Raw genomic sequence first — 56,334 nt, 5'->3', positions numbered from 1 at the left:
CAGCATTCCCTTGCGTTCTTGAGATGCGCCGGTAAACGCTCCCCGAACGTGCCCAAACAGGGCGGAAAGGGCGGAATCTCCACGGAAGGACGCGCAGTTTACTTCCACCAGAGGGCCGGAAACGCTCCCATTGCGAAGGCGCAGTTCGTAGATTCTCCGTGCCATTTCCGTTTTCCCCGTGCCGGTGGCCCCCGAAAGCAGGATAGGGGCCGTGGAGTGGATGGCCACATGCTCGATATCCTTTACCAGCCGGTTGAAGACCGGATTTTTCGTCCCGATGGAACCGCTGATGATTTCTCTCGAGGATTTCTTGTTCTGCTCGATGTCGCCGATTTTGGAAATCCAGTGATTGATGGCGTTGTCATATATCTGGATGGAGGAATGTACGCGGCCGAATTTGTCCTTGGAGCTTCGGAGTTGAATGATGCGGCACTGTATCCGTTTGATATTGACGAGCATCATGAGCATGAAAGAATGGGCGAACATGTTGCCCGGACCGAAATGAAGAAAGTATTCCTCTTCTTCATGCCTGAAGGGAAAGGATGAAAAGAAGCTGTCGAAAAAAAGATAGTTTTTGGCAAAGGATTGCGGAGAGAAATTATTTTTTGCTTCTATCACAATGGGAATAATTTCGGTATGAGGCGCCGCCTGTTCAAGATCCAGCTGCAAGGTGCTCAGATTGTTTTTCAGGGAGGGAGGTATAAAGTAATAGAGCCGGTGAATAAAGAATTTTTTCACCTTTACGATTTCGACCAGAGGCCGCCACAGCTTCCAGCGGAAATCGGCCGTGGCGATGTCGTGATCGATGGAAATGGTGCTGAAGACCACGTTTTTTTTCGCCATGCGTAGACCCCTGTTTCATTCGACCCGGTTACAGCCGCTTTGTTTTACGGCGATACCGAGCCTTTGGATTGCTGGCATGTTTCGCTGAAGGCGAAAATATCAGAATATTTTCTGATAAACAAGATTTTTATCTGAAAATTTATGGCTAAAGGCGAGATGGATTTTATAATACTATGAAATAATTAAAAATTTATTTTTGCTCAAATGGCATGATTTTTGCTACTCAAAGGATAGCGATACGCAACCGTCACCAAGGAGAAGATATGAAATCCGTCAAATACGACTGGGGAACGCTGTATGAAGCCGATGTGCTCATTCTCGGCACCGGGGCTTCGGGCATAGGTGCCGCGCTCAAGGCTGCCGAAATGGGTGCTGATGTACTCATGGCAGGCAAGGGTACGCTGGAAAGCTCCGGCTCTCTGGGCGGGGGGAACGACCATTTCATGGCCGTTCTGGATACCGATGAGCCTTGCGACGACAAGGAGAGCTTTGTCAAGTTCTACATGAAGTCCGCCTTCGGATACCGGAGAAGCCAGATAGAGCAGTGGCACGCCTCATTGAAGCCCTGCGTCAGGATACTGGAAGAATGCGGCGTGGAGTTCCTGCGCCGTGATGACGGCTCCTATTTCCGTTCCATCGGCTTCGGGCAGCCCGGCGCCTGGTGGCTGCATATCCCCAATGGCAGAAGGATCAAGCGCAGTCTGGCAAAGCGCGTCCGTTCCATGGGAGTGCAGGTGCTGGACAATTTTCAGATCACCAGACTGTTCAAGAAGGACGGCAAGATCGCAGGCTGTGCGGGCTTCAACGTACTCACCGGAGAAGTGGCCGTCATACGCTGCCGCACGGCGGTGAACAGCCTGGGCTGGCACGCTCAGCGCTGCACCAACAATTCCTCGCACAACCCCTATAACTGCTGGTTTACGCCCTTCACCACCGGCAGCTATTTTACTCTTTCCTACGATATCGGCGTCCCGCTTATCAATGCCGACATTTCCTGCCGGGGAACCATTCTGCCCAAGGGCTGGGGCGCGCCGGGCATGAACGGCATCAACAACATGGGTGGCTATGAACTCAATGCCCTTGGTGAACGCTTCATGTTCAAATATGACCCCATGGGCGAAAACGGCGTGCGCCGCAATCAGATGATGGGCACGAACCAGCAGCAGGTAGAGGGCTACGGGCCTCCGTTCTATATGGATATGCGTCATCTTGACGCTCACGATGTTCATCACCTCCAGTATGTACTCATGCCTGCCGACAAGGCGACCTATCTGGACTACTGCGAAGCCCGCGGCATCGACTTCAGCAAGTATCCTCTGGAAGTGGAAGTCGGTGAACTCAGCCTTTCCGGCATGCTGCTTGCCGATGATGCCATGGAAACGCCTGTTCGCGGACTTTTCGCGGGCTGCAACTTCACGAGTTTTTCCGGTGCCATGTGCGGCGGTTATGTGGCCGGCGGTCATGCCGCAGAAAGCGCTGCGGATCTGGCTATGGCCGGGCCTTCGGAGGAAGAGATCCTGGCAGAAAGGGAACGCATCCTGGCCCCGCTGCACAACACGGCCCAGAATTCCATGAGCCATCGGGAATTTGAAGATCCCATCCGCCAGGTCATGGACTACTACGCAAAATTCCGCCGCAACATGCCTGGCATTTCAGTTGCCATCGATCGCCTGAATTTCATTGCGAGTTACAAGGATCGCGTCCGTGCGGACAACCTGCATGATCTCATGCGCATCCATGAGGCCTTCGAGATCCTCGATCTCTGCCGTATCCATCTTGACGCATGTCTTCAGCGCAAGGAAAGCGGGCGCGGTATGTATGTTCTTACCGACTACCCCGAGAAGGATCCGGCGCTGAACAAGGGACTGATCGTGACCAGAGGGACGGACGGTCCCGTCTATTCATGGCTGGAACCGGCTTCCTGCTGACCCTGGGTACAGGCGTGGGGTTCACTTCTCGCCATCCGGCAGATTCGCACTGCAAGAAGTCCCCCACCGCCAGGGTATGATTAACGTAAAAACATCAGGAGAAAAGAATGCCTCCCGTTTTTCATGAAGACAAATGCGTCCGCTGCGGTATGTGTGTAAGGGACTGCCCCGCCTACATCCTTGCCCTTGACAGGCAGAAGGACAAAACTCCCCACGTTATCGAAGCCTATAAGCACGAATGCTGGCACTGCGGTAATTGCCGCATCAGTTGCAGCAAGGATGCCATTTCCTTTGAATTCCCACTTTATACCCTTGTCTGAGAGGTTTTGCATGAACAAAATCTTCGCTTTCATGATGGGCCTGGCTCTGACGTTTTGCGCTTCGCTTCCCGCCCAGGCCGCAGACTATGTGCTTTCTCTCAATCTGGCCATTGCGCCGGTACACAACCGCTGGACCATGGCGCTCAAGCCCTGGGCCGATGAAATTACACGGCGCAGCGAAGGGCGCATCGTCATTGAACCGTACTTCGCACAGGCTCTCAGCAAGCAGGCTGAAGTGGTGGAATCGGTAGTTACCGGTGTGGCCGACATGGGAGAAGCCACCTTCACCGTGGGCGGTCTTGGCCGGTACCCCTTCCACGAGCAGATTCTCAATCTTGTCAAGCCCAGTCTGTGCACCGTGGATTCCGCCGATCTGGTCAAGTCCCTGCACGCCGCTTTTCCCACGGAAGCCATGAAGGACGTGGCTGGAACCAAATTGCTCTTTGTGGAAGGGCATACGATGGGTATGCTCATTGGTACGCGCGACAAGCCGATACGGAAACTTGAAGATCTCAAGGGGATGAAGATCGGCGTTTCCGGCGGCGGCATCCGCGTGGAACGAGTCAAGGCTCTTGGCGCTACCGTTGTGGGCATTTCCATCCCGGATATGTACATGTCTCTGGAAAAAGGCGTCATTGATGGAGCCGTGGTGGACTGTGAAGTCCTCGTTTCCCGTAAGCTGGGTGACATCATCAAGAACCTCACGCTCCTCAATATGGGTGGTTCGGTGTTCTACTGCGTGATGAACAAGGATGTCTACGACAGTATGCCCGCCGATCTCCAGAAGATCGTGGACGAGGTTTCCGGCGAGTACGCCAGCAAGCTCTTCAATGACTTCTGGAACAATATGCAGTACAACAGTCTGGAGAAATGGCAAAAGGAACAGGGGGGAAAGCTTTTTATGCTTTCGCAGGCCGATTATGCCGAAGCCGACAGACTGGTGGAACCGACCTATGCCCAGTGGATAGAGTTCACCCGTGGCAAGGGGCTTCCTGCAGAAGCCATGCTTGCCAAGTTCAGGGAACTTGAAAATCGCGATATGAAGCCGTGGGCTGAATCCCGCGCCGTATCCAGCGTCACCAGATAATGTTCACAGGCCAGGGCGGAGGACGAGAGTTCCCTGCCCTGGTTTTTTACCGTACAGGCGGCAGGAGCAGCTCCATGCCCGCCCACGGATGCCGCTCTTCTCGAAAACGCCCAGGAGCTTACACATGACGTTGAACCAGTCTGAGGTTGTCCCCCAGGGGCTGACGCTTGTCCGATCCTGTGTCGGACTTTTGAAACCTCTGGAAGGCGTCTGCCGTAAAGTCAGCGCCCTCGGCATGTTCTTCTTTCTGCTGATGGTGTTCATCACGGCGCTGGATGTTTTTCTGCGCTACTTCTTTTCCAGTCCGCTCAGCGGCACGGTGGAGATCACCGAATTCTTCATGGTCATCGTTTTCTTCACTTCGGTGGCCCACGCCCAATGGACGGGCGGACACATTGTCATGGATGTGGTCACAGCCAAGCTTTCTGCCCGGGCACAGGATCTGCTTGCCGTCAGTACGTCATGCTGGTCTGTGGTTACGGTGTCGGCCTGCCTTGCCGCCATGTGCCAGTACGCCTCGCAGTGCGAGCTGTTTTCTCCCACACTGAATATTCCGGTCGCACCGTTCGTCTGGCTTGCCTGCGCGGGCTGTCTCCTGCTTGTCCTCACACTCGTGCATGATTTTCTGGCCTCTCTCCTGAAAGTCCATGACCGTTACGGAACCGGACTCCTGCTGCTTTCGCTGCTTCTGGCCGCGGTCACTACCGCAGCCTTCCTCTGGTTCGCACTGCACAGGGCGCGCGGGATCCCCGCCGTCACGCTCGGCATCTGGGGCTGCGTGTTCATGTTCTTTCTCTTCTTTTCAGGTATGCCTGTGGCCTATGCGCTCATCGCTTCGGCCGGAGTTTTCATTTCCGCCATGCGTGGTACCACGGCTGCCTGGAATATGCTCGGTCAGTTCTGGTACAATACCGTGGCGAGCTACGACTGGTCTCCGCTGATGTTCTTTCTGCTCATGGGCTATGTCTGTTTTCAGGGGCGTTTCGGGCAGGATCTCTACCGTGCAGCTCGTTCCTGGATGGGACACTGGCGCGGAGGGCTTGCCACCGGCAGTGTCTGCGCATGTACCGCGTTCGGAGCTGTCGTGGGTGATTCTTTGGCAGGCAGCGTGGCCATGTCTGCCATAGCGCTTCCGGAGATGCGCAAGAGCGGTTATGACGATGCCCTTGCCATAGGCTGTCTGGCCTGTTCCGGTACCATCGGCAGCCTTATTCCGCCCAGTACCACCTTTATTCTTTACGGCGTGCTGGCCGAGCAGTCCATAGGCGAACTATTCATCGCCGGCATCATTCCCGGTCTCTTGTGCATGTTCTGCTTTATCGGGGTTATTGTGATCTGGTCGCGGCTCAATCCTGCGGCAGCGCCGGCCTCTCCCCGCGTCCCCAGATCGGAAGCGCTGGCTTCACTGCACTCCGCACTTCCCATCTTGGCCATCTTTACTCTGGTCATCGGCGGCATCTACGGCGGCGTGTTCACTGCCACGGAAGGCGGCGGCGTGGGGGTGTTCGGAATGCTGGCACTCGCCTTTTTCCTTAGGCGCATGACACGGGACAAACTTTCCAAGGCTCTGAACGATGCCGGAAAGTTCACGGCCATGTGCTTTGCCTTGCTGGCCGGCGCCAACCTCCTCGGCAACTTCATGACGCTCAGCCGTATTCCCATGGTGCTGGCCAACGCCATAGCAGCTCTGGATATTGCCCCCATGCTGGTCATGTTGGCCATCATCATCGTGCTCTGTTTTCTTGGCTGCTTCATCCCGGCCATTCCCCTGGTACTCATCTGCGTGCCCATCTTCGTGCCCATTGCCAAGGTCTTCGGCTGGAATCTGGTCTGGTTCGGCGTCATTTCCACACTGGTCAAGAACATGGCCTGCATCACGCCGCCTTTTGGCATCAACCTCTTTGTGATGAAGGGTATTGCTGATGTCCCCATCGGGCTTATGTACAAGGCGTCGCTGCCGTATGTCGTAGGCCTGTTCATCTGCGTCGGGCTTATTGTGGCCTTCCCCCAGATGAGCCTGTGGCTTCCGTCCATGATGCATTAAGGGTGCATTAATCAGGGCGCACTGCTTGTTTCCCTTCCGAAAGAAAACCCCTCTGCCAATAGCGGCAGAGGGGTTTTGTCTGCAGAACTCAGGGGCTCTGCTTGCAGGTAGGCTGCGTGGAAGCCGGAATGCCGTTTACGGGTGCGTGCCGGCGAGGGCCTTTTTCACTTCCTCAGCCACGGCTGCGGCCAAAGCCGCATGATTTTCCGGCGTGAGGTGGATTTCGTCCGCGCCTTCGGCAAAGGGAACCACCGCGGCGGCGTTGAAGAAGCGGGCGCCTGCCGCTTCCACCAGCGGCTGCGCCAGGCCGGGGAGCGCTTCGCTCTTGGCGAGGGAGCCTTCAAACATGGCGCTGTACCGGCTTTTCACAAGGTGCAGCTTCGGCGGGCAGACGATGAGTACCTGGGGCACGGCAAAGTGCGTCCGGCGCTGCCATTCGGCCTTGCGGACGATGGAAGCCAGTTCCGCCAGGCTCTCCGCGATATTCTGGGCGCTCTGCTGGTGATCCTTGCACAGGTCGTTGGTGCCCAGCATGATGACGACCAGGTCCAGCGGCATGTGCGAAGAGAGCGCCGCCGGAAGATACGCGGCCCCGTTCATGCCCACGCCGGGGATGAGCCCGGTGCCGGAACGCACGGGGCAGTCCAGCCGCGTGGTGCGCCCGCTCAGGCCTTCCACCACCACTTCATAATCCTCGCCGAGCAGTGCGGCCATTTTGCCGGGCCACACCGTGTCCAGCGGCAGGCGGCTGACAACGCCGCCTGCGTCCTCTATGTAGCCGAAGGTGTTGGAATCCCCGAAGACCAGGATGCGCTTCTTGCCTTCGGCGGCTCCGGCAAGGGCCGTCAGGCTCAGGATGAGCAGCCAGCACAGGAGGGTGACGACAGTCGTTCTTTTCATCGTTCTTCCTTTTTTTCAGAGTGAAATGCGCTTTTCCCGCCGCGGCGTCTATGCGGGGAGGAGTCCGATGCTGCGCAGCCAGGCGTCCACGTCCGCCTGTGCGCCGCCGGAGCGTGTTCCGCGGATTTCAAAGCCTTCCAGCAGCCGCGCCTCGGGGCAGAGCCGGCGCAGATCCTGTATACTGCGCCCGAAGCGGCTTCCCCCGTGGGTGCAGAAGGGGACAACGGTTTTCTGGCCCAGGGGATGCTCTTCCAGCAGGGTGAAGAAAAGCATGGGCATGGTTCCCCACCAGTTGGGGAAGCCGAGGAAAACGGTGTCGTAGCGGTCAAGATCCGGGATTTCCGTGCCGAGCTTCGGCCTGGCGTCCGCCTCCTGTTCCTTTTTGGCCATGTCCACAACGCTGTCGTAGTCAGCGGGGTAGGGCACGGCGGGCTTGAGTTCCACCATGTCGCCGCCGACGCGGCTGTGGATGTGTTCGGCGAGCGCGCGGGTGTTGCCGGAACGGGAGAAGTACAGGATGAGGACGCGGTTTTCGCCTGCTGCAGCAAGGGCGGAGGCGGGCGAAAGGGCGGAAGCCGCGCTCAGCGTGAGAGCGCAGGCGGCATACTGCAGGAAGCTGCGGCGGGAAAGCCGGAAGGGGTTGAAGGTCTGCATGTCAAGTTCCTCATGGAAAGATGAAGTGTTGGAGATGATGGGGCTTTCAAAGCGTTCACGCATTCCTTGTATCAGTCAGCAGTGGCATCCAACAGAGCATTTTTTGCCAAAAATTTGTCTTTTTTTACCGCTGTCCTTGCAAAACGTCAAAAAGGGGATAGGTTGAAGACGTGTTTCCAAAAATCATCGTTTCAGACGGGAGGCCGTATGGAAGAAGGAAAACGCCTTGCGGAAATCAACGCCAGACTGAAGGCGGCGGTGCTGCGGCATATGGACAGGCCGGGACTTCGCCCCTCCGCCGTCGAGGGGCTGACGCTGGTGCGCTACGATTCGCCAGACAGCCTGGAGCGCTGCTTTCAGAAGCCCGTGGCTTCCATTGTCGTTCAGGGAAGCAAGCGCCTTGTCGTCGGCACCCGGGAATACCATTTTTGCGAAGACCAGTGCCTTGTCTCCTGCGTGGAAATGCCAAGCATGGCCAGCACCCTCGAAGCCTCTCCGGAAAAGCCGTTTCTGTCCCTGTTCATCGAGCTGAACCGAAAGACACTGGCCGATCTCATGCTGGAAATGGAGCCGGAAGGGAGTCCTGCCGGCCTGCCCGCACAGGGCACAGCCATTGCCGATGCCGATCCGGAATTTCTGGAAGGGATGCTGCGGCTTGCCGAGCTTCTGGACAAACCGAAGCAGATCGCGGTACGCGCGCCGATCATCCTGCGGGAACTGCACTATCTTCTGCTCATCGGGCCGCAGGGAGGCCTGCTTCAGAATCTGTACATGCGGGGTTCGCAGCGCGGCCAGATCGTTCAGGCCATCGCGCTCATGAAGCAGAACCTCGCCTCTCCGCTGCAGATGGAGAGCCTTGCAAGGCAGGTCGGGATGTCCCTGTCGAGCCTGCACCGGCATTTCAAGAGCGTCACCGGTTTTAGTCCGCTGCAGTACCACAAGCAGCTTCGCCTGTACGAGGCCCGGAGGCTGATGCTGATGGAAGACGAACGCGCTTCCGGCGCAGCGCTGGCCGTGGGGTACGAGAGCATCGCTCAGTTCACCCGGGAGTACAAGCGCATGTTCGGCGAATCGCCGTGCCGTGATATTGCCCGCAGACGCACTCTGGCAGGCCAGGGGCTTCCCGCAGGCGAGGTTTTACACGGCGCGCCTTCACCTTCTGACGGGTAAGGAATGCCGGGGCGGACTGTCGCCGGTGTCCGCCCCGCCCAGGCGAAGCCTCTCCCAGAGCAAAGCCCGGGACAGGGCGGAGGCGTCACAGGGTGATGAGTTCGTACTGGTCGCTGCCCATGCCGAGTTCCTTCATGTAGGAGAGCTGACGCAGGCCGGAACGGGATTCGATGCGTTCCACCATGTGGGCGCGCAGGTCCTCGGGCAGCGCGTAGATCATGTCCACGGAAGCCTTGTCAATGGCGAGGATGTCCGTGGAAGCAAGGATGCCGAGGTCGGGCAGGCGCACCGGCTGGGCGTTCACGCCTTCGCAGTCACAGCTCACGGACATATTCCGCAGAACGTTGATATAGGTGATATGGCTGCCGAAGTGGTCGGTGACGGCCTTTCCGCCTTCCACCATGCGTTCCATGAAGAGCGGGCCTCCGGCCCAGGTCTGCCGGCCATCGCTGTGGATCTGCCGCTTGCCGTGCGCCCCGGAAGCGCAGCCAATGGCGATGTTCTTGAGCGAACCGCCGAAGCCGCCCATGACGTGCCCCTTGAAATGGGTGAGCACCACCAGGGAGTCGTAGTTCAGAAGGTGCTTGCCCACGGCCACTTCCTTGAGCCATTTGCCCCCGCGGACGGGCAGCGGCGTGTCGCCGTCCTCATCCATGATGTCCACGCTGGTGAACGCCGTCCAGCCGTTCTGCTCCAAGGTTCTGCGGTGGCCTTCCGTCGTCTGGCGCGGGCTGTCGTAGAGGACGTTGCACTCCACAACGCGGGCCTCGGGAACCTGGGCCAGAAACGCCCTGACCCATTCCCGAGGCAGGATGTTCGGGCCGTTCGGCTCGCCGGTGTGCAGCTTGACGGCGATGCGGCCGGAGATGTTCTCATTGACCAGAGCGTACAGCTTGAGCAGGCCTTCCGCACTGAGATCCCTGGTGAAATAGACCTTCGCGGGTTCGGAAGCGGCGCGGGCGAGGCTGGGAGCAAGCCCGGCGGCCACGGCCCCGGCGGTGAAAAGGCCCTGTTTGACGAAGTCGCGGCGGGAAAGGCTCATGGCGTTCCTCCAGAAGTTTCAGCCGGAATCCGGTTTTACCGATACGGCTGTTTTTCTTTTTTTAATCACAGGGAAAGCCTCCTGGCAATACGGGCGGTATTTCCATCGGGTTTCCCTGTTCCCCAGGAGGGGCAAGTTTTCTTAATGCCAGAATTAAAGCGTTTTCTGAAGGCGGACTAGGCACAATCCGGGCTATTTCTTGCCTGTTCCTTTCATTTCCGCGGCGGCAGGCTTTGGGGCGCTCAGCGGATTTCGCTGCGCAGGGAGGCCGCGATGACGCTCAGCAGGAAGCAGCCGCAGGCCACAAGGATGATGGTGGCCCCGGCGGCGGTGTGCATCCAGGGCTGTACGGAGAGCGCAAGTCCTGTCACCGCGGACAGGAGGCCGACGGCGATGGCCCACCAGAACATGCCCCCGGCGCTGCGGGCAAGGCTGCGGGCCGCCGCCCCAGGGACGATGAGCAGTGCCGTGACCAGAAGCACGCCCACGCTCCACACGGAGAACATGACCACCAGCGCGAGCAGGGCGGCGAAGAGATATTCGCAGAGGGCCGCGGGGACGCGGTGGGCCTTCGCGATGACGCGGCTTGTTCCGGCGTAGAGCAGGCGGTTGAAGGCCAGGGCCTGAAACAGGACAAAGGCCGCGAACAGCGCCAGCAGCCAGCAGATGTCCGTTTCGGTGAGAGTGAGGATGTCGCCGTAGAGGAATTGCTGAAGGTCGCGGGCCAGGGTGTTGTCCCGGCTGACCACGGCCAGACCGGAAGCGACCACGGCGGAAAAGACCACGCCGATGACCGTATCCGGGGGCAGGGCGCTGAAGCGCTGAAGGAACATGATGCAGAGGCCCACGGCCAGCCCGAAAACGGGCATGGAGATGTGGGGATGCACCCCCAGGACAAGGCCGATGGCAACGCCTGCAAAGGCGGAATGGCCGACGGCGTCGGAAAAGAAGGCCATGCGGTAGTGGATGACCTGCACGCCGAGGGCGGCGGTCATGGGCGCAAGCAGGCAGAGGGCGACAAGTGCCTGCTGCATGAAGCGCATGTCCATGCCTTCCAGCGGAAAGAGCGAGGCGAGGTGGAAGAGCCAGGAGAGATCAGGCATGGGGCGTTTCCTCGGTTTCGGCGGCGCAGGCCTGAACGCCGGCGTGGTGGACATGGTTTTCCGAACAGATAAGCCCCATGTGCATACCGAACAGCGTCTGAAGCACGGGCACGGTGAGCACCTCCTGCGGCGATCCCTGCGCAATGACGCGGCGCTTCAGGCAGATGACGTTGGTGGCGTGGTGTGCCGCCATGCCCAGGTCGTGACTGACCATGATCTGGGTAAAGCCCTGACTTTGGCGCAGGTCTTCCAGAAGTTCGCAGAACAGGCGGCCGCCTTCGAGGTCCACGCCCGCCGAAGGCTCGTCCAGAATGAGGAGTTCGGGCTTCTGCTGGAGCGCCAGCGCGAGCAGAACGCGCTGCATCTCACCGCCGGAAAGCGTCCCGACGCGGCGTTTCATGAGGTGCGGGGCGTGTACCATGTCCAGCAGCGCGGCGGCCTGATCCCTGGCGGCGCGGGAGACGCCGAGCCACAGAGGGCGCCGCTGCACGCCCATGGACAGAAATTCCGTCACGGTGAAGGGCATCCCCTTGTCCACGGCCAGCTTCTGGGGCACATAGCCGAGCCGCAGCCCCCGGCCTCCGCCCACAAGGATGCGGCCGCGGCAGGGCATTTCACCCAGCAGGGCGAGCAGAAGTGTGGTCTTGCCCGCTCCGTTGGGTCCGATGAGTACGGTCCAGCTCCCGCGGGGAACGACAGCGCAGACTTCGTCCAGAATGTTCAGCCCGCCGCAGGTGACGCTGACGTGGTCGAAGACTATGGCCGGGGCGTTATCGGCTTCCAAGGCAGTTCTCCAGGGTGTGCAGGTTTTTGCGCATGGTGCGTTCGTAGTAGTCCAGCGCGGTTCCCTGCGGCAGGTCCTGCGGGCCGTGATCCACGGGATCCAGCGAAAGGCAGGGAATGCCGGTCTCCGCAGCCAGAGTTTTTCCCGTGCGGGCGGGGTACTGCGGCTCCGTGATGACGGCGGCAGCGTGCCTTTCCCGGATGGTGCGCACAAGTCCGATCATTTCTGCGGCGGAAGGCTCCTGACCTTCATGGGGCTGGATGTGCGCCTCCATGGAAAGGCCGAGGTCGCGGGCCAGATAGTCGAAAATCGTGTGCTGGGCCACCACGCCGCGGGCCTTGAGGCGGCTGCCGAGCGCCCGGCATTCTTCGGCAAGAGCCTCCAGGCGCATGGCGGCGCGTTCGCCGTTTTTCAGGTAGAGCTGCGCGTATTCCGGGGCGAGTGCGGCGAACTGCCCGGCCAGGGAGCGCGCCATCTGTGCAGACATGGAAGGACTTGCAAAAAGATGGGGATTGGGGTGCGCGCCTTCGCGGAGCAGCCCCGTGACGCCAAGCGAAGCGTCGATGACGGCTGCGCCCGGCTTCATGAGGCTTTTCAGCCGTTCGCCTTCTCCCAGGAAACTTTCCAGCCCCAGTCCGTTGATGACGAGGATATCGGCGCGGGCCAGCGTGCGGCGTTCCGGCGGCGACATGGCGTAGTCGTGGGGGCAGCCCGTGCTGGCGGGCAGCAGCAGCTCCGTGCGCACCCCCGGAACGTCCCGCGTCACTTCCTCTACGAGAAGCCAGATGGGGAAGATGGACGCGGCGCAGAGCGTTTCCTGTCCGCGGGCGCGGACGGGCAGGAGAAGGAGCAGAAGACAGAGGAGAAGGGCGGTCGGCGTTTTCATGGCGGGAATCCAGGGCGCACAGCCTGCGTTCTGACGCGGCGGGCGCGCTTTCCTTTTTCTTTAAGATACCACGCCTGTCAAGGGGGGCTGTACGAACGGAAAGAGTTCGCTGCCCGCAGGGGAGGACCTGGAAGTTCCGCAAAACGTGGATGGTAAAAATAAAAATGCAATAATTTCAATGAAAAATAAATTAAAACCTCCAAGAACGCTCAAAGTTTTGCTTGACAAAAGGGGAACGCCCGGCAATCATAACGGCAAGTGAGGACAAGACAAGATGACAGGCTTTTTTGAACGGCTCGTCCGCCACAACTTCCGTTTTGGACGAATGCTTTGCTCCCAGGCGCAGCGTCTGCGCAGGGGGCTTCTGCCCGTTCGCTAGAAACAACTGTTTTCTCCTGCGCCTGGGAGTCTTCGTGCGTTCTTCGGAATCTGTTTCCGATCTCTTTTCAAGTTTTTTGCAAGGAACGCATCCTCATGATCCGTCTTGAAGACGTCTGCAAGGTGTTCGCAGGCGCACAGGGTTCAGTAGAGGCCGTCAAACACGTCCATCTGACCATAGAAACCGGCGAGATTTTCGGCATCATCGGTTTTTCCGGCGCGGGCAAGTCCACGCTCCTGCGTTGCATCAACCTGCTGGAGCGCCCCACTTCGGGCCGCGTCCTGCTGGACGATACCGACATCACGCAGCTGAGTGAGGCGGACGTGCGCGCTGTGCGCCGCCGCATCGGCATGATTTTCCAGCAGTTCAACCTGTTCGCTTCGCGCACAGTGTTTGGCAACGTTGCCTTTCCGCTGGCCGGACGCGGTCTTTCCAGAGAGAAGCTCAAGGCTCGCGTGGGTGAACTTCTCGAACTGGTAGGGCTGTCCGGAAGAGAGGATTCCTATCCCTCTCAGCTTTCCGGCGGGCAGAAACAGCGCGTGGCCATCGCACGCGCTCTGGCCAGTGAACCGGAAATCCTGCTCTGCGACGAGGCCACCAGTGCCCTCGACCCTCAGACCACGCACGCCATCCTTCAGCTTCTGCGGGAATTGAACCGCAAGCTGGGGCTGACCATAGTCCTCATCACGCATGAGATGCAGGTCATCAAGGAGATCTGCGACCATGTGGCCGTCATGGAGGACGGCGCAGTGGTGGAGCAGGGCGAAGTCTTTTCCGTCTTCGCCGCTCCCCGCCGGCCCGTGACGCGCAGTTTTCTGGAAATGACCTCCCATATGGCCGGATTCCGCCGCCTTCTGGAAGAGAAGTCGCCGGTTCTGCAGCTCAGGCCCGGGCAGTGCATACTCAGCCTGCGCTACCTTGAACGCAACGCGTGCAGTGCGCTGGTCTCCTACCTTTCCCGAACCTACGGCGTGGATCTGAACATTATTTTCGGCAACATCGAAATGATCGGCGACCATCCTCTGGGAGGACTTATCGTCATTGCCGAAGGCGGGGAAAAGGCCATCGCGGACTGTATCGCGTACCTGCAAAACATCCATGTCGGCGTGGAGGTTCTCCTTGATGCAAGAACTGCTCACTGAACTCTTTCCCTACACCATGAAGTCGCTGCCCATGCTCTGGCGCAGCACGGTGGAGACCTTGCAGATGACCTTCTGGTCCGGAGGGATTTCCTTCGTTCTGGGGCTGGCCCTCGGCATACTGCTCATCGTCACCCGCAGGGGCGGGCTCATGGAAAACCGGCTGGTCTACGAGGTGCTGGACAAGGCCGTCAACCTGTTCCGCTCCATCCCGTTCATCATCCTGCTGTTCTGCCTCCTGCCCCTGACCCGCCTGATCTCCGGCACGGCCATCGGCGTACAGGGTTCCATCGTGCCCCTGGTCTTCGGCACCGTGCCCTTTTTCGCACGGCAGATGGAATCCGCGCTCAGCGAAGTCAACAGCGGGCTTGTGGAAGCCGCGCAGTCCATGGGCTGCGGCCGACTCGACATCATCTTCCGCGTCTACCTTCGCGAGAGCGTGCCGTCCATAGCCCGCGGCGTGACCATCACGCTGATCAGCCTCATCGGTCTGACGGCCATGGCCGGGGCCGTGGGCGCGGGCGGTCTCGGCAACTTCGCCTATGTCTACGGCCAGCAGCGCAGCCGTATGGATATTATCTACGCCACGGTCATCATTCTTGTCCTCATCGTCACCGTCATCCAGGTTCTTGGGGCACTCGTGGCCCGTATCAGCAAACACTGAAACCTTTTTCGAGGTATGTCATGAAACTTTCCGCAATAGCCGCATCCGTTGTCCTTTCCCTGTCTCTGGCCTTTTCAGCCTCTCCCGCTTCTGCAGAGCAGGTAGTGAAGATCGGGCTTACCGGAGCCATCTATGAAGACATCTGGGCTCCCGTGGCCAGGGAGCTTTCCAGGGAAGGCATCAAGCTGGAATATGTGCAGTTCTCCAACTTCTCCCTGCCCAATCAGGCGCTGGCCAACGGCGAAATCGATCTGAACGCCTTCCAGCACCATGCCTTCCTGCGCAACGAAATCAAAAATAACGGCTACGAGATCACGTCCATCGGGGACACGTTCATCGTTGCCATGAACCTGTATTCCGACAAGATTTCTTCCGTGGACGAACTGAAGGACGGCGACAAGGTGGCCGTGCCCAATGACGTGACCAACGAAGGCCGTGCCCTGAAGCTGCTCGAAGCCGCGGGCGTGCTCAAGCTGAAGGAGGGCGTTGGTGCCGCTCCCGAACTTTCCGATATCGTTTCCACCCGCGTGAAGCTGGAATTTGTGGAGATCGATGCCAATCTGGTGGTCTCCACGCTGCCCGATGTGGCGCTGGCGGCCATCAACGGCAACTATGCGCTGGACAGCGGCTTCAAGGCATCGCAGGCTATCTTCAAGGAACCCAGATATGACGATGACAGCTACACCTGCCTCATTGCCAGCCGTACCGCGGACGCCCAGAACCCCGTCTTTAAGCGCATCGTGGAGGCGTACCATTCGCAGGCCGTCATTGATGTGTTCAATACCACCTTCGCCGGATTCTTTGTGCCGGCATGGAACTAGGAGCTTTGTATGCGTGAGCTTTACGACATCATTCCCGACAGGGAGCGCGTTCTTCTCGAGAGCATCCCGGAAGCCGCTCTTACGGATTCGCTGGGACGCTGCCGGGGAACGGCGGAAGCCCTTGTCTATCCGCTGTCCACGGAAGAGGTGAGCGCCGTCATGCGCTTTGCCTGGGAAAGGCGCATCCCCGTGACGCCGCGGGGGGCGGGCACCAACGTGGTTGGCTCCACCGTGCCCGCAGGCGGCATTGTCCTCGACCTTTCCCGCATGAACCGTATCCTTGAGATAGACGCCGAAACCTTTACCGCAACGGTGGAACCGGGCGTGGTGCTCAAGGACTTTCAGACCGAAGTGGAATCCCTGGGGCTGTTCTATCCTCCGGATCCGGGCGAGAAGACGGCCACGCTGGGCGGCAATATCTCCACCAACGCCGGAGGTATGCGCGCCGTGAAGTACGGCGTGACCCGCGACTATGTGCGCGGGCTGACCGTGGTTCTGGCCAACGGAGACGTGGTGGAACTGGGCAGCAAGAACGTCAAGGACGCCAGCGGGCTGGATCTCAAGCAGCTCATCATCGGCTCGGAAGGCACGCTGGCCGTGATCACACGCTGCCTCCTGCGGCTCGTGGGCAAGCCGCAGGCTTCCCTGACGGCACTCATTCCCTTTGCCAGTCTCAAGGATGGCATACGCACGGTTCCCGCCGTGCTCAAGTCCGGGCTCCAGCCTACGGCGGTGGAGTTCGTGGAGCGCAGCGTGGTGGAACTTGGCGAACGCTTCACGGGCCTGCGCTATCCCTGCCCGGAGGCCGAAGCCTATATCCTTGTCACCCTTGACGGAAGTGCCGAGGATATCGACGGGCGCGTGGAGCTTCTCCACGATCTGTCCGCCCGGCAGGGCGCCCTGGACTTTTTCCCCATCCGCGATGCCGCCCGCACGGAAGAGGTCTGGCGTGTGCGCGGCTGCCTGGTGAAGGCGGTGGAAGCCACGTCCGAACAGGAGCCCGTGGATATTGTGGTTCCTATAGACAAAATCACGGATTTCGTGGTTCACGTCCACAAGGTAGAGAAGGAGACCGGCGTTCAGATGGTGGCCTTCGGGCACGCCGGAGACGGCAACGTTCACCTCTGCGTCCTGCGCGGCAGCCGTTCCGCGGAAGAGTGGAAGACTGACCTCGCCGCCAGTCTGGGGCAGGTCTACGCGGAGGCGTTCCGGCTGGGAGGCATTACCTCCGGCGAACACGGCATCGGTCTGTACAAGCGGCCGTTCTACCTTTCCCACACGCCGGAGATCAACCTCACCCTGCAGCGCCGCATCAAGGAGACGCTGGACGAGCGCCATATCCTGAACGACCATAAATCCTATCTGCGCTGAGGGGGACGCCATGCAGAGACTTTCTCAACGGACGGCCACGTTTACGGATTCGGTGATCCGCCGCATGACGCGCGTGTCCATGAAGTTCGGGGCCATCAACCTTTCTCAGGGGTTCCCGGACTTTGACCCGCCGCAGCCCATCCTCGACCGTCTGGCCGAAGTCGCGCATCAGGGGCCGCATCAGTACTCCGTGACCTGGGGCGCGCAGAACTTCCGCGAGGCGCTTGCGGAAAAGCAGTCCCGCTTCATGGGCCGGCGCATCGATCCCGATTCCGAAATCGTGGTCACCTGCGGCAGCACCGAGGCCATGATGGCCGCCATGATGACCGTGACCGACCCGGGCGACAAGGTTGTGGTCTTCTCCCCGTTCTATGAAAACTACGGGGCCGACGCCATCCTTTCCGGTGCGGAGCCTCTTTATGTGCCGCTGGAGCCGCCGTCCTTCCGCTTTGACCCGGAGAAGCTCGAAGACGCCTTCCGGCAGCACCCCAAGGCGCTTATCCTGTGCAACCCCTCCAACCCCTGCGGCAAGGTCTTTACCCGCAAGGAGCTGGAGATTATCGCGGGACTGGCACGCACCTACGACGTCTATGTGATCACGGACGAGGTCTACGAACACATCGTCTACGCGCCGCACCGCCATACCTACATTGCCACCCTGCCCGGCATGGCCGAACGCACACTTTCGTGCAGTTCGCTGTCCAAGACCTATTCCATCACGGGCTGGCGTCTTGGGTACATCATCGCCTCGCCGGAAATCGTGGACACCGCAAGAAAGGTGCACGACTTCCTCACCGTGGGCGCGGCCTCCCCGCTCCAGGAAGCCGCGGTGACGGGTCTGCGCTTCGGGGACGGCTACTACCGCGAACTTGCCGCAGTCTATACGGAGAAGAAGGATCTGTTCATGCGGGGGCTGGACGATCTGAAGATTCCGCACACCGATCCCGAAGGCGCCTACTATGTCCTGCTGGACATATCGGAGTTCGGCTTCAAGGACGACGTCGTCTTCTGCGAGAAGCTCGCCGAACATGTGGGCGTGGGCGCTGTCCCCGGCTCCAGCTTCTTCCATGAACCGGAGAACCGCTACATCCGCCTGCACTTCGCCAAGAAGAAGGACACGCTGGAAGCGGCACTGGAACGCCTGAGCGGTATGCGCCGGAAAATGTCGAAGCTGAAAGGCTGAGGCACTGAACATGACAAAGAGACGGCGGTCGCCCGCCGTCTCTTTGTCTTTAAGGGCTGCCGGAAGGCTGCACGGCGCGGAAAACCGCAAAGCCCGCCGTTGACGCCGTGTGGCAGAAGCTCACGCACTTTGCCGGGGGGGGCAGGAGTTCTCCCCCCCCCCAAAAAAAATCCGGGACAGTCGCTGCCGCTGTTTAGCTGTTCGGCTGCCGTGGCGTTCAGGATGCGGGATTCGCTTGAGGCTGTTCTTCGCCCTGCTTTTTTGGTTCGGGCAGGGCCGTTTCCGCGCTCTTGTCCGGTTCATGGAGGTGAACGTCAAGCTGCGGGAAGGAGATTTCTATGCCGTTTTCCGCGAAGATGCGGTTGATGCTCAGGCATATTTCGGAAGTGATGCGCAGAGCGTCGTTGTATTCGCGCACCCAGAAGCGCAGGACGAGGTCCAGAGAGCTTGCGCCGAAGCTGATGAAGTAGGCGGCGGGTTCGGGGTAGCGCAGTACCTGGGGATGTTCCCTGGCTATGTTCAGCAGCAGGGAAAGGCAGCGCTCCACGTCGGAGCCGTAGGCCACGCCCACGGCGATTTCCTTTCTTACGCGGCGGTTGTTGTGCGTCCAGTTGGTGAAGGAGGAATTGAGGAAGCTGCCGTTGGGGATGAAGATAATGGCGTTGTCAAAGGTTTCGAGCATGGTGGAGCGGATATTGATGCGCTTGACCACGCCGGTGATGCCGTTCACCTCCACCACGTCGCCTTCGCGGATGGTCTGTCCGAAGATGACGGAGATTCCCGAGGTGAAGTTCTGCACCATGTTCTGAAGCCCGATACCGATACCCACGGAGAGACCGCCGGCGATCATGGACAGGCTGGAGAGGTTGAAGCCCAGAGCCTTCAGCGTGTACAGACCGAAGCAGGTCCAGAGCAGGCATTTGTAGACGGTCTGTATGGGCGCGAGAAGCGAGACCGAGATGCGCGAAATCTGGCTCTGCATACTGTTCATGAAGGTATTGCCCACGGTGAACAGCGCACGGGTGAGGTAGAAGGCGATGACGATGCTGAGGATCTGGATGGCGTTCAGGGAGACGCTGCCGATGCTGAAGCCCAGGTTAGCCACATGCTGGATGAGGAAGTAGCCGCCGGGATAGGCCACAATCCAGAGCATGGAGGCGGTGACGGCAACGAGCAGCAGCACGGGAACGACAAGGGCGATGACGAGCTTGGAGAAGACGGCGGAGCTGCCTTCCGCGGGCAGATGCTCGTCGATGAGGTTTTCCACCCGGACTATGGACACGCAGAGCATGACCGTCACGGCAAGGGAGGTGTAGCACATGCTGATGAGGATGGACAGACGGGCGAAGCCTATCAGCGTCACGAGAAGCGTAATCCAGAGCTGAAGCACATAGAGGCGCATGAGGGCGCCGGGCAGACTGTGTTCGGGGAGGGTGCGGCGGCGGGCCTTCCAGAGATCAAGACACTGCACGAGCAGCCAGACCACGCCGGTGAACAGAGGGAAGGGATCGAAGTTCAGCAGCACCATGCCGATGAGCAGGGTGGGGAACATGGGCCACAGGGGGGAAAGCCGGGCGCGTTCGGGCTTGTCGAGTTCGTAGAGATCCCAGGCCAGCAGCATCTGCCCCCAGCACAGGCACATGGTGCCGAGGGTGGCGACTACGGGATAGAGCTTGCCATCCACCCAGGAGGAGAAGTGCAGGGAGACGCCCAGGGCTATCCAGAGAAAGCTGTTGCCCAGGATGCGGTCAACGCCGCCCTGAAGCTGCTCCGGAATCTTCTTGCGCGCGATGCGCCGCAGGGCCTGGGCGAAGAGCACGAGCAGGGCCATGAGCGTGACGAGACGCGCGATCACCGCCATGAATGCGGGAAGCGTGTTGGGGATTTCCGTGGACAGGCGCAGGGAGAAGAGTTCCCGGAGCGCACCGAGATTGTGGATGTCCCGCGTCCAGGCGGTGAAGTTGTAGAACTGGCCGGACGACTGGAGATAGTAGTCGTTCCAGAGCGTGGGCATGGCCTTGGTGATGTCGTCCATGCGAGCCTGAACGTCCGCAACGAGCTTGAGGGCGGGATCGGCGATGCGCGTGTAGCGCGTTTCGAGATTCTTGATGTTTTTGGTGGCCTCCTTCAGTCGGGAGGCGATTTTCGGGCCGATGTTGTCGCCCTGGGACGTGAGGGAGTTCTGGAGCAGATCGAGAGTGCCTTTTTCCTTGGCCAGAACTTCCTGGGTGCGCATGAGCGGCGCGATGAGAGCGTTGATGCGTTCCTGGATGCGCTTGAAGCGTTCCACAATCACCGTGAGGTCGGAAGGCATGGCGTTGACCTGGGAGAGTGCGTTCAGCTTCTGGTACTCGTCATCAAGGAGCGAGAGGCTCTGCTGGACGCTGCTCGACAGGTCGGGCAGGCCTTCGGTGAGGTTCTTGGTGTGGTTGAGTATTCCCTCAAGCTGCGCGTCGTGCAGGGAGAGCAGACTGTCCCAGGCTTCCTGAAGGGCCTTGGCGTCCTCCGCGGCGCGCCGGGCTTCTTCCCGCTTCGCCTTTTCCGTGGCGCTGAGTTCGTTTTCGGCCCTGGTCTGCTCTTCGGAGGGCGCTGCTGTGGCCGGAGCCGCAGCGTTCAGAGTCAGAAAGGCCGCCAGAAGCAGAGCGAGAAAACGGCAGGCATGGCGCATGGAAAACCTCCGCAGTGCAGGCGTCAACGGATGTTGAGGGTAAAGGTCAGAGTGACGTGCTGGGCTTCGTGCCGCGGGGGAGGCGTGATGGAACCGGGCTGGAGTGCTGCCTTGAGTACCGCAGCATCCACGGCTTCGCTGCCGGAGGGGTGCGTGACCTGGCACGACTGGAGTGAGCCGTCGGCGTAGATGTCGAGCAGGATGGTCGTGGTCCAGGAACCCGAGGGCGCGGCGGGGATGACGATACGCGGGGTGATGTTCCGGCGCAGTATTTCGGCGTAGGTCATCGACTGAGAGGCAGACGCGGCGGGGGCATCGTCCCAGCAGAAGGCGAGGCTCACCGTGGCCGGAGCTCCGTAGGGCGGATAGGGGTAGGGTGCGCCTTTTGCCGCCGCGGTGCAGACGGCCGCATCCAGAGCCGGAGACGGGGAGGACTGGATCACGCGGCAGCTGGAAACGGTTCCATCAGGCGCGATGTCGATTTCCACGAGCGAGGTGCCGCCGGCCCCAGCAGGGCGCGTAAGTCCGCGCATGAGCTGCCCGAGGACCAGAGAGCCATAGCCGGCCGAGGTGTCCGCCGCCGCGGTGAAGGCCTGGGCCTGCGAGGCGGAAAGCAGCAGGGTGAAAAGGAAAAGGGCGCAGAAGGCCGGAAGGTTCTTCATGAGAAAGCGTAACCTCCTCCCAGACCGGAAGGCAGGCTTAGCGTCCTGCCATCTGGAGGGAATTGAAGCTGATGACCAGATCCTGCTGTGCGGCGGTGGGCGGCGGCGGAAGCGTTCCCGTGCGCACCACGGCGTTTATGGCCGAAGCATCGAATTCCGGGCGGCCGGAGGACTGTTCAATGCGGCAGTCGAGAACGTGGCCCTGCTTGTCGAGCTTGATGCGCACCTGCACCACCATGTTGGTGCGGGAATAGGTGGGCATACTCCAGTTGGGCTGCACGGCGAGCACGACCTGCGCGACGTACACATCGTAGATGCCGCCTCCGCCGGGGCCGTCACCTTCTCCCCCACCTCCGCCGACGCCGGTCTGACCGACCTGCTTTTCCAGATCCGCCAGAGCGCGGGAGGCGGAAGAGCCTCTGCCCGTGCCGGCATTGGAGCGTACCTGCTTGCGGGCATCGGCCAGAGCCGCTGCCAGTGGATCGGACTGACTGGATTTGGCGGGTTTCTGTTCCTTTTTCGGTTCGGGTTTTGGCTCTCTGGCCGGTTCCGGTTTCTTTTCCGGCTTTGGCTCGGGCTTTGGCTCCGGTTTCGGTTCAGGCTTCTTTTCCGGCTGGGGTTCCGGCTTTTTCTCCGGTCTTGGCTGCTGGGGAATATCCACGGCGTCGGGAGCCTTGACGGGTTCCGGCGCCCTGGGCTTTTCCGGCTGGGAGAGTTCAGGCTTGGGCAGCAGTTCCGGCGTGGGCACGGCCGGGGCTTCCTCGGCCCTGGGGCTGGGCGCCGGTTCTGTGGAGAACTCCTGCCTGCCCGTGACCGGCGGGCGCGCTCCCAGGACGGGCGAGGGCAGATTTTCGCCGCCGGGGGCGCCCATGACGAGGCTTACCTGATAGACGGGCCGCGTAATGTCCAGAGGCGGCCGCAAAGGCACATAGAGGACAAAGGCCAGAAGAGCCAGGTGAAGCAGGATGGAGAGGAGAAAACTGCTGATACGCATGGCTGCCGTCTAGCGTCTGGGCTGGGGCTTGCTACGTCCGGAAGCGGCGGACGCAGCGTTCTCCGTGGCGGGCATGGCGACGACGCCCAGCTTTTCGATACCGGCGGCCTTGATGCGGCCCATGACATCCACAACAGCCCCGTAGGGCACGTTCTTGTCCGCCTGCAGGAAGAGCGCCCGGTTCTGATCCTTGACCAGCGCGGTGAGGCGTTCCTCCAGCTCTTCAAGCTGAACCTGATAGGTGTCGAGATACATGGCGCCGTCTTCACGGATGGTGAGGACGAGGTGCTCGCTGTCCGTGGGCAGGTTTTCCACCTGACGGGCCTGGGGGAGATCCACGTCCAGTCCGGAATCCATCATGGGCGCCGTGACCATGAAGATGATGAGCAGAACCATCATGACATCCACGAAGGGCGTCACGTTGATCTCGGATACGAAGCCTTTTCTTCTGGGCATGGCGCAGACCTACCGATTTTCGCCGGAGCGGTGCGTGTTCGTCTCACGCTGGACGCGGTTGAGGAAGACGCCGGCGAAATGGATGAGGCGGGTTTCGATGCTGTCCAGCTTGCCGAGGAACATGTTGTAGGCGATGGTGGCGGGAATAGCCACGGCCAGTCCGATGGCGGTGGCGATGAGGGCTTCGGAGATGCCGGGGGCCACCGTGGCCAAGGATGCGGACTTCATCTGGCCTATGGCGTGGAACGAGGTCATGATGCCCCAGACCGTGCCGAAAAGTCCGATGAAGGGCGCGGTGTTGGCCGTGGTCGCGAGTATGGACAGGGCTTTGTGCAGGCGATCCAGCTCCATGCTGACGCCCTGATTCAGGGCGCGGCGCACGGTCTCGACCACGATTTCTCCCTGCGCGCCGGCTTCCCGGCCGCTGTTGAATTCACGGACGCCGTGCTGGGCGACGGAATAGAGCGGGGAGGAGGGGTCTCCGCCCAGGCTCTGGACGGCCTGCCGGAGGTCGTGAGCCTCCACAAAGCGGTTCAGCCCGGAAGAGGCCTTGCGTTCGGCGGCGTTCAGAATGACGAATTTGCTGATGATGACGGTCCAGCTCAGGATCGAGAGAACGATGAGGATGATCATGATGATCTGGGCCACCAGGCTCGCATGAAGGAAGACGGAAATAATGCTGTAGTCCATGTACGCTCCGAAATGTCCGGTGTTTGTGCCGCGCCGGTACGGGGTGATGTCCGTGTTTCTTCATAATCTCGAACGGACGGGGATGCAATGGAAAACTGCACGCAGAAGGCGTAAATGTAGACAGTGCCCGGCCTTTGGGATAAATTTCTGAAAAAGGGGAACCCGATGTCCGGCCGACCGCTGTTCTGCATAATTTCTGCCTGTATACTGCTTTTGCCGTTTCCCGTCAAAGCGGCGGACTTCACCATGAAGAGCGCGGTCATGCGCGCTCTGGAGCATAACCCCGGCATCGAGAGCGCACACCTTGCCTCGGAAGCGGCGGCTTCGGCGCGGGAGGCCGCACGCAGCTCCTTCGGTCCCTCCCTGGGAGTATCTTACAGTTATTCGCGCTACAGCAAGGATCGCCCGACCCGCTACGAACCCAACGTGACCACGCTCAGCGTCACGGCCGCGCAGCCGCTGTTCACGGGTTTCAATCTGCTCAATTCCTATCAGAAGGCCGCTCTCGAGGAAAAGCGGCAGCTCCTTCAGCTTGAGGCCGCGCGCCTGGACACGGCCCTGGCCGTACAGGAGGCGTTCATTTCCTATCTGCGGGCCCGCGAGAGCATACGCAGTACCAGGAGTGCTCTTGCCCGCGCCCGCGCTCAGCTCGACATGGCAAAGATGGCGTGGAACATAGGACTGCGCCCGCGCCTGGACAAACTTCAGGCGGAAGTGGAAGTCGCCCGCGTGGAAGCTCTCGTCATCAGCCACGAGAACGACCGTGAGATCCGGCGGGCACGCTTGGCGGCACTGCTCGATCTGTCCGCGGAGAGCGGCGAATACACGGGCGACCTCTCCCTGCCGCGCTTTGACCGCACGCTGGAAGACTGCCTGAAAAAGGCCATGCAGCACCGGCCGGATCTGCTCATGGCGCGCAATTCCGTGGACATCGCCTACAAGGATCTCGGCATCGTGCGCAGCTCCTTCTGGCCGCAGCTTTCCGCCGTGGCGGGCTGGTCCACCACGGGCAGCCATCTGGACGCCGCGGGCAGCCGCTACACATCGAAGGATTATTCCTACGGCGAAGTGGGGCTGTCCATCGACTGGACACTGTTCAGCAGCGGGCGGCGCATCCATCTGACCCGTCAGGCGGAACGGCAGGTGGCTTCCCTTGAAGCCGCCGTGCGTTCGGCCATCAACGACTGCGCCTATACTGTGCGCTCCTGCCTGCTCTCCGCGCAGGACGCCTTCCGTTCGGTGCAGGTGGCACGCCGCGCCGTGGCCAGTGCACGCGAGTCCTACGAAGACGCCCGAATGCGCTACGAGGTGCAGTCCGGCTCCTACCTCGAACTGCTTACGGCGCAGTCCGCGCTTTCGGATGCGGAGCTTGCCGAAATTTCCTCGCGTGCGGACTGTCTGCTGGCACTCGCGCAGCTTTACAAGGCCATGGGTGAGCTTCACCCGGATCTGAAGGAAGAAGCCGTGGTCTCCGTCCGGGAATCCGCGGGCTGAACCAGGCGCCGCGGCCCTTCGGTTGAAAACGCTCCCGCCTTGTGCTAGAAAAGGAAATCCCCGCCCGCTGAACATGCTTCCGCCATGGTGCTGCCGGCGTCATCCTTCTCTGTTTTCACCCCGGCGGACAGGGGCTGTCTATGAACACAGCGCATACAAACGTCCTGGAGACCGAGCGCATACCGCGCCTTCTGTTCTCCTATTCCATACCGGCCATCGTCGGCATGATTATCGTGGCCTTCAACCAGATAATCTCCGGCATCTACATCGGCTACGGCGTTGGCCATCTGGGACTGGCGGCCATGGCGGTCACCTTTCCGGTCATCAACCTCATCATGGCCTTCTGCCAGCTCGTGGCCGTGGGCTGCGCCGCTCTCTGCTCCATCGAACTCGGCCGCAAGGATTACGAGAAGGCCGGCAGTATGCTCGGCCATTCCGTGCTGCTCGAAGCCATAACCAGTATCGGTGTCGGCTTCCTGTTCTGGGTCTTCCTCGATCCCATGCTTCTGTTCTTCGGGGCCAGTGCGGACACACTGGAACTCGCCCGCGACTTCATGCTGCCGCTGCTCATCTTCGCACCGCTGTCCTTCCTCATGCTGGGCTTCAACTTCTTTGCGCGGGCCACGGGCTACCCCAAGACGGCCATGGGGACGGCCATCTTTTCCTCTCTGGGCATCGTGATCTTCACGCCGGTCTTCATCTTCTGGCTGGGCTGGGGCATGGCGGGCGCGGGCCTGGCGCAGATCGCAGGACAGGCCATGTCCATCATCTGGCTGGTATGGCATTTCTTCCGCAAAACCACCCTCATCCATTTTCAGAAGGGCATCTGGAAGCTCCGCCTCCGCAGCGTGAAGCGCATCGTGTCCGTGGGCATGGCCCCCTTTCTCATCAATTTCTGCGCCTGTATCGTGGTCGTGGTCATCAACCGTGAACTCCTTCTGTACGGCGGCGACATCTCCGTGGGGGCCTACGGCATCGTCAACCGTCTTGTCATGCTGTTCGGCCTGAGCGTCGTCGGCCTCGGGCAGGGAATGCAGCCCATCATCGGCTACAACTTCGGCGCGAACCGGCCTGACCGTGTGCGGCTGACACTCCGATACGGACTCATGGCGGGCACGGCGGTCACGCTCCTGGGTATGCTGGGGGCGCTCCTTGTTCCGGGGCTGTTCGTGCGCATGTTTACCGACTACGGCCCGCTGGTGGAGGCTTCCGAACACGCGCTGCGTCTGAGCGGTATGCTCTTCGTCTTTGTGGGACCGCAGATCATCATCGGCACCTATTTTCAGTCCGTGGGTCAGGCCAAGATCGCCAGCCTCATCTCCATGCTCCGCCAGATGCTCTTCCTCGTGCCCGCGCTCATCGTGCTGCCCCTCTTCCTGGGGCTGGACGGCGTCTGGATCAGCCTGCCCCTTGCGGACTTCCTCGGTTTTCTGGTGGCCTCGCTTATCCTTTTCGGATCGCTGCGGGCCGAGGATAACCCCTGCGGCAAGACGGATTTCACCTGCAAGCCGCCTTCGGACTTCTTCAAGCCCAGGCATTTTTGAGAGAGGCCGGATCTCGTCCGGCTTTTCAGGCGTTGAAGGCGAGAACTCCGGCGTTCAGCAGGCGCTCTATCACCATGTTCAGAGGCAGTCCCACCACCGTGGACCACGAACCGCGGATTCCGGAGACGAGGAAGGCGCCGCCGTCCTGAATACCGTAGGCACCGGCCTTGTCCAGAGGGTCGCCGCTGTCGGCGTAGGCTTCAAGCACGGAGAGCGGCCAGCGGGCAAAGGTCACTTCCGCTGTGTCATCGAAGTTTTCGACCTTCCCGTCCACAATGAGACAGCACGCCGTGACTACCTGATGCGAACGGCCGGAGAGCCTTGAAAGCATGGCCACGGCCTCGGCCTTGTCGCGGGGCTTGCCCAGAATTTCGGCGCTGCCTTCCTGACGCAGAATGACGGTGGTATCTGCGGCGAGCACGGCCGGACGATCCAGCCGGACCTTCACGTCCTGGAACACGGCGCGGGCCTTGGCTTCCGCGGTGCGGACGGTGTAGTCGCGGGGATCTTCGCCGGGCAGAGGGCGCGGTTCGGCACAGGAGGCGGGGAGCACGGCGAAGGCTATGCTCAGGCTTTTCAGAAAGGCGCGGCGGCGCGGAGAGCCGGAAGCCAGGATCAGGGGGCGAAGTGTGCGGAAGGCGGATGCGGGCATGGTTATTCCTCAGAAGGGAAGCATGGAGCGGAGGCTTGTCCGCCCGGTTCCCGGCAGAGTAGCGCGCACGGAGAAAAAATCAATCCCGGAAGCGCCGCACTGCGCTCTTGGCGAGCGGTTATAAATAGTGTAGGATACCTGCGTCCTTCACGCCTGGGCGCAGGCAGAAACCACGGAAGAAAACATGTCGCAAGCTCTTTTTCGCATAGAAGTTGGCGTCCATCCGCGCCACACCGATCCCATCGGCCGCAGAGTGGCTCATGAAATTGGCGAGGCCCTGTCCATCCCCGTGGAACAGGCACGCATGGTCAAGGTCTTTACGGTGAGCGGCGCCCGCCGCGAGGAAGTGGAGGAGCTGGTACGGCAGGGCGCTTTGCACGACCCGGTCCTTCAGCAGGCGTCCCTCAGCCCGGTGGATTCGAACGCCGACTGGATTGTGGAAGTGGGCTTCCGCCCCGGCGTCACCGATAATGAAGGCCGCACGGCCAGAGACACGGCTGCTCTGGTGCTCGGCCGCGACCGCCATTCTCTGGCGGTGTACACGTCGGCGCAGTATCACTTCTGGGGGGCGCTCTCGCGTGAGGACGCGGAACGCATCGCGAAAGGTATGCTCTGCAACGAACTCATCCAGCGCTATCGTCTGAAGAGCGGCGAAGAATGGAGGGACTGCCCCGGCTTCGAGCCACAGGCCGCGGCGGTGTCCGGTTCCGCCTGTGACGAGGTGGCCGTGGTGCCGCTCTCCGCCATGGACGATGAAGCGCTCATGCGCTACAGCCGCGAGCATACCCTGGCGTTGACTCTTGAAGAAATGAAGACCATCCGCGACTGGTTCGCCCGTCCGGATGTTTGCGCCGGCCGCGCAAACTACGGACTTGAAGCCGATCCCACCGATGCGGAAGTGGAGGTTCTCGCCCAGACCTGGTCCGAGCACTGCAAGCACAAGATCTTCGCCTCCCGCGTGACGCTGGAAAACAGAACCACCGGCGAGAAGCAGGAGATAGACAACCTTTACAAGACCTATATCCAGAAGCCGACCAAACGTATCCGTGAGAGCCGGGGCAAGGACGATTACTGCCGTTCCGTGTTTTCCGACAACGCCGGAGTGGTGGCTTTCAACGATGATTACGACGTGTGCATCAAGATCGAGACACACAACAGCCCTTCGGCCCTCGACCCTTACGGCGGCGCGCTCACGGGCATCGTGGGCGTGAACCGCGACCCCATGGGTACGGGCATGGGCGCGGAACTCGTCTGCAATACCGACGTGTTCTGCTTCGCCTCTCCCTTCTACAAGGGGGAGCTGCCGCCCCGCCTGCTGCACCCGCGCCGCGTCATGGAAGGCGTGCGCAAGGGCGTGGAAGACGGCGGCAACAAGTCCGGCGTGCCTACGGTGAACGGCTCCGTGGTCTTCGATGAACGCTATCTGGGCAAGCCTCTGGTCTATTGCGGCACCGTGGGTATGCTTCCCCGTGAGCTGCACGGCAAGCCCGGCTACTACAAGAAGGCTTTGCCGGGGGACGCCATTGTCATGACCGGCGGGCGTATCGGCAAGGACGGCATCCACGGCGCGACCTTCTCATCGGAAGAACTGCACGAAGGCTCTCCGGCCACGGCCGTCCAGATCGGCGATCCCATCACGCAGCGCAAGATGTACGATTTTCTTATCCGCGCACGGGACAAGGGCCTGTACCACGCCATTACCGACAACGGCGCGGGCGGACTGTCTTCCTCTGTGGGCGAAATGGCGGAGGACACCGGCGGCTGCGAGATCGACCTCTCTCTGGCCCCTGTGAAATATGACGGCCTGCGCCCGTGGGAAATTTTCATTTCCGAGGCTCAGGAACGCATGACCCTCGCCGTGCCGCAGGAACATCTGGAAGAATTTCTGGCGCTGGCCAGGCATATGGACGTGGAGGCCACCTGCCTCGGCCGCTTTACCGACTCCGGCAAGCTCTGCGTGACCTACGGCAAAAAGCCGGTCTGTGCTCTGGACATGGAATTCATGCACCACGGCCTGCCGCAGATGCACCTCAACGCCTGCTGGGAAGAGGAGCGCGAGGCGGGAGAAGAGCGCCTTTCCCTGCCCGATACCGAACTTGAAGCGCTGCTGCCCAGAATGCTGGCACGTCTCAACATCTGTTCCAAGGAATACATGATCCGCCAGTACGACCACGAAGTGCGCGGCGGCAGTGTGGTCAAGCCTCTGGTGGGGGTGAAGCGGGACGGTCCGGCCGACGCCGCCGTGCTCCGCCCGCGTCTGGACAGCGATCGAGGCGTGGTCTTAAGCCACGGCATCTGCCCCAAGTTCAGCGACTACGACGCCTACTGGATGCTCGCCAACGCCATTGATGAAGGAGTGCGCAACGCCGTGGCCGCGGGCGGCGACCCCGACCGCATGGCCGGCGTGGACAACTTCTGCTGGTGCGACCCCGTGGAGTCTCCCAAGACGCCCGACGGCCGTGAGAAGATGGGTAAGCTCGTGCGCGCCTGTCAGGCTCTTGCCGAATTCTGCGAAGCCTACGGCTGCCCGTGCATTTCCGGCAAGGACTCCATGAAGAACGATTACTCCTGGGGCGATGTGAAGATTTCCATCCCGCCCACGGTACTCTTCAGCGTCATCGGCGTCATGCCCGACGTGAGCAAGGCCATGACCAGCGATTTCAAGAAGTCCGGGGATGCCGTCTACCTCCTCGGTGTAACCCGCCGCGAAATGGCTGGAAGCGAAGCTGCAAGTGAACTTGGGCTTCGGGGCTGCCGCGTGCCGAAGGTGGACGCAGCGTCAGCCCTTGCCCGCTACCGCAAGGTGTACAAGGCTATCGGCGAAGGGCTGGTTTCGGCCTGCCACGATTTGTCCGATGGCGGACTCGCCGTGGCACTGGCGGAAATGGCTTTGGGCGGGCGTCTCGGAGCCTGTGTCGATCTCGCCCGGGTGCGCTCCGACGAGGAGCTGAGCCACCTTGAAGCCTTGTACAGCGAATCTGCCAGCCGGCTTCTGATCACGGTACCTGCGGAAAAGACCGCGGCTTTCGAGGCGCTGTTCGGCAGCGACGCCTCCCGCCTCGGCGACGTCTGCTCCTGCTCCCGCCTTGTGGTGAAGGACGGCGGCGAAACGCTGTTTTCCTGTGAAGTGGAGGCCCTGGCGAAGGCGTTCAAGAGCACGCTGGACTGGTAAACTGCTGCTGACGGCGCGGGCGTCCGCGGCGCTTCGGGCTGTGCGGCCTGATGTGCCTTGGCGAGTCTCCGCGCCATGAGAGGAAAGACAATGAGCGAAGCGTTTGAAAGACTGAAGGAACGGGAAAGGGCATTCATGTGCAGGACCTATTCACGGTATCCGGTCTCCGTGGTACGGGGCAAGGGTTCCCGGCTCTGGGACATCGACGGCCGCGAATATGTGGATCTTCTCAGCGGTATCGCCGTGGTCGCTCTCGGCCACGCCAACGAGGAACTTGCGGAAGTCATGGCGCAGCAGGCCCGCAAGCTCATCCATGTAAGCAACCTTTTCTATCAGGAAGAGCAGCTTGACTATGCGGAAAAGCTCCTCGCCACCAGTCACGCGGGCAAGGTCTTCTTCTGCAATTCCGGTGCTGAGTCCAACGAGGCTGCCATCAAGCTGGCCCGGCGCTACCAGAAAGAGGTGAAGGGACGCGATGCCTGGGAGGTCATCACACTGGAGAACTGCTTCCACGGCCGCACCATGGCCACACTTGCCGCCACGGGCAAGCATGTGGAGGGCTTTGAGCCGCTGCCCGCGGGCTTCGGCCGCGTGCCGTGGAACGACCTTGATGCGCTGGAAAAGGCCATACGGCCCAGCACGGCGGCGGTACTCATCGAGGCCGTTCAGGGCGAGGGCGGCATTTTCCCCGTGACGCAGGAATACGCCGATGGTCTCGCAGAGATCTGCCGCCGTCACGGTGTTTTGCTACTCTGCGATGAAGTGCAGGCCGGCATGTGCCGCAGCGGCAGGTGGTGGAGCTTTCAGCATTTCGGTCTGAAGCCTGATATTTTCACCAGCTCCAAGTCCATGGCCAACGGTCTGCCTCTTGGGGCGATGATGGCCACGGATGAGGCGGCTCAGGGTTTTGACTACGGCAGTCATGCCACCACCTTTGGCGGCGGCGCCCTGGTCACGGCTGTGGGGCTGAAGGTCCTTGAAATCATGGAACGCGACCATCTGGCGGAACGCGCCGCGGAGCTTGGCGACCGTGCCCGCGCCCGCTTCCGCGCTCTGGGCGAGAGGCTGCCCGGAGCCATCGCCGATGTGCGCGGCAAGGGCCTGCTCATCGGCGTTCAGCTCGATATGCCTCAGGACGCAGCCAAAAAGGTCTGGGAAAAACTTCTGGAAAAGGGCTTCATTCTCAATCTTACCTATGGTTCGACCCTGCGCTTCCTGCCGGCGCTGACCATCGACGAGAGCGATCTTGCCGATGTGGCGGACGCCCTGGAAAACATCCTGCGTCAGGGAGTGTGACGGCTTCGCCCGGCTCTTTGCGAGCCGGGCCGCCGTGGGGGAAAACGGCCGCTTCCGGTCCCGCCGGGGGCAAAGCCGAAAGGAGTGTGCATGGACGGTGTTCTAAGGAACGCCCGCGTCTACCGCGGGAGCGGCTTTGAACAGCTCGATGTTCTCATCAGGGGTGGCAGGATCGAACGCCTGGGGCGGAATCTCCCCGCATTCGGAGACGTGCCCGAGAGAGACCTGCGGGGATACTGCATGGTTCCCGGCCTCGTGGATGTGCATGTGCATCTGCGGGAGCCGGGTTTTTTGTGCAAGGAAAGTATACGCACGGGGACGCTGGCGGCCGCTCACGGCGGCTATACCACGGTGTGCCCCATGCCCAATCTGAACCCCGTCCCGGACGCTCCCGAACATCTTCAGGTGCAGCTTGACGCCATCGCCCGCGATGCCGTGGTGCATGTGCGCCCCTACGGAGCCATCACCGTGGGTGAAAAGGGTGCGGAACTTGCGCAGATGGAGGCCATGGCCCCGCTGGTGGCAGGCTTCAGCGATGACGGCCGCGGCGTGCAGGATGAATCCGTGATGCGCGCGGCCATGCAGGAAACCGCCCGCCTGGGCAAGATTCTGGCCGCACACTGCGAGGTTAACGAACTTCTGCACGGCGGCTATATCCATGATGGCAGCTACGCGCACACCCACGGACACCGCGGAATCTGTTCCGAGAGCGAATGGGGGCAGATCGCCCGCGATCTCAGGCTGGCCCGCGAAACCGGGGCACGCTACCACGTCTGCCATATCTCCACGAAGGAAAGCGTTGCGCTTATCCGGAAGGCCAAGGCCCAGGGCGTGGACGTCACCTGCGAGACCGGCCCGCATTACCTGGTCTTCACGGACGCCGACCTTCAGGAGGACGGGCGCTTCAAGATGAATCCTCCCCTGCGCTCGGCTGAAGACCGCGCCGCGCTCATCGAGGGCCTGCTTGACGGCACCATCGACATGATCGCCACGGATCACGCGCCGCATGAAGCCTCGGCCAAGAACCGCGGCCTTGAGGGCAGCGCCATGGGCGTGGTGGGGCTGGAAACGGCCTTTGCCGTCATGAACACTTTTTTCGTGAAAAAAGGGCTGCTTACACTGGAGCGGCTGGTGGAACTCATGGCCGAGCAGCCGTCAAGGCGCTTCGGGCTGGGTTCTCCCCTTGAGGAGGGGCAGGCCGCAGACTTCGCCGTGTTCGATCTGGATCGGGAATGGATCGTGGATCCCTCTCGTTTCCTCAGCCGTGGACGGGCCACTCCCTTTGCGGGCTGCCGTCTTGCGGGGCAGTGCGTGCTGACGGTGGTGAATGGAGAATCCGTCTGGGAAGAGGACGGCGCGGCAGCCTTGGAGCAGATATGAAACAAGGTATCTATACGGTGACGGAACATCGGGCGCTCACGAAGGACGTGTATCTTCTGCGCCTCGAAGGGGACACCTCATCCCTGACTTCCCCCGGGCAGTTTGTGGAAATAGCGCTGGACGGCTGTTTCCTGCGCCGTCCCATTTCCGTGTGCGACTATGACAGCCAAGGACTCACGCTCATCTACAAGATCGTGGGCCGGGGCACCGAGGCCATGAGCGCACTGAAGGCGGGAGCGCGTCTGGATCTTCTCTGTGGCCTGGGCCGCGGCTTCGATCCGTCCGCAGCGGGGGAGCGGCCCCTGCTGGTGGGCGGCGGTGTGGGTGTGCCTCCGCTGTACCGTCTGGCAAGACTTCTGCTTGCCGCGGGGACGCGCCCGGAAGTGGTGCTTGGCTTCAACCGGGCCGAAGAGATGTTCTACGTCCGCGAATTTGAGGAGCTTGGGGCGCACGTTACCGTGACCACCGTGGACGGCAGCTTCGGCGTCAGAGGCTTCGTGACGGCGGCTCTGCCCGAAGGCTGCACCCACGTTTTTGCCTGCGGTCCCATGCCCATGCTGAAGGCTCTCTATGGGGCGACACAGGGCATCCCCGGCCAGTTCAGCCTTGAAGAGCGCATGGGCTGCGGCTTCGGCGCGTGCATGGGGTGCAGCATCATGACCACCGAGGGCAGCCGCCGCGTCTGCAAGGACGGTCCGGTGTTTCCGAAGGAGGTTCTGGGATGGCAGATCTGAAAGTGAACCTCAGCGGCTGGACTCTGGACAACCCCGTCATTCCGGCCAGCGGTACCTTCGGCTACGGCTATGAATTTGCCGAACTGTACGACATCAATATGCTGGGCACGTTTTCCTTCAAGGGCACGACGCGGGAGCCGCGCTTCGGCAACCCCACGCCCCGCATCGCGGAATGTCCTGCGGGCATGATCAACGCCGTGGGTATGCAGAACCCCGGCATCGACAGGGTCATAGCCGAGGAGCTGCCCAGGCTGAAACGCTGCTTCCATAAGAAAGTCATCGCCAATATCGGCGGTTTTTCCGTGGAAGAATACGCCGAGACCTGCGCCCGCATCGACAAAGAAGAGCAGGTAGGGCTTATTGAGGTGAACATAAGCTGCCCCAACGTTCATGACGGCTGCATCACCTTCGGCACCGATCCCCTGGCCGCGGCCGCTGTGACGCGGGCCGTGAAAGCCGTCACCACCAAGCCCGTGTATATCAAGCTCAGCCCCAATGTCACGGACATCACCGTCATTGCCAGAGCCTGCGCGGACGCTGGAGCGGACGGTATCAGCCTTATCAACACGCTGCTGGGCATGCGCATCGATCTGCACACCCGCAGACCCGTCATCGCCAACACCATGGGCGGTTTTTCCGGGAGTGCCGTTCTGCCTGTTGCCCTGCGCATGGTCTATCAGGTCTATGAGGCCGTGAAGCTGCCCATCATCGGCATGGGTGGTGTGTCCTGCGCCCGCGATGTGATTGAAATGATGCTTGCCGGAGCCACGGCCGTGGAAGTGGGGGCCGCCAACCTGACAGATCCCTGGGCCTGCCCGAAAATTCTGGAAGAGCTGCCCGATGTGATGCGGCAGTACGGCATGGATTCCCTGAAAGACATTATCGGAGGAGCGCACAGATGAACGCTATGCCCGGAAAGGACGTTATCGTAGCCTGCGATTTCAGCGGCAGAAAGGAAGTGCTGGACTTTCTGGATCTTTTCCACGAGGAAAAGCCCTTCGTGAAGATCGGCATGGAACTGTTCTACGCCGAAGGGCCGGACATCGTGCGCACGATCAAGGCCCGCGGCCACCGCATTTTCCTCGATCTCAAGCTCCACGACATCCCCAACACGGTACGCAAGGCACTCGCCGTCCTTTCATCGCTGGATGTGGATATGTGCAACGTCCATGCGTCTGGAGCCATCGCGATGATGGCCGAAGGTCTCAGGGGGCTGACACGGGCGGACGGCACGAGACCGCTGCTCATCGCCGTGACCCAGCTCACGTCCACGAGTGAGGAATGTATGCGTTCGGAACTGCTCATTGACAGACCGCTGGAGGAAGTCGTCATGCACTACGCCGCCAACGCCCGCCGTGCGGGGCTGGACGGCGTGGTCTGTTCCCCGCTGGAAGCGGGCAGGGTTCATGAGGTCTGCGGCGGGGACTTCCTTACCGTGACGCCCGGTGTGCGCTTTGCGGGCGGCGAGAAGGGCGATCAGGCAAGGGTGGCTACGCCTGCGAAGGCCCGCGAGCTGGGTTCGGACTTCATTGTGGTGGGGCGTCCCGTCACTCAGGCGGAAGACCCTGTGGCCGCCTACCGCCGCTGCGTGGCGGAGTTTCTGGGCTAGTTTCCCGGACCGCCGGAGGCGTTATCGAGAATCATCCACGCTTGTTCGCCGGAGGGTAAAAGCATGTGTCCCGCCGAGAACGGCTGAAAGGAGACCTGTATGGAAGCGCGTGAAAAACGGATCGCCGAAGACCTCTTGTCCATCAAGGCCGTGTTTTTTCGGCCGGACGAGCCTTTCACCTGGGCCAGCGGCATCAAAAGCCCGGTGTACTGCGATAACCGGCTGACACTGACGGCCCCTGCCGTGCGCGGCAGGGTGGAAAACGCTCTGGCCGAAGTGGTGAAGGAACACTATTCCGGCTGCGAGGTTCTCATGGGAACCAGCACGGCCGGCATCGCCCACGCCGCCATCGTGGGGCACATCATGGGCCTGCCCATGGGCTATGTACGTTCCAGCGCCAAGGATCACGGCCGCGGCAACCAGATAGAAGGCCGGCTCGAACACGGCCAGAAGGTGGTCGTCATCGAAGACCTCATTTCCACGGCAGGCAGTGTGCTGGAAGTTGTGGAGGTGCTGCGCGGCGCCGGAGCGGAAGTTCTGGGGGTGGCCAGCATCTTCACCTACGGCATGAAGAAGGGGCTGGAGCGTCTGACCGTGGCGAACGTGAAGAACGTCAGCCTGACCAATTTCGACGTCATCGCCCGCGTAGCCGCCGAGACCGGCTATATCCGCAGGGAGGACGTGGCCAGACTCATCGCCTTCCGCGACAATCCCGCGGACGAGAGCTGGAGAGGAGCGTGACATGAAAAGCCTGATCGACATCCGCGACCTGACCACCGGGGAGATCGACGAGCTTCTGACCACGGCGCTGGACATCATCGCGCATCCTGACCGGTACGCCCGGAAGTGTTGCGGCAAGAAGCTGGCCACGCTCTTTTTCGAACCTTCGACGCGCACACGCCTCAGCTTCGAGGCGGCCATGTACGAGCTTGGCGGAAGCGTGCTGGGCTTTTCCGAAGCACAGAGTTCCTCCGCGGCCAAGGGGGAGAGTGTGGCCGATACCGTGCGCGTGGTGAGCTACTTTGCCGACATCATTGCCATGCGTCACCCCAAGGAAGGCGCGCCGCTGGTGGCCTCCATGCGCGCCACGGTGCCGGTGATCAATGCGGGCGATGGCGGCCACAATCACCCCACGCAGACGCTGACCGACCTGCTCACCATCTGGCGCGAGAAGGGCCGTTTTGAAAATCTGACCATCGGGCTGTGCGGTGATCTCAAGTTCGGCCGCACCGTCCATTCGCTCATCGCGGCCATGTCGCGTTACGCCGGAGTGAAGTTTGTGCTCATTTCTCCGGATGAACTGCGCCTTCCCGGGTACATTCAGACAGACATCATGGAGCGCAATGGCATCCCCTACGAGGAGACGACGGATCTTGCCGCCACCATGCCTGCGCTGGACGTGCTCTACATGACCCGCGTCCAGAGGGAGCGTTTCTTCAACGAAGCCGACTATGTGCGCCTCAAGGACAGCTATGTCCTCACTCCGGCCAAGCTCGAAACCGCCCGTGAGGATCTGTGCATCATGCACCCGCTGCCTAGAGTGAACGAGATCTCCGTGGCTGTGGACGATGACCCGAGGGCCGCGTATTTCCGGCAGGTGCTGAATGGCAAGTACATACGCATGGCGCTCATCCTGAAACTGCTGGAGGTGGACTAGCATGGTCATAGACGCCATATCCAACGGCATAGTTCTGGATCATATCCGCGCCGGACTCAGTCTCGAGCTGTACAACATCCTTGGTCTGGACAGTCTGCAATGCTCCGTGGCACTGCTTCGCAACGTGAGCAGCCGCAAGATGGGGCGCAAGGACATCATCAAGATCGATGAAATCATCGACCTCAATTTCGATGTTCTGGGCTATGTGGATCCCGGAATCACGGTGAACATTGTACGCGATGGCAAACTGGATCGAAAATTCCGTGTTGAACTGCCGGAGCGGGTGGAGAACGTGATCCGCTGCAAGAATCCCCGCTGCATCACCTCTACGGAACAGGAACTGCCGCACATCTTCAAGCTCACAGACAAGGAGAATCGTATTTACCGCTGCATCTACTGTGAGACCAGGGCCAAAGGCCGCGCCTGAGCTTTTCCGCCGCAGATCTTGACAAGGCTCCGCAGGCCGCGCATTCTGCACATCATGCAGGACGGGGATCCCCTCCTGCGGGAGAGGAGAGGCAGAACGATGATCGTTGATACGTTTGCCTGCGGCCGGGACTACGCGCTGGGCCCGCTCTGGGACAGGCTCATGCCGGAGCTTCTGGAACTCATTGGCAGAGCCGGCGGACTTGCAGAGGGCGTCTATCCGCTGGCGGGAGGCGTGGAAAACGGAGGCGCCACGGCCACGGTGAAGGTCGATACGCTCCGTGAACGAGCGGAGGCCCGCTATGAGAGCCATATGCGCATGGCTGATATCCAGGCTGTACTCGAAGGGGATGAGTATCTCGAAGTCCTTCCCCTCTGCGGCGGCGAAACCGAAACGGAGAACGACGCCGGGCGCGACCTCGTGTTCTATGCCCGGCAGCCCGAAGGGACGCGGGTGCATCTTGTGCCCGGCCTGTTCGCGCTTATCCTGCCGGGAGAGGCTCATATGCCCGGCGTGAAGGCGGGCGGCGGCAGGGTAAGGAAACTGGTCGTCAAGATCCCCGCAGACAGGCTTCTGGCACCGTCCTGTCTTCGGTAAACAGCAAAACCTCAGCTTTGGAGACGCGATCCCTGCCGGGGTTCGTTGTCTCTCTTTCTGCGGAGATACCAACGCCCGCCGGAAGAAAGTTTTCAGACGTCCGGACACGTCCGGTCTTGCCCCCGGAATCGGAGGGTACGGCCGATATTCAGGAGAAATTTATGGATGTTTTTGATCAGGCTACGGAATTTGAACGCATCGAACGTGAGGCCGCGGTACGTCAGGCGGTTCAGATGGACTTTCAGGAAGGCCCGGAGTGGATTGACGGCAAACCCTGCTGCCGGGAGTGCGGAGAGCCTATCCCTGAGGCGCGGCTCAAGGCCATTCCCGGCGTAGGACTCTGCCTTGCCTGTCAGCAGGAGCGTGAGCGGGAACGCCTGTAGCACAAAAGAATGATATGAGGATGCCCCGGCAGACGCCGTTTTCTTCGGAACGCGGCGTCTTTTTTACGTGTGTGTCCCCGCGGGGAGGGCGAGCCAGTCAGTGATGCGGAGGCTGAGACCGGGAGCTGCTGCTTCCAGAGCGGCGAGCCACGGAACAGGGGCCTGGATGCGCAGACCGGGCAGGCACAGAAGCGCGTGGTGCAGAAAAAAGCGTTCGCCGTCCTCAGGCTGAAGGCAGGATCCGTAGCGGCGATCGCCCAGCAGGGGAAAACCCAGCGCTGCGCAGTGCGCCCGAATCTGGTGACGCGCTCCCTTGGCGATGACGCATCCAGCCAGGGTGACAGCTGCGGGAGGGCGTCCCTTTTTGAGGATGGGCAGGAGTGCGGTCAGCGGCTTGAGCGCCGAGCCGTCCAGGAGAGCCAGAGGCGTGATGAGAGTCTGACGCAGGGGAGCAGCTCCGCGGGCGGACAGAACGCGGACATGTTTTCCGCCGCTGCAGTTCAGCGGCATGTCCGCAAGAAGCGTTTCGGGAAGTTCTCCTTCAAGAAGGGCCAGGTAACGCTTTTCGAGACGGCCCGCATTTTCCGCTTCGCGGTAGAGGGCTTCTCCCCGGTTGTCCAGCGCCGCCGCAGCGATGCCCGACGTGGGGCAGTCCAGGCGGTTCAGCAGCAGAGCTTTGGGGACTCCCAGGAGGCGGGGCAGGAGCCGTTCGAGGCTGGGACAGGGCCTGCCCGCCAGCGAGACGCTGTGCAGACCGGCAGGCTTGTACAGAAAAGCCAGAGGCGGTCGGATCTTGAGAACGCGGGCTGCATCTTCAGAAAGAGCGGCGCTGCCGGCGGTCTCATCTGCCGGAGGCAAGGGCTGCTCGGGCATGGTTTCCACGAGGTCCCCGGCCCGGACTTTGAAGGCTTCCCGTACGGGGCGGCCGTTCACCGTAACCAGTCCCGATGCGCAGGCGCGGCGGCGGCCCCGCAGCCCGATGTCCGGCAGCAGCCGTTGGAGCACATGGTCGAGCCGCAGGCCCTCTTCTTCGGGAAGAACCGTCCAGCAGGGCATGGTCAGTCCTTATCCGTCGGGTCTTGCGAAGTCTCAGGGACTGGAAGGCTGACACCCGGCGATTCGTTCTCATACCAGATTCTGCTCATGGTCAGGCCCTGCGGCGGGGCGGTGAAGGGAGCCAGACGCCTGTCGCCGGAGGCCAGAAGTTCGGGGATACGTTCAGGATCAAAGCGTCCCCGGCCGCAGGCCACCATGAGACCCACGAGGTTGCGGACCATCTGTTTCAGAAAGCCATTGGCTTCGAAGCGCACGTCAATCTGCCGGCAGCCGGGAGGCAGCGCCGCTTCAGGCGTACGTGCCGGGGAACGGGTAATCGCGTAGAGTGTGCGCACGGTACTTTTATGCGGCGTGCCCGCGTTTTGCAGACTGGCGAAGTCGTGCGTACCCACGAGGTGCGGAACGGCGGCATCAAAAAGGTCCAGGTCGAAGGGGCCGCAGGCCCAGACAAAGGGATAGAGCCTGGGCGGGGTGTACAGGGAATCGAGCCACAGGGAATAGGTGTAGGCTTTGCGCTTCACGCTGAAGCAGGCGTCGAAGCTGTCCGGCACGATGCGGGCGTCCAGAACGCGGATGTCATGAGGCAGAAGGGTGTTCAGGGCGAGCTGCCAGCGCACATGGGCGCGGTCTTCGGGAATATCGCAGTGGGCCACCTGAGCATCGGCGTGGACACCGGCATCGGTGCGGCCCGCGCCCTGAACGTGGGTGGAGCGTCCCGCCACATGGGAAACGGCCTTTTCCACGAATGCCTGAACCGTGGGCGGGTCTTCCCTGTCCTTCCACGCCTGAATCTGCCAGCCGTGATAGCGCGTGCTGACATAGGCGAGTGTGAGCTTGAGACGCGGCATCAGAGGCCCACCAGTTCCACGGTGCACGGGGCGATGGGTATGCCCAGGAATTGTTCGCCCAGACGGGTGAAGCGGGGCACATCGTCCGTGGTCAGAAAGCGGGCCGAACCCGGACAGAGCGCAATGCCCGCCGAAGGGCCGGAACCGCGGGCCAGATGTTTTTTCTGGAGCAGATCCCGCACCTCTCTCGCGGTATTGCCTGCGGAGTCCACAAGCATCACGCCTTCGCCTGCGACATGGGCTATGGCGTCTCTGAGCAGGGGAAAATGGGTGCAGGCCAGCACGAGCGTGTCGGGCGTTTCCCGGCCCTGTTCCCGCGGAATGCGGAAGAGTTCATCGAGGTAGCGGGCGGCTATGCCTTCGGCCAGAGGGCCTTCCACCAGCCCTTCTTCCGCCATGGGCACGAAGAGGGGACAGGGGAGGGCTTCCAGCCGTGCGTCGGGCAGACGCCGCAGAATGGCCTTTTCGTAGGCGCGGCTGCGAATGGTTCCGCTGGTGGCGATGACGGCGATGTGTCGGTTGCGGGTCGTACGGCAGGCGGCTTCGGCCCCCGGTTCCACCACGCCCACCACGTCGATTTCAGGATAGGCATTGCGGAGCAGGGGCAGGGCCGCGGCTGTGGCCGTGTTGCAGGCGATGACCAGCAGCTTGATGCCGCGTTCCACCAGTTTTGCGGTGGCTTCCAGCGTGTAGCGCTGCACGGTCTCGGTGCTCTTGCTGCCGTAGGGGACGCGGGCGGTGTCGCCCAGGAAGAGAAAGGATTCGTTGGGGAGCTGTTCCCGCATGGCGCGCAGTACGGTAAGCCCGCCCACACCGGAGTCGAAAAGTCCGATGGGCAGCTCGCGCTGCGCCGAAAGCTGGGAAGAAATGCCCTGGGTGGTGAGCATGGCGGCCTCGCAGAGGTACGAATGGCTGGAGGGCGCGCCTTTTTGCGCCGCGTCCATGCATGTTCCTACCCCGCGGCACGCTTTCGGTCAATGGCAGAGTCTTTGGAAGCAGACACACGGGGCGGCTCTTGACAAGAGTTTTGAACTGGAACAAACACAGTACAAGGTCTCTCTCATGTTCTGGGTCAACCTTCAGCCCGTCTTCAGACGGCAGTAGAATCAGCTGTATCGAGGTTTTTCGCATGAGTTCCGCTTCGGTCACGCTTCGAGGATCTCTTTCTCCCATGGACGGCAGCGTCTGCCGCGTAGCTCTGTTGGACAACGAAGGCCGGGAATGGCCCATCTCTCCCCGCGGCGCAGGGAGCGACCTCGCCGAAAAGGTGGGTGCGCCTGTCGAGCTGCTGTGCAGTATCGTTGAGAAGGACGGAGGCAGTCAGCTCCACGTGCGTTCGTACACCGTGCTGGATGAAGCGGACGACAGCTGGGCTTAGTCCTCTGCGTAATTTTTTGCCTCGGAAGGTGCTTATCTGGCGCTTTTACGGGAGCGTCTCCTGTAGAATGCGGACTCTTGTCCCTGGGGAGGCGGCTGCCGGACTGCGCCGGAATGTTTAGAACAGGCGGCCTGCACGAGAGCAAGGGAGCTGATGGTGGAGACAGTACGGGTTGGAATGCTGGAAATAGGAAGGGGCCGCCCCTGTGTCATCGCGCCGCTCACAGCGTCTGACAGGGAAAGTCTGGTGCGCGGGGCTTCGGCACTGCAGGCCCTGCCCGTGGACATGGCCGAATGGCGTGTGGATATGCTGGACAAGGCCGTGGACGAAGCCGGGACGCCGCAGATGGACAGAATTCTGGACACGCTGGCCGCACTGCGCAGTGTCTGCCGTCTGCCCATACTCGCCACCTTCCGCACGGCGGACGAGGGCGGGGCACGGCCCATCAGCGACGGCGGCTACGCGGAACTCTGCGATGTTCTTGCAAGGAGCGGCAAGATCGAACTTCTGGATGTGGAGGCGTTTTTCCGCAGCGGGTCGTCAAAGGATATCATTGCCCGTGCGCATGGCCACGGTGTGCCCGTGGTGGCGAGCAATCACGATTTTCACGCCACGCCGTCCAGTGAGGAGATCGTGCGGCGTCTGACCGTCATGCAGGACGAGCTTTGCGCAGATATCCTCAAAATAGCCGTCATGCCCCGCCGTCCCCTTGATGTGCTGACGCTTCTGGAAGCGACGCGGCGCATGGCCGACAACGCAAAGCGCCCGCTTATCACCATGAGCATGGGGCCTCTGGGCGTCGTCAGCCGCGTGGCCGGCCAGATTTTCGGCAGCGCTGCCACATTCGGCGCCGCGGCCGCAGCCAGTGCGCCCGGGCAGCTTGACGTGCGCGAGCTGGACACCGTGCTCGGCATACTGGAACGCGCTTCCCGCTGACGTTTAGCGTTACTGTTCAGACCTGTCCGTCCCTTTGGGAAAGGATGGGGTGAAATTCCGGGACTTCGTGCTGAAGAAGGGTGAGGAGCGCCTGAAAGCGAAGCCTGTCGAAGCTCCCGCAGGCGCAGAGCAGCTCAAACGTACCTGCCGAGTAGCTGAGGAACCAGCCGGTGGGGCGGTAGCCGTTTTTCAGATAGAAGTTTCTCCGCCGTAACCGCTGTGCGCTGTTTGCGGCTGATTCGTCCAGAGGTTCCAGATCCACGATCTGGACGCAGCCGGAGTACTGCCGCCGCAGGGCCTGAAGTGCGGCGCTGCCCAGACCGCGCCCCCGCAGGGGGGAGATGAGCGCAAGATAGGACAGGTAGGCCATGCCATCGCGGGCCATGGCACACAGGTAGCCGGCAAAGGCATCGCCAAGGCGCAGCGCCCAGAAGTCGAGCAGGCCCTTTTTCGCAAGAGCCAGAAAATCTTTGGCGGGCACGCGCTCTTCCGGCGGAAAGGCTTCTAGGGTAAGAGTTTCCACCTTGTCCAGCTCCTGGAAGCCGGATCCGATGCGCTGGAAGCTCAGAGTCGTGCAGAGGGCGGAAGAAGCGTTCATGTCCGTAGGCATAGGAAAAAAGGGCGTTCGTGTCAAAAAGTCGTGAAACCTGCAGAGCCAGGGTACGCTTTGCCGCCGAAGCAGTATTTTCCATCCGAAAGCCGAGATTTTTTCAAAAAATTTTTTCCCTTCCCCTAGACGCTTTGAAAAACAGGATTACCTATTGCATGGAAGGAAGGCCGGACAAAGACAAAGGCTCACTTCCCCTAATTTGTCAGATCGAGGAGGAAATATAGTATGGGCAAGATTATCGGTATCGACCTTGGTACTACCAACAGCTGCGTATACATTATGGAGGGCAAGGAACCCAAGTGCATCAGCAATCCCAACGGCGGGCGCACCACGCCGTCCATCGTGGCGTTTACCGACAAGGAACGTCTGGTGGGCGAAACCGCCAAGCGTCAGGCCGTCACCAACCCCGATCGCACGATTTTCGCTGTGAAGCGCCTCATGGGACGCCGCGCCGATTCGCCTGAAGTTCAGCACTGGCTCCAGCACGCCCCGTACAGCATTGTGGCTTCCGCCAACGGCGACGCCGCGGTGCGCGTGGACGGGCACGACTACAGCCCGCAGGAAATTTCGGCCGTGATTCTGGGGCAGCTCAAGAAGGACGCCGAAGCCTATCTCGGCGAACCTGTGACCGAAGCCGTCATCACCGTGCCCGCCTATTTCAATGATGCTCAGCGGCAGGCCACCAAGGACGCCGGCAAGATCGCCGGTCTGGAAGTCAAGCGTATCATCAACGAACCCACGGCCGCGTCTCTGGCTTATGGCTTTGACCGCAAGACCAATGAAAAAATCGCCGTGTACGACCTCGGCGGCGGCACCTTCGATATTTCCATCCTTGAAGTGGGCGACAACGTTGTCGAGGTGCGCGCCACGAACGGCGACACCTTCCTGGGCGGCGAGGACTTTGACCAGCGCGTCATCCGTTACATGGTGGACGAGTTCAAGGGGCAGTACGGTATCGACCTGTCTCAGGATCGCATGGCTCTTCAGCGCCTGAAGGAAGCCGCGGAAAACGCCAAGAAGGAGCTGTCCAGCTCTCTCGAAACGCAGATCAACCTGCCCTTCATCACGGCTGACGCCTCCGGACCCAAGCATCTCATGATGCCTCTCACCCGCGCCAAGCTGGAACAGATGGTCATGGATCTGGTGGAAAAGTCCATCGAACCCTGCAAGAAAGCGCTTGCGGACGCCGGGCTGTCTCCCTCTGACATCGACGAGGTGATCCTCGTGGGCGGCATGACCCGTATGCCTTTGGTGCAGAAGAAAGTTGGCGAGTTCTTTGGCAAGGAGCCGAACCGCTCCATGAACCCGGACGAAGTCGTGGCCATGGGCGCGGGCATTCAGGGGGCCATCCTTACCGGCGATGTCAAGGACGTTCTGCTGCTCGACGTGACACCGCTCTCCCTGGGCATCGAAACGATGGGCGGCGTGTTCACCAAGCTCATTGAGCGCAATACCACGATCCCGACCCGCAAGAGCCAGACCTTCTCTACAGCCGCGGATAACCAGCCCGCCGTGGACATCCACGTCCTTCAGGGCGAACGCCCCATGGCCGCGGACAACATGACCCTCGGCAACTTCCAGCTTACGGGCATTCCCGCCGCTCCGCGCGGAGTTCCGCAGATCGAAGTAACCTTCGACATCGACGCCAACGGCATCGTGAAGGTCTCCGCCAAGGATCTGGGTACGGGCAAGGAACAATCCATCCAGATCAAGTCCTCCTCTGGTCTGAGCGAGGACGAAATCAACAAGCTGGTGCGCGAGGCCGAAGCTCATGCTTCCGAAGACAAGAAGAAGCAGGAGACCATCGAAGCCCGCAATCAGGCCGACGCGCTCATCTATGCCACGGAAAAGTCCCTGAAGGATCTCGGTGACAAGGTGGATCCCGCCACCAAAGCCACGGTGGAGGCCAAAACCGAGGCTCTGAAGAAGGCCATGGAAGGCACGGACACCGAAGCCATCAAGAGGGCATCCGACGAACTCTCTCAGGCTTCCCACAAGCTGGCGGAACAGCTCTACCAGAACGCCCAGGCGCAGCAGGGACCACAGGCCGGAGCCGCCGGTCAGCAGGGACAGCCGGGCGGCAGGAAGGAAGACGATGTTATGGACGCCGACTTCACCGAAGTAACAAAGTAACGGTGCATTGCTGAAAGAGCGGTGCATTGACCGAAAAGGTAAGGCTCCGTCCTCCTCAAGGAGAACGGAGCCTTTTCTGTATGCGACAGCATGCGTTGAATGCTGCCCTGAGCACACTTGGCAAAAGGGCATGAGATTCAGACGCCGTCAAGGTGAACAGAACGGCTGTGAGAAAAATACCGTGACCGGAGCGGGGAAAGTTTCCCACGATAACAGGAAGCAAAAAGCGATAACCCGATTGCGGAAGGCGCGTTGACCCCGATAGCATGATTTTGCACACGGAATTCTTACATGATACGCCGCGGTGTTCCCCGGAAGAACAAGCAATCATGGCGCCGGAGGCGGGAAGCTCTTGTGGCTGGTTCAGAAGCCGTTACTGGAAATAGAACGCCGATCAACGGAGAAGAGGAGAGAATCCTGCTGCGTCAGGACTGGGGCTGTACTTCCGAAGGTTCGATATAGGTGCGTTCCAGATCGTCGAAGGCCGTGAATTCAGGCCGGTAGGCCAGTTCGATAGTCCCCGTGGGACCGTTGCGGTGCTTGCCGATGATGATTTCGGCAATGCCCGTCTTGGCCCGGTCGTTTTTCTTGTTATAGGCGTCTTCGCGATGGATGAACATGATGAGGTCGGCATCCTGTTCGATGGCGCCAGATTCGCGCAGGTCGGAAAGTACAGGCCGCTTGTCAGTACGTTCCTCTACCTTGCGGTTGAGCTGGGACAGTGCGACCACAGGCACGTTGAGTTCCTTGGCAAGGGCCTTCAGATTGCGGGAAATGTCGGAGATTTCCAGTTCGCGTGAATCGTTGCGTGAGGAGTGCATGAGCTGGAGATAATCCACCATGACCATGTCCAGCCCATGTTCCGCCTTCAGACGGCGGCAGCGCGCGCGCAAGGTCAGCGGAGAAAGTCCCGCGGTATCGTCGATGAAGATTTTTGCGCGGGACAGAGCGTCTGCCGCGGAAGACAGTTTTTCCCAGTCGCTGTCCTCAAGATAGCCGCGCCGTACGCGGCTCAGTTCCACTCTGCCCCAGGCGCAGAGCATACGATCCATGAGCGATTCCTTGCTCATTTCCAGAGAAAAGATCGCTACGGTCGCTCCTCCGCTCATGGCTGCGCGCATGGCCACATTCAGGGCGAAGGCCGTCTTGCCCATGGAGGGGCGGGCGGCAATGATGATGAGGTCGGTGGGCTGAAGGCCCGCGGTCATTTTGTCGAGCTGGATGTAACCGGACGGAACACCCGTGGTTACGCTCTTGTTGTTGTAGCGTGTCGTAAGCGCATCGAAGACGGTTCGTACCAGTTCGCTGCTGCTGCTGAAAGTTTTGCTGTTGGCGCGTTCGGAGATGGAGAAGATGGAGCGTTCGGATTCGTCCAGAAGCGTGGGCACATCGCGCGAGGCGTCAAAGCAGTTGCTGATAATCTGGGCGCACGCAGTGATAAGGGAACGCTGCATGGACTTGGCGCGCACGATTTTGGCCCAGTGTGCGGCGTTGGCGCCGCTGACCACGGCGTGGGAAAGTTCTCCCAGGTAGACGGCGCCTCCGGCGGCTTCAAGCTGGGAATGACTTGCCAGCCAGTCGAAGACCGTCACTTCGTCCACGGGCGTTCCCTGGGCGTACAGTGCCATGAACGCCCCGAAGATGATGCGGTGGGCGGGCATATAGAAATCAGCGTCCGAGACCTCGTCAATAATCTCGTGCAGCAGATCCGGACGCAGAAAGACACCGCTCAGAACGGCCTGTTCCGCTTCTTCGCTGTGAGGGGGGACGCGCCGGAGCAGATCGTCCCGGGCTTTGTCAGAGACGTTTTCCCCCTGCCTGGGAAAACGCGGAGAGCCGCCGCTCCTGGGAGCGGCGGCTTCACTGCTTAGGGATTCTGTGCTGTCCATGCTAGGCCCGGTCTTCGCGGGGAAGCGCGTCAGGCCTGTTCTGCAGGAGCTTCGGCTTCGGCCTCTTCAGCAGGGACTTCCGCGGGAGCTTCTTCAATGTGCTTTTCTTCGGACACGATCTTGACGGTAAAGGAAGGTACCACATCGGCATGGAGGCGTGCGCGCACTTCATGCTCGCCGAGGGTACGGATGGAGCCGTCAAGGAGCAGGCGATGGCGATCCACTTCCACGCCGAGTTCGGCAAGGGCGGCGCCAATCATGGCAGGCGTTACGGATCCGTACAGCTTGTCGTTTTCGCCCACGCGCATGGGAATGGTCACAACCAGACCTTCCAGTTTGGCGGCGACTTCGGCAGCCTGAGCGCGCAGGATGTCCATACGCGCCTGAAGCTTCTTGCGTTCGTGTTCGAACACACGGATGTTGGCAGGCGTAGCCAGGCTGGCCAGACGCTGAGGAAGCAGGTAGTTGCGGCCATAGCCGGGCTTGACGTTCACGATGTCGCCAAGATGACCGAGCTTTTCCACATCAGCACGAAGAATAACTTTCATATCGCTCTCCTGTGCCTTAGATGTTGGTCTTCTTCTTCACTTCGCTGGAATGAGCGGAAGTGTAGAACAGCAGTGCCATTTGGCGGGCGCGCTTGATCTCGGTGGTCAGGGCGCGCTGATGCTTGGCGCAGGTGCCGGTGATCCGGCGGGCCACGATCTTGCCGCGTTCCGTAATGAAATCGCGGAGAATGTCGGGACGCTTGTAATCCAGAGCAAGCTCAGTATCGGCACAGAAGCGGCAGAACTTGCGGCGGGGAGCAAACTTCTTGCGGAAAGCCATTACGCGACCTCCTCAGCGGCTTCGACGGTGTCAGACAGCTTGACGGTCAGGAACTTGAACACGCCGTCAGTGATGCGGATGATGCGTTCCAGTTCGGCCACGAGCTGAGAAGGCGCCGCATATTCGAGACGGACGTAAAAGCCGCGCATCTGCTTGCGGACAGGATACGCCAGATCGCGCATACCCCACTGATCCACGGTGAGCATTCTGCCGCCTTCGCGGACAATGATGTCATCCAGTGTCTTCAGGATGGTTTCGCGCTCTTCCACAGACAGCTCCGGAGAAAGGAGCAGCAGTGTTTCCATTTTGCGCATGTAAGAACTCCTTACGGTCGGTGGTCCGCCGAGTCCGGCACCGTGCCGGGACCCAAGCGAACAAGGTGAATTTTTGTATTTACTCGGGAGGTGCGGCGCTGTCAAGTTCTCCTCAAGGGAGATGTTTATTAATAGTGGCAAAGTTTTTCAGAGTGCCATTAACTCGAACTTGCTGAAATATCGTTAGAAATTTATTGGTCATAGCCAAACGGGCGGCCATTTGAGAGCGGCCCCGGGGGCACGAGCGAGTCGTTGCGGGACATCAGGTTTTTCTCGTTTGAAGATACGTTGTTCCAGAGGAGAAAAGACGTACGCAGGGAAGGAAAGGATATTTTCCTTCAGACAAACGATTTTTCCCTGAATATTAAAGCCTGTTGGCCTGTTTGGAGTTTTTGTTCAGGCCGTGGTGGCGGAGTCCCCGGACTGCTTGCCGGAGTACATGCGCTTGTCCGCCAGAGAGAACAGTGTCTCACAGGTGGGGCGGATGCCCTGCTCTTCCAGTTCGCGCATGTGGGCGCAGCCTATGGTAAAGGAGAAGGGAACGGTCTTCCCGTCCTCGAGCAGAATGTTTTTCCGCATGGAGCTGTCCAGCGCCTTGATGTGCTGGCAAAATTCCTCGTAGTTTTCTGCCAGCGAGGTAATGACAAATTCATCGCCGCCGTAGCGGGTGATGAAGCTGCGGTGGCGCACGTCGAAGTATTTCATCCAGAAGTGACCGCAGCTCTGCAGAACTTCATCGCCGATGGTGTGCCCGTAGTTATCGTTGATGGCTTTGAAGTTGTCCATGTCCACCAGAGCCATGCAGAGGTCCAGACCGTTGTTCTGGGCTTCGAGCAGATAGTGCTGAAAAAGGGTGTCCATGTAATGGCGGTTGTAGCATCCGGTGAGAGGGTCCAGCATGAGACGGGAGTTCTCTTCCTGCAGCCGCCGAATTTCATCGAGGGCGTATTCCTGTTCGCCGAGCCAGTCCATGCAGGTGAGTTCCATGATCATTTCCAGGACGAAAGGCCGGCCTTCCGTCTGAATGTATTTGGAAATGACGACAAAAGTACGCGACCCCACAGTTTCCAGTCTGGAACTGCAGCTTCGCGTGGCGACCACTTCCCGTGGAGCGCAGGTTTCACAGTCGCCTGAGCGGTTCCAGAGGCCACCGCATGGCCCGTTGTGAACGATGCCGTACTCACCAATATGATAGCTCTGGCAAGTTTCTGGATGAACGAGGCGCACTCTATTGAAGGTCTGGCGGAGAACCTCAACCTCTTTGCGTAGTTCAGAAAAGGTATAAAGATATTTTTTGGGGAAAGAATACATTCAATTAACTCTCCTATAATATCTATAACTGACTTTATATACGAGTAAAATAAAAAGTCAAGTGCGTTTCCGTATGTCAGGGAACGCCTGAGGGCGTACAAGCTGGCATGGTTATTTTTTCATACGAGTTATACGAGTTGATTTTTTTAGCTAAGCGTTCGCACTTGGTCGTTGGTTTTTAGGTAAATCATGAAAGCGGAAAATTCGCTTTCACCGCCGAACTTTGGGTGAGGGGGGAGGCGGAAAATTGGTGCTCCTTTTTCATAACGTTGCAAACATCATGAATTTTCTGGATAGGGAAAAGGGAAAGTTCAGAAGTGCTCCGAAGCATCACCTGGCGAAAGAAGCGGGAAGTTCGGCAGGTGGGGCTTTCTTTCCTGCATCACTAGCGCGTTTTTTTGCACGGTACGGCTTCCTTAGGGTAGGGGAAAGATTGGAAAAAGGCTTGTCATTTTTATTTACATTCTTTTTTGTCAGACATAGAATAATTCCTTGGGCGCTTGGCCTGCTCTCTTGAAGCATCCTTTTGTCAGGCGCACAGCACAGGCGCTGTTCCACCCGTACGCTGTAACAGGCTATACGTACTATGATGATAAGAGATTACCCATTTTACCCCCACCGATTTGGTCTCGGCGAACTGGTCCGTTCTTTTTTGTCTCCGTATTCAGACAGCTACCAGGGCATGTTCTCATTGTCTGACGGGCAGTATCCCAGCCTTGCCGAAGCTGGAGTTTTGGCGTTTTTTTGCTGCCTGTACGCCGTACTTGCTTTTTCTTTTGAAGCGTTTTAAAGATGATACATCTGCGGCACACCCATAGACCGTGTTGGAGCCTGTATCGGAGAAGGCACGGAGAACGACAAGGCGGCAGCAGAGGAAAATAACGGATCTGTGATCCTTTAGGAATGAACATGTCACTGTCTTTGCAGTCGGATCAGGAACGCGGAGTGCTGCTCATTGTAGATGACGATGAGATGAACCGTGCGATCCTCGAAAATATTTTCAAGAAGGACTATACCGCCGACCATGCGGAAAATGGGAAAGTCGGGCTTGACTGCATTCTTCAGACCCCCGACAAGTACAGCGCTATCCTGCTCGATGTCGTCATGCCGGAAATGAACGGTATAGAGGTTCTTCGGCGGATGAACACAGAGAGCCTCACAAAGGCGCTCCCTGTTTTTCTGATTACAGGTGAAGCAAACGATGCCATCATCAAGGAAGCCTATGATCTGGGCGTGATGGACGTCATTCTCAAGCCGGTAACACCCCATATTGTACAGCGCCGGGTAAACTCCGTTGTGGAATTGTTCCGTGCCAGAAAGATTCTGAGCGGCCAGGTGGAAACACTGCAGGCAGAACAGCTCCATCAGGCGCAGAAGCTTCTCCGCATGAACGAGGGCATGATAGAATCCCTGTCCACCGCCATTGAATTTCGCAGCGGGGAATCGGGGGAACACGTCCGGCGTATCCGTGACATTACCTGCTTTCTGCTGCGGCACACCGATCTGGGCGATGGCATAGCCGAAGCGGACAAGGAAAGCATCGCCCTTGCCGCAGTCATGCATGATGTGGGCAAAATTGCCATTTCGGACGCCATTTTGAACAAACCCGGCAAGCTCACGCCGGAAGAGTTCACCATCATGAAGACACACACCCAGCGGGGGGCGGAGCTTTTGGAAAAGATCCCGCAGCTGCGTGAACACGACTCCTATCTCTATGCCTACGACATCGCCCTGCATCACCACGAGCGCTGGGACGGGCGTGGTTACCCCGATGGGCTGAAGGGCGATGAAATTACCATCTGGGCCCAGATCGTGTCTCTCGCAGACGTGTATGATGCTCTGGTGAGCGAACGCTGTTACAAACGGGCGTTTTCCCGGGAAGAGGCCCGCAGCATGATCCTCGGAAACAAATGCGGAGTCTTCAATCCCCTTTTGCTGGATCGTTTTTTCTCTGTGGAGGACGAGCTGGCCAAACTGTATGTCCATGACCAGAAAGAGGCATAACTATGGATGCAACTCTCAAGGAAACCCTTATAAGCGGCGGTATCGATGTTGACGGTATGCTGGAGCGCTGCATGGGGAGCGAGGCTCTCGTTGTGCGTCTGCTGAAGAAATTCCCCGCGGACGCCACCTTTCCCAAGCTGGTGGAAGCCTTTGCGAACAACGATGCAGAGGGAGCACTCACGGCCTCTCATACGCTGAAGGGCGTCTGCGGCAACCTTTCCATTACGGAACTTTTCACTCTGCTGGACAGGCAGGTTGCCACGCTGCGTCACGGCGACATGGCCGGGGCTGCGGCCATGATGCCGGATATAACCCGCTGGTATACCCAGGCGGTTGAGACGATACAGAAAAACCTGGTCTGAATTTTCCCGCCTTTTCCGCTGACGGTGCTTGCGGACGTGCCGTCGGTGTGTGCCTTGGGTTGACCGGCGGTAAAGACAGCCTTTTTTGATGTCTGGAAACGCACCCCCGGCTTCCGCCGGGGGATGTTTTCCGTTAATACGGGCCTGCAGTCTTCCCGGTGGCAGGATTTGCGCAGAAGGGCAAGTGCCGCATTCCGGCGGGAGATCCGTAAAACAGGCAGACCTGCGGGAGAAGGATTTGCAAAGTCCGCTTCGTTCTGTTAGACTATAACCTATCCGGTGTATGCGTCTGACAGGGACGAAGACAGCCCGCTTTGTCCTCCCAAACTGCCTTGCGGTTTCCACAGCCAGGAGCGCAGCGCTGAGAACAGTCGCTTTAAATCGAACTGCACCCACAGGAAGTCCTTATGGAAAAAAACTCCAAACGTTTTCTTCTGGCCAGCATCGTTGCCGCCGTTTTCTGTGTAGGCGTCTGCATACATACCGCCATCGTCATGACCAGACAGGGTGAGAATGCGACCAGGGAACTGGGCGATATCTATATGGACGCTGTCAACTTTCAGATGCAGCTCCGTTTTTATGCCGTTGTCGATCAGAAGCTCCGCCAGCTTGAAAACATTATCAACGTCACTCCGCCGGAAGAGGTTCCATCTTACAGCGAGGAAATGAAGGACAGGCTGCGCTCCCGCGCCAGAGTGCGCACCTTCTGCTATCAGTCCCTGATGACCACCGAGGGGAATGAGGAAATCCTGCTGGGCGAACATGTGGAGCTCCTCGACAAGATGTCTTTTCTGCGCTCGCTCAACAACGGCGAGAGAAATGTCACTATCGGCGTGACAAAGAACGGAAGCAGGATTCTCGTCATGGGAACCTCTGTGGGGTATCCCGCATCGGCAGGCTACCCCATGAGCAACGGGGAGACCTGTACGGCCATGCTGGGCGGAATCTCGTTCAAATATCTCACCAACGCGCTGTCCGTGGGGTCTTCGGATGAGAATATGCCGGCACCCCAGATCATCACCAAGACCGGCGATATCCTCTTCAGCGGCACCGCCTCCGTCAGCGAGCAGAACTATTTTGAGTGGGTGAGGAAGAACGGCAACGTCGAAGGACAGACCGCTGAAAGGCTGGCCGATTCCCTGAAGGCCAACATCAGCCGCGGCCGCGACTACGATGTGTTCATGTACCTGGACGGGCAGCGGCACCGCGTCCACTATTCCCAGCTGCCTCACACCGAATGGTATCTGGTGACCGATATGCCCTACGGTACGCTTGACACCGTCATCAGCAAACTCTGGGGGGAGCGCCTGTATACGGCTGTGCGGGCCGGCGTCCTGCTGGCGCTGCCGCTTCTTCTTTTGCTTCTCTATTATCTGCATCTCTCCAGAAGGCAGATCGCCAATCTTACCCAGGCGAGGAAGGAAGCAGACAAGGCCAGCCGCGCCAAGACCGACTTTCTGTCCAACATGAGCCACGATATCCGCACGCCGATGAACGCCATCATGGGTCTTACGGCCATCGCAAGTTCCAATCCCGATGATGACGAACTGGTTCGGGACTGTCTGCGCAAGATCTCGCTTTCCAGCCAGCATTTGCTGGGCCTCATCAACGACGTGCTGGACATGTCCAAAATCGAGGGCGGGAAGCTCATGCTCAACGTGAACGTTGTTTCCCTGAGAGACGTCATGGACGGCGTTGTTGGCATAGCCCAGCCCCAGGTTACGGCAAAGAATCAGGATTTCGACATCCATATCCACGACATTCTGACAGAGAGTGTCTATTCCGACAGCGTCCGCCTGCATCAGGTTCTGCTGAATCTGGTGTCCAACGCCATCAAGTTCACGCCTCCGGGAGGTTCCATACAGATCAGTCTGCATCAGGAGCCGATTCCCGGTCAGGACGATACGGTGCGCAACCATATCGAGGTCAGGGATACGGGCATAGGCATGTCGGCGGAATTTCAGAAGAAGGTCTTTGAGCCTTTCGCCCGTGAAAACAACGACCTGGTGCACAAGACCGAGGGCACCGGGCTGGGCATGGCCATCACGAAACACATCGTGGATGAAATGAAGGGAACCATCACCGTTCACAGTGAACCCAACAAGGGAACGGAATTTCATATCATTCTGGATACGCGGCGGGCGGACGGCAGCGAAGATGAGAAAATGATACTGCCGCCCAGGCATGTGCTGCTGGTGGATGATGATGAAACGCTCTGCTATACCGCGACGCGCGCCCTGCAGGAACTGGGCGTGACGGTGGAAAGCGCGCCGGACGGCATGACCGCCATTTCCATGGCCACGCGGAACCATGAGGAGGGGTGTGACTACGACATCATTCTGCTCGACTGGAAGATGCCGGGACTGGACGGGATCGAAACGGCCCGTCAGCTCAACAGTCTGCTGAAGCCCAAGGTTCCGGTTCTGCTGATCTCGTCCTACGACTGGGCAAAGATCGAAGAAGCCGCACGGAATGCGGGTGTTTCCGGCTTTATCCCCAAGCCGCTGTTCAAGTCTACGCTGTTTTACGGACTGCGGCCCTTCATGGGCTTGCAGAATGAACCGAAGGAAGAGGCGGCGCCGCAGGAAGAGAAGAAGTATTCATCGAGCCATATACTGCTGGTGGAGGACAACGAACTCAACTGGGAGATCGCCAACGTGCTCCTCTCTGAGCGCGGTTTCATTCTGGATTGGGCCGAAAACGGCAAGGCCGGCGTGGAAAAGTTCAGCGCGTCCAAGCCGGGATACTACGATCTCGTCCTCATGGACGTGCGGATGCCGGTCATGAACGGCTACGAGGCTGCACGGGCGATACGCGCTCTCGACAGACCGGACGCCAATATCCCCATCATCGCCATGACTGCGGACGCCTTTTCCGATGATGTGCAGAAATGTCTGGAGAGCGGCATGAACGCCCACGTTTCCAAGCCGCTGGACATCAGGCTGCTCATGCAGGTCATCCACAAGTACGTCGCAGAAGAATATCAGCCGATGGACGCCTAGCCCGCGCTGCTGAGTTCGGGACTGCCAGTCGCCGGAGCATGATCCTCTTTGCTGTAAGCAGTTTTGTCAGAAGGGCGAATGCTCCGTGGGGTTTCTGCACATTGAATATTCACGGAGAGCGAAATCAACAGGGTGGGCACGAGTGCGGCACTCATCAATAATTCCTTTGTGGTTTGAGACCTCTCCCTTTCAGGGGGAAAAGAATAGTTGACAAAACGGCGAAGCTGCTGAAATCCTTTTCCGTAACCTTTCCCTCCCTTAACCGCCGGAGGCGCGAGCGTCAGCGAGCTGATAGCGCAGGCGGCGTGTTTGTCCGGCTCTGCCGGCAAACATGGTCACGCCGCCGAAGCGGGGAAGGGAGGGGCAATCCGCACGGCCCCTATCCGTCGGTTGCGGAGTCAGTTGGCGGATGGGGCGACTGTGGATTGAAACATTTTGAGGTAGCCGGTCTGAACGTGGTTCAGGGTGAGTTTCCGGCAAAGAACTGCGGAGGAAAAGCGTGCGGTGCTACGCCTGGAAGCTCCGAAAGAGGCTGGTAGGGCACGATCTGGCAGACGCTGTTCAGCCGGAATTGGCGACAAAGGCAGTCTGTTTTTCAGAGGTTAGAAGGCAAGTGTTCGCAAAAAAGGCCGAGCCTGCTGTTAACGAACGCCGCTGAAACAGACGCTGTATACATTGCGGCAGACGGCACGGCGATAGCTTGACAGAAGCGGACTCTTACCCTAGAAAAATGTCAGAGGGCGGTTAGCTCAGATGGTAGAGTATCGGTCTTACACACCGACTGCCGGGGGTTCAAGTCCCTCACCGCCCACCAGTTTTATCCCCCGCCGCAGGCCCTGTTCAATGATATGCTCCCCATCAGGTGGACAAAGTAAGAAAGCCCCGCTAGGCTGAACTTTGTAAACAGATGGGGATTTGTATGTCAGAACG

General features: G+C 60.1%; 51 protein-coding genes and 1 tRNA gene (1 of these 52 only partly in view). 30 read left to right on the top strand and 22 right to left on the bottom strand.

Annotation, left to right across the window (positions count from 1 at the left end):
• Window positions 1-843, bottom strand: the 5' portion of a protein-coding gene (locus Q0Z94_RS00705; protein WP_298065940.1) for an RNA repair transcriptional activator RtcR family protein. It extends 831 nt beyond the left edge of the window; 843 of the gene's 1,674 nt are visible here — the first part of the coding sequence; it begins with the start codon at window positions 841-843; the stop codon falls past the left edge of the window.
• Window positions 844-1,106: 263 nt separating this feature from the next.
• Here Q0Z94_RS00705 and Q0Z94_RS00700 point away from each other — a divergent pair, with 263 nt between their 5' ends.
• From Q0Z94_RS00700 to Q0Z94_RS00685, 4 genes are all read left to right on the top strand, one after another.
• Window positions 1,107-2,771 (top strand): FAD-binding protein, encoded by a 1,665-nt coding sequence (locus tag Q0Z94_RS00700; RefSeq protein WP_298065938.1) that lies wholly within the window; start codon window positions 1,107-1,109, stop codon window positions 2,769-2,771.
• Window positions 2,772-2,878: 107 nt separating this feature from the next.
• Window positions 2,879-3,091 (top strand): 4Fe-4S binding protein, encoded by a 213-nt coding sequence (locus Q0Z94_RS00695; protein WP_298065935.1) that lies wholly within the window; start codon window positions 2,879-2,881, stop codon window positions 3,089-3,091.
• Between the two features lie 10 nt (window positions 3,092-3,101).
• Window positions 3,102-4,178 (top strand): TRAP transporter substrate-binding protein, encoded by a 1,077-nt coding sequence (locus Q0Z94_RS00690; protein WP_298065933.1) that lies wholly within the window; start codon window positions 3,102-3,104, stop codon window positions 4,176-4,178.
• A 124-nt stretch (window positions 4,179-4,302) separates the two neighbouring features.
• On the top strand, window positions 4,303-6,222 hold the full coding sequence (locus tag Q0Z94_RS00685) for a TRAP transporter large permease subunit (RefSeq protein ID WP_298065932.1): 1,920 nt from the start codon (window positions 4,303-4,305) through the stop codon (window positions 6,220-6,222).
• Between the two features lie 135 nt (window positions 6,223-6,357).
• Here Q0Z94_RS00685 and Q0Z94_RS00680 read toward each other — a convergent pair whose 3' ends face one another.
• Both Q0Z94_RS00680 and Q0Z94_RS00675 read right to left on the bottom strand, forming a co-directional pair.
• On the bottom strand, window positions 6,358-7,122 hold the full coding sequence (locus Q0Z94_RS00680) for a GDSL-type esterase/lipase family protein (RefSeq protein ID WP_298065929.1): 765 nt from the start codon (window positions 7,120-7,122) through the stop codon (window positions 6,358-6,360).
• Between the two features lie 48 nt (window positions 7,123-7,170).
• Window positions 7,171-7,776, bottom strand: coding sequence for a flavodoxin (locus Q0Z94_RS00675; RefSeq protein ID WP_298065927.1), 606 nt, complete (start codon window positions 7,774-7,776; stop codon window positions 7,171-7,173).
• Between the two features lie 207 nt (window positions 7,777-7,983).
• On the opposite strand from Q0Z94_RS00675, the gene Q0Z94_RS00670 reads away from it, so the two are divergent.
• Complete coding sequence (locus Q0Z94_RS00670; protein ID WP_298065925.1) at window positions 7,984-8,946, top strand: AraC family transcriptional regulator; 963 nt, start codon at window positions 7,984-7,986, stop codon at window positions 8,944-8,946.
• An 85-nt stretch (window positions 8,947-9,031) separates the two neighbouring features.
• Here the strand turns inward: Q0Z94_RS00670 and Q0Z94_RS00665 are convergent, their stop codons facing one another.
• From Q0Z94_RS00665 to Q0Z94_RS00650, 4 genes are all read right to left on the bottom strand, one after another.
• Complete coding sequence (locus Q0Z94_RS00665) at window positions 9,032-9,988, bottom strand: DUF362 domain-containing protein (protein WP_298065924.1); 957 nt, start codon at window positions 9,986-9,988, stop codon at window positions 9,032-9,034.
• A gap of 242 nt (window positions 9,989-10,230) precedes the next feature.
• The gene (locus Q0Z94_RS00660; protein WP_298065922.1) at window positions 10,231-11,091 is read right to left on the bottom strand and encodes a metal ABC transporter permease; all 861 of its coding nucleotides are present in this window, start codon (window positions 11,089-11,091) and stop codon (window positions 10,231-10,233) included.
• A complete protein-coding gene (locus tag Q0Z94_RS00655) occupies window positions 11,084-11,875 on the bottom strand; it encodes a metal ABC transporter ATP-binding protein (RefSeq protein ID WP_298065920.1) in 792 nt (263 codons plus the stop codon). Before Q0Z94_RS00655 ends, Q0Z94_RS00660 begins: the two co-directional genes overlap by 8 nt.
• Complete coding sequence (locus tag Q0Z94_RS00650) at window positions 11,862-12,761, bottom strand: metal ABC transporter substrate-binding protein (protein ID WP_298065917.1); 900 nt, start codon at window positions 12,759-12,761, stop codon at window positions 11,862-11,864. The genes Q0Z94_RS00655 and Q0Z94_RS00650 overlap by 14 nt, the downstream gene beginning before the upstream one ends.
• 474 nt (window positions 12,762-13,235) lie before the next feature.
• On the opposite strand from Q0Z94_RS00650, the gene Q0Z94_RS00645 reads away from it, so the two are divergent.
• From Q0Z94_RS00645 to Q0Z94_RS00625, 5 genes are read left to right on the top strand one after another with little or no spacing between them, the layout of a single operon-like run.
• A complete protein-coding gene (locus Q0Z94_RS00645; protein ID WP_298065914.1) occupies window positions 13,236-14,282 on the top strand; it encodes an ATP-binding cassette domain-containing protein in 1,047 nt (348 codons plus the stop codon).
• Window positions 14,263-14,943: a methionine ABC transporter permease gene (locus Q0Z94_RS00640; RefSeq protein WP_298065912.1), complete on the top strand. Its 681-nt coding sequence runs from the start codon at window positions 14,263-14,265 to the stop codon at window positions 14,941-14,943. Before Q0Z94_RS00645 ends, Q0Z94_RS00640 begins: the two co-directional genes overlap by 20 nt.
• A 20-nt stretch (window positions 14,944-14,963) precedes the next feature.
• Complete coding sequence (locus tag Q0Z94_RS00635) at window positions 14,964-15,764, top strand: MetQ/NlpA family ABC transporter substrate-binding protein (protein WP_298065910.1); 801 nt, start codon at window positions 14,964-14,966, stop codon at window positions 15,762-15,764.
• A gap of 9 nt (window positions 15,765-15,773) precedes the next feature.
• Window positions 15,774-17,135, top strand: a complete 1,362-nt coding sequence (locus Q0Z94_RS00630; RefSeq protein WP_298065909.1) for an FAD-binding oxidoreductase — start codon at window positions 15,774-15,776, stop codon at window positions 17,133-17,135.
• A gap of 10 nt (window positions 17,136-17,145) precedes the next feature.
• The gene (locus Q0Z94_RS00625) at window positions 17,146-18,318 is read left to right on the top strand and encodes an aminotransferase class I/II-fold pyridoxal phosphate-dependent enzyme (protein ID WP_298065907.1); all 1,173 of its coding nucleotides are present in this window, start codon (window positions 17,146-17,148) and stop codon (window positions 18,316-18,318) included.
• 217 nt (window positions 18,319-18,535) lie between these two features.
• On the opposite strand, the gene Q0Z94_RS00620 is transcribed toward Q0Z94_RS00625, so the two are convergent.
• From Q0Z94_RS00620 to tolQ, 5 genes are read right to left on the bottom strand one after another with little or no spacing between them, the layout of a single operon-like run.
• Window positions 18,536-20,986: a mechanosensitive ion channel domain-containing protein gene (locus tag Q0Z94_RS00620; protein WP_298065904.1), complete on the bottom strand. Its 2,451-nt coding sequence runs from the start codon at window positions 20,984-20,986 to the stop codon at window positions 18,536-18,538.
• A gap of 23 nt (window positions 20,987-21,009) precedes the next feature.
• Entirely contained in the window at window positions 21,010-21,648 is a 639-nt protein-coding gene (locus Q0Z94_RS00615) for a TonB family protein (RefSeq protein WP_298065903.1), read from the bottom strand.
• Between the two features lie 37 nt (window positions 21,649-21,685).
• Window positions 21,686-22,642, bottom strand: a complete 957-nt coding sequence (tolA, locus tag Q0Z94_RS00610) for a cell envelope integrity protein TolA (RefSeq protein ID WP_298065900.1) — start codon at window positions 22,640-22,642, stop codon at window positions 21,686-21,688.
• 9 nt (window positions 22,643-22,651) lie between these two features.
• A complete protein-coding gene (gene tolR / locus Q0Z94_RS00605) occupies window positions 22,652-23,098 on the bottom strand; it encodes a protein TolR (protein ID WP_298065898.1) in 447 nt (148 codons plus the stop codon).
• A gap of 9 nt (window positions 23,099-23,107) precedes the next feature.
• A complete protein-coding gene (gene tolQ, locus Q0Z94_RS00600) occupies window positions 23,108-23,788 on the bottom strand; it encodes a protein TolQ (RefSeq protein ID WP_298065897.1) in 681 nt (226 codons plus the stop codon).
• Window positions 23,789-23,953: 165 nt separating this feature from the next.
• Between tolQ and Q0Z94_RS00595 the strand changes: the two genes are divergently transcribed.
• A complete protein-coding gene (locus tag Q0Z94_RS00595; protein ID WP_298065896.1) occupies window positions 23,954-25,282 on the top strand; it encodes a TolC family protein in 1,329 nt (442 codons plus the stop codon).
• A gap of 140 nt (window positions 25,283-25,422) precedes the next feature.
• Window positions 25,423-26,826, top strand: a complete 1,404-nt coding sequence (locus tag Q0Z94_RS00590; protein WP_298065894.1) for an MATE family efflux transporter — start codon at window positions 25,423-25,425, stop codon at window positions 26,824-26,826.
• A 25-nt stretch (window positions 26,827-26,851) separates the two neighbouring features.
• Here the strand turns inward: Q0Z94_RS00590 and Q0Z94_RS00585 are convergent, their stop codons facing one another.
• A complete protein-coding gene (locus Q0Z94_RS00585; protein ID WP_298065891.1) occupies window positions 26,852-27,478 on the bottom strand; it encodes a nucleoside triphosphate pyrophosphatase in 627 nt (208 codons plus the stop codon).
• 184 nt (window positions 27,479-27,662) lie between these two features.
• Here Q0Z94_RS00585 and Q0Z94_RS00580 point away from each other — a divergent pair, with 184 nt between their 5' ends.
• The 11 genes from Q0Z94_RS00580 (at window position 27,663) to Q0Z94_RS00530 (ending at window position 38,733) form a co-directional block, all read left to right on the top strand.
• On the top strand, window positions 27,663-30,650 hold the full coding sequence (locus tag Q0Z94_RS00580; RefSeq protein ID WP_298065889.1) for an AIR synthase-related protein: 2,988 nt from the start codon (window positions 27,663-27,665) through the stop codon (window positions 30,648-30,650).
• A 90-nt stretch (window positions 30,651-30,740) separates the two neighbouring features.
• Window positions 30,741-31,946, top strand: coding sequence for an aspartate aminotransferase family protein (locus tag Q0Z94_RS00575; RefSeq protein ID WP_298065886.1), 1,206 nt, complete (start codon window positions 30,741-30,743; stop codon window positions 31,944-31,946).
• A 90-nt stretch (window positions 31,947-32,036) separates the two neighbouring features.
• Window positions 32,037-33,326: a dihydroorotase gene (locus Q0Z94_RS00570; protein ID WP_298065883.1), complete on the top strand. Its 1,290-nt coding sequence runs from the start codon at window positions 32,037-32,039 to the stop codon at window positions 33,324-33,326.
• Complete coding sequence (locus Q0Z94_RS00565) at window positions 33,323-34,060, top strand: dihydroorotate dehydrogenase electron transfer subunit (RefSeq protein ID WP_298065878.1); 738 nt, start codon at window positions 33,323-33,325, stop codon at window positions 34,058-34,060. The genes Q0Z94_RS00570 and Q0Z94_RS00565 overlap by 4 nt, the downstream gene beginning before the upstream one ends.
• Window positions 34,048-34,962, top strand: a complete 915-nt coding sequence (locus tag Q0Z94_RS00560; protein WP_298065876.1) for a dihydroorotate dehydrogenase — start codon at window positions 34,048-34,050, stop codon at window positions 34,960-34,962. Before Q0Z94_RS00565 ends, Q0Z94_RS00560 begins: the two co-directional genes overlap by 13 nt.
• Entirely contained in the window at window positions 34,959-35,669 is a 711-nt protein-coding gene (pyrF, locus tag Q0Z94_RS00555) for an orotidine-5'-phosphate decarboxylase (protein ID WP_298065874.1), read from the top strand. Before Q0Z94_RS00560 ends, pyrF begins: the two co-directional genes overlap by 4 nt.
• Before the next feature lie 99 nt (window positions 35,670-35,768).
• The gene (pyrE, locus tag Q0Z94_RS00550) at window positions 35,769-36,410 is read left to right on the top strand and encodes an orotate phosphoribosyltransferase (protein ID WP_298065872.1); all 642 of its coding nucleotides are present in this window, start codon (window positions 35,769-35,771) and stop codon (window positions 36,408-36,410) included.
• A gap of 1 nt (window position 36,411) precedes the next feature.
• Window positions 36,412-37,326 (top strand): aspartate carbamoyltransferase, encoded by a 915-nt coding sequence (gene pyrB, locus Q0Z94_RS00545; protein WP_298065869.1) that lies wholly within the window; start codon window positions 36,412-36,414, stop codon window positions 37,324-37,326.
• Between the two features lies 1 nt (window position 37,327).
• Window positions 37,328-37,753 carry an aspartate carbamoyltransferase regulatory subunit gene (locus tag Q0Z94_RS00540; protein ID WP_298065867.1) on the top strand — a complete coding sequence of 142 codons (426 nt, stop codon included), beginning with the start codon at window positions 37,328-37,330 and terminating at the stop codon, window positions 37,751-37,753.
• A 99-nt stretch (window positions 37,754-37,852) separates the two neighbouring features.
• Window positions 37,853-38,350, top strand: coding sequence for a YhcH/YjgK/YiaL family protein (locus Q0Z94_RS00535; protein ID WP_298065865.1), 498 nt, complete (start codon window positions 37,853-37,855; stop codon window positions 38,348-38,350).
• A 161-nt stretch (window positions 38,351-38,511) separates the two neighbouring features.
• Window positions 38,512-38,733 (top strand): TraR/DksA family transcriptional regulator, encoded by a 222-nt coding sequence (locus tag Q0Z94_RS00530; protein WP_298065862.1) that lies wholly within the window; start codon window positions 38,512-38,514, stop codon window positions 38,731-38,733.
• Window positions 38,734-38,796: 63 nt separating this feature from the next.
• On the opposite strand, the gene Q0Z94_RS00525 is transcribed toward Q0Z94_RS00530, so the two are convergent.
• The 3 genes from Q0Z94_RS00525 to murI are packed head-to-tail and all read right to left on the bottom strand — an operon-like array spanning window position 38,797 to window position 41,581.
• Window positions 38,797-39,789 (bottom strand): pseudouridine synthase, encoded by a 993-nt coding sequence (locus tag Q0Z94_RS00525; protein WP_298065860.1) that lies wholly within the window; start codon window positions 39,787-39,789, stop codon window positions 38,797-38,799.
• A 2-nt stretch (window positions 39,790-39,791) separates the two neighbouring features.
• Window positions 39,792-40,637 carry a tRNA pseudouridine(38-40) synthase TruA gene (gene truA, locus Q0Z94_RS00520; RefSeq protein ID WP_298065857.1) on the bottom strand — a complete coding sequence of 282 codons (846 nt, stop codon included), beginning with the start codon at window positions 40,635-40,637 and terminating at the stop codon, window positions 39,792-39,794.
• On the bottom strand, window positions 40,637-41,581 hold the full coding sequence (murI, locus tag Q0Z94_RS00515; protein ID WP_366517551.1) for a glutamate racemase: 945 nt from the start codon (window positions 41,579-41,581) through the stop codon (window positions 40,637-40,639). The genes truA and murI overlap by 1 nt, the downstream gene beginning before the upstream one ends.
• Window positions 41,582-41,766: 185 nt before the next feature.
• Between murI and Q0Z94_RS00510 the strand changes: the two genes are divergently transcribed.
• The gene (locus Q0Z94_RS00510) at window positions 41,767-42,015 is read left to right on the top strand and encodes a hypothetical protein (RefSeq protein WP_298065854.1); all 249 of its coding nucleotides are present in this window, start codon (window positions 41,767-41,769) and stop codon (window positions 42,013-42,015) included.
• Window positions 42,016-42,168: 153 nt separating this feature from the next.
• Window positions 42,169-42,951, top strand: coding sequence for a type I 3-dehydroquinate dehydratase (gene aroD, locus Q0Z94_RS00505; RefSeq protein WP_298065850.1), 783 nt, complete (start codon window positions 42,169-42,171; stop codon window positions 42,949-42,951).
• Between the two features lie 16 nt (window positions 42,952-42,967).
• Here the strand turns inward: aroD and Q0Z94_RS00500 are convergent, their stop codons facing one another.
• Window positions 42,968-43,549 (bottom strand): GNAT family N-acetyltransferase, encoded by a 582-nt coding sequence (locus Q0Z94_RS00500; protein WP_298065848.1) that lies wholly within the window; start codon window positions 43,547-43,549, stop codon window positions 42,968-42,970.
• A 237-nt stretch (window positions 43,550-43,786) separates the two neighbouring features.
• On the opposite strand from Q0Z94_RS00500, the gene dnaK reads away from it, so the two are divergent.
• Window positions 43,787-45,694 carry a molecular chaperone DnaK gene (dnaK, locus tag Q0Z94_RS00495; RefSeq protein WP_298065846.1) on the top strand — a complete coding sequence of 636 codons (1,908 nt, stop codon included), beginning with the start codon at window positions 43,787-43,789 and terminating at the stop codon, window positions 45,692-45,694.
• A gap of 425 nt (window positions 45,695-46,119) precedes the next feature.
• On the opposite strand, the gene dnaB is transcribed toward dnaK, so the two are convergent.
• From dnaB to Q0Z94_RS00470, 5 genes are all read right to left on the bottom strand, one after another.
• Window positions 46,120-47,583 (bottom strand): replicative DNA helicase, encoded by a 1,464-nt coding sequence (dnaB, locus tag Q0Z94_RS00490; RefSeq protein WP_298065843.1) that lies wholly within the window; start codon window positions 47,581-47,583, stop codon window positions 46,120-46,122.
• Window positions 47,584-47,612: 29 nt separating this feature from the next.
• The gene (gene rplI, locus Q0Z94_RS00485) at window positions 47,613-48,131 is read right to left on the bottom strand and encodes a 50S ribosomal protein L9 (protein ID WP_298065840.1); all 519 of its coding nucleotides are present in this window, start codon (window positions 48,129-48,131) and stop codon (window positions 47,613-47,615) included.
• Window positions 48,132-48,147: 16 nt separating this feature from the next.
• Window positions 48,148-48,411, bottom strand: a complete 264-nt coding sequence (rpsR, locus tag Q0Z94_RS00480; RefSeq protein WP_178581208.1) for a 30S ribosomal protein S18 — start codon at window positions 48,409-48,411, stop codon at window positions 48,148-48,150.
• Window positions 48,411-48,725: a 30S ribosomal protein S6 gene (gene rpsF, locus Q0Z94_RS00475; protein ID WP_298065838.1), complete on the bottom strand. Its 315-nt coding sequence runs from the start codon at window positions 48,723-48,725 to the stop codon at window positions 48,411-48,413. Before rpsF ends, rpsR begins: the two co-directional genes overlap by 1 nt.
• 396 nt (window positions 48,726-49,121) lie before the next feature.
• Window positions 49,122-49,787, bottom strand: a complete 666-nt coding sequence (locus tag Q0Z94_RS00470) for a GGDEF domain-containing protein (protein WP_298065834.1) — start codon at window positions 49,785-49,787, stop codon at window positions 49,122-49,124.
• Window positions 49,788-50,945: 1,158 nt separating this feature from the next.
• Here Q0Z94_RS00470 and Q0Z94_RS00465 point away from each other — a divergent pair.
• The 4 genes from Q0Z94_RS00465 to Q0Z94_RS00450 all read left to right on the top strand — a co-directional run bounded on the left by Q0Z94_RS00465 (window position 50,946) and on the right by Q0Z94_RS00450 (window position 56,218).
• Window positions 50,946-52,040 (top strand): HD domain-containing phosphohydrolase, encoded by a 1,095-nt coding sequence (locus tag Q0Z94_RS00465; RefSeq protein ID WP_298065833.1) that lies wholly within the window; start codon window positions 50,946-50,948, stop codon window positions 52,038-52,040.
• Between the two features lie 2 nt (window positions 52,041-52,042).
• A complete protein-coding gene (locus Q0Z94_RS00460) occupies window positions 52,043-52,402 on the top strand; it encodes an Hpt domain-containing protein (RefSeq protein ID WP_298065832.1) in 360 nt (119 codons plus the stop codon).
• A gap of 407 nt (window positions 52,403-52,809) precedes the next feature.
• Window positions 52,810-55,404, top strand: a complete 2,595-nt coding sequence (locus Q0Z94_RS00455) for a response regulator (protein ID WP_298065830.1) — start codon at window positions 52,810-52,812, stop codon at window positions 55,402-55,404.
• Between the two features lie 738 nt (window positions 55,405-56,142).
• Window positions 56,143-56,218, top strand: a tRNA-Val gene (locus tag Q0Z94_RS00450).
• Window positions 56,219-56,334: the final 116 nt, after the last annotated feature.

This window comes from uncultured Mailhella sp. (assembly GCF_947631555.1).
GTDB lineage: Bacteria > Desulfobacterota > Desulfovibrionia > Desulfovibrionales > Desulfovibrionaceae > Mailhella.
This window is presented reverse-complemented; position numbering and strand designations above follow the sequence as displayed.

Coding starts and splice junctions, on each gene's coding strand:
- Q0Z94_RS00700 (WP_298065938.1), top strand. CDS start 1,107: ATGAAATCCGTCAAATACGACTGGGGAACGCTGTATGAAGCCGATGTG.
- Q0Z94_RS00695 (WP_298065935.1), top strand. CDS start 2,879: ATGCCTCCCGTTTTTCATGAAGACAAATGCGTCCGCTGCGGTATGTGT.
- Q0Z94_RS00690 (WP_298065933.1), top strand. CDS start 3,102: ATGAACAAAATCTTCGCTTTCATGATGGGCCTGGCTCTGACGTTTTGC.
- Q0Z94_RS00685 (WP_298065932.1), top strand. CDS start 4,303: ATGACGTTGAACCAGTCTGAGGTTGTCCCCCAGGGGCTGACGCTTGTC.
- Q0Z94_RS00680 (WP_298065929.1), bottom strand. CDS start 7,122: ATGAAAAGAACGACTGTCGTCACCCTCCTGTGCTGGCTGCTCATCCTG.
- Q0Z94_RS00675 (WP_298065927.1), bottom strand. CDS start 7,776: ATGCAGACCTTCAACCCCTTCCGGCTTTCCCGCCGCAGCTTCCTGCAG.
- Q0Z94_RS00670 (WP_298065925.1), top strand. CDS start 7,984: ATGGAAGAAGGAAAACGCCTTGCGGAAATCAACGCCAGACTGAAGGCG.
- Q0Z94_RS00665 (WP_298065924.1), bottom strand. CDS start 9,988: ATGAGCCTTTCCCGCCGCGACTTCGTCAAACAGGGCCTTTTCACCGCC.
- Q0Z94_RS00660 (WP_298065922.1), bottom strand. CDS start 11,091: ATGCCTGATCTCTCCTGGCTCTTCCACCTCGCCTCGCTCTTTCCGCTG.
- Q0Z94_RS00650 (WP_298065917.1), bottom strand. CDS start 12,761: ATGAAAACGCCGACCGCCCTTCTCCTCTGTCTTCTGCTCCTTCTCCTG.
- Q0Z94_RS00645 (WP_298065914.1), top strand. CDS start 13,236: ATGATCCGTCTTGAAGACGTCTGCAAGGTGTTCGCAGGCGCACAGGGT.
- Q0Z94_RS00640 (WP_298065912.1), top strand. CDS start 14,263: ATGCAAGAACTGCTCACTGAACTCTTTCCCTACACCATGAAGTCGCTG.
- Q0Z94_RS00635 (WP_298065910.1), top strand. CDS start 14,964: ATGAAACTTTCCGCAATAGCCGCATCCGTTGTCCTTTCCCTGTCTCTG.
- Q0Z94_RS00630 (WP_298065909.1), top strand. CDS start 15,774: ATGCGTGAGCTTTACGACATCATTCCCGACAGGGAGCGCGTTCTTCTC.
- Q0Z94_RS00625 (WP_298065907.1), top strand. CDS start 17,146: ATGCAGAGACTTTCTCAACGGACGGCCACGTTTACGGATTCGGTGATC.
- Q0Z94_RS00620 (WP_298065904.1), bottom strand. CDS start 20,986: ATGCGCCATGCCTGCCGTTTTCTCGCTCTGCTTCTGGCGGCCTTTCTG.
- Q0Z94_RS00615 (WP_298065903.1), bottom strand. CDS start 21,648: ATGAAGAACCTTCCGGCCTTCTGCGCCCTTTTCCTTTTCACCCTGCTG.
- tolA (WP_298065900.1), bottom strand. CDS start 22,642: ATGCGTATCAGCAGTTTTCTCCTCTCCATCCTGCTTCACCTGGCTCTT.
- tolR (WP_298065898.1), bottom strand. CDS start 23,098: ATGCCCAGAAGAAAAGGCTTCGTATCCGAGATCAACGTGACGCCCTTC.
- tolQ (WP_298065897.1), bottom strand. CDS start 23,788: ATGGACTACAGCATTATTTCCGTCTTCCTTCATGCGAGCCTGGTGGCC.
- Q0Z94_RS00595 (WP_298065896.1), top strand. CDS start 23,954: ATGTCCGGCCGACCGCTGTTCTGCATAATTTCTGCCTGTATACTGCTT.
- Q0Z94_RS00590 (WP_298065894.1), top strand. CDS start 25,423: ATGAACACAGCGCATACAAACGTCCTGGAGACCGAGCGCATACCGCGC.
- Q0Z94_RS00585 (WP_298065891.1), bottom strand. CDS start 27,478: ATGCCCGCATCCGCCTTCCGCACACTTCGCCCCCTGATCCTGGCTTCC.
- Q0Z94_RS00580 (WP_298065889.1), top strand. CDS start 27,663: ATGTCGCAAGCTCTTTTTCGCATAGAAGTTGGCGTCCATCCGCGCCAC.
- Q0Z94_RS00575 (WP_298065886.1), top strand. CDS start 30,741: ATGAGCGAAGCGTTTGAAAGACTGAAGGAACGGGAAAGGGCATTCATG.
- Q0Z94_RS00570 (WP_298065883.1), top strand. CDS start 32,037: ATGGACGGTGTTCTAAGGAACGCCCGCGTCTACCGCGGGAGCGGCTTT.
- Q0Z94_RS00565 (WP_298065878.1), top strand. CDS start 33,323: ATGAAACAAGGTATCTATACGGTGACGGAACATCGGGCGCTCACGAAG.
- Q0Z94_RS00560 (WP_298065876.1), top strand. CDS start 34,048: ATGGCAGATCTGAAAGTGAACCTCAGCGGCTGGACTCTGGACAACCCC.
- pyrF (WP_298065874.1), top strand. CDS start 34,959: ATGAACGCTATGCCCGGAAAGGACGTTATCGTAGCCTGCGATTTCAGC.
- pyrE (WP_298065872.1), top strand. CDS start 35,769: ATGGAAGCGCGTGAAAAACGGATCGCCGAAGACCTCTTGTCCATCAAG.
- pyrB (WP_298065869.1), top strand. CDS start 36,412: ATGAAAAGCCTGATCGACATCCGCGACCTGACCACCGGGGAGATCGAC.
- Q0Z94_RS00540 (WP_298065867.1), top strand. CDS start 37,328: ATGGTCATAGACGCCATATCCAACGGCATAGTTCTGGATCATATCCGC.
- Q0Z94_RS00535 (WP_298065865.1), top strand. CDS start 37,853: ATGATCGTTGATACGTTTGCCTGCGGCCGGGACTACGCGCTGGGCCCG.
- Q0Z94_RS00530 (WP_298065862.1), top strand. CDS start 38,512: ATGGATGTTTTTGATCAGGCTACGGAATTTGAACGCATCGAACGTGAG.
- Q0Z94_RS00525 (WP_298065860.1), bottom strand. CDS start 39,789: ATGCCCTGCTGGACGGTTCTTCCCGAAGAAGAGGGCCTGCGGCTCGAC.
- truA (WP_298065857.1), bottom strand. CDS start 40,637: ATGCCGCGTCTCAAGCTCACACTCGCCTATGTCAGCACGCGCTATCAC.
- murI (WP_366517551.1), bottom strand. CDS start 41,581: ATGGACGCGGCGCAAAAAGGCGCGCCCTCCAGCCATTCGTACCTCTGC.
- Q0Z94_RS00510 (WP_298065854.1), top strand. CDS start 41,767: ATGAGTTCCGCTTCGGTCACGCTTCGAGGATCTCTTTCTCCCATGGAC.
- aroD (WP_298065850.1), top strand. CDS start 42,169: ATGGTGGAGACAGTACGGGTTGGAATGCTGGAAATAGGAAGGGGCCGC.
- Q0Z94_RS00500 (WP_298065848.1), bottom strand. CDS start 43,549: ATGAACGCTTCTTCCGCCCTCTGCACGACTCTGAGCTTCCAGCGCATC.
- dnaK (WP_298065846.1), top strand. CDS start 43,787: ATGGGCAAGATTATCGGTATCGACCTTGGTACTACCAACAGCTGCGTA.
- dnaB (WP_298065843.1), bottom strand. CDS start 47,583: ATGGACAGCACAGAATCCCTAAGCAGTGAAGCCGCCGCTCCCAGGAGC.
- rplI (WP_298065840.1), bottom strand. CDS start 48,131: ATGAAAGTTATTCTTCGTGCTGATGTGGAAAAGCTCGGTCATCTTGGC.
- rpsR (WP_178581208.1), bottom strand. CDS start 48,411: ATGGCTTTCCGCAAGAAGTTTGCTCCCCGCCGCAAGTTCTGCCGCTTC.
- rpsF (WP_298065838.1), bottom strand. CDS start 48,725: ATGCGCAAAATGGAAACACTGCTGCTCCTTTCTCCGGAGCTGTCTGTG.
- Q0Z94_RS00465 (WP_298065833.1), top strand. CDS start 50,946: ATGTCACTGTCTTTGCAGTCGGATCAGGAACGCGGAGTGCTGCTCATT.
- Q0Z94_RS00460 (WP_298065832.1), top strand. CDS start 52,043: ATGGATGCAACTCTCAAGGAAACCCTTATAAGCGGCGGTATCGATGTT.
- Q0Z94_RS00455 (WP_298065830.1), top strand. CDS start 52,810: ATGGAAAAAAACTCCAAACGTTTTCTTCTGGCCAGCATCGTTGCCGCC.